This window comes from Halopseudomonas maritima, from assembly GCF_021545785.1.
In the GTDB taxonomy this organism is placed as follows: domain Bacteria; phylum Pseudomonadota; class Gammaproteobacteria; order Pseudomonadales; family Pseudomonadaceae; genus Halopseudomonas; species Halopseudomonas maritima.
Map to the genome: position 1 here is coordinate 1088527 of NZ_CP079801.1, position 57671 is coordinate 1146197.

The 57671-nt window shown below is 61.8% G+C and carries 51 protein-coding genes and 1 tRNA gene (2 of these 52 only partly in view); 18 read left to right on the plus strand and 34 right to left on the minus strand.

The annotated features are described in order from the left end of the window. Positions 1-1495: the 3' portion of a membrane-bound PQQ-dependent dehydrogenase, glucose/quinate/shikimate family gene (locus HV822_RS05015; protein WP_238872662.1), read on the plus strand. The gene continues 872 nt to the left of window position 1, outside the view; 1495 of the gene's 2367 nt are visible here — the last part of the coding sequence; the start codon falls outside the window, past its left edge; its stop codon occupies positions 1493-1495. A 136-nt stretch (positions 1496-1631) separates the two neighbouring features. Here HV822_RS05015 and guaA read toward each other — a convergent pair whose 3' ends face one another. Both guaA and guaB read right to left on the minus strand, forming a co-directional pair. Then, a complete protein-coding gene (gene guaA, locus HV822_RS05020) occupies positions 1632-3212 on the minus strand; it encodes a glutamine-hydrolyzing GMP synthase (RefSeq protein ID WP_238872663.1) in 1581 nt (526 codons plus the stop codon). A 120-nt stretch (positions 3213-3332) separates the two neighbouring features. Beyond that, positions 3333-4805 carry an IMP dehydrogenase gene (guaB, locus tag HV822_RS05025; RefSeq protein WP_238872664.1) on the minus strand — a complete coding sequence of 491 codons (1473 nt, stop codon included), beginning with the start codon at positions 4803-4805 and terminating at the stop codon, positions 3333-3335. A gap of 271 nt (positions 4806-5076) precedes the next feature. Between guaB and xseA the strand changes: the two genes are divergently transcribed. The 3 genes from xseA to leuA all read left to right on the plus strand — a co-directional run bounded on the left by xseA (position 5077) and on the right by leuA (position 9186). Beyond that, positions 5077-6453 carry an exodeoxyribonuclease VII large subunit gene (gene xseA, locus HV822_RS05030; protein WP_238872665.1) on the plus strand — a complete coding sequence of 459 codons (1377 nt, stop codon included), beginning with the start codon at positions 5077-5079 and terminating at the stop codon, positions 6451-6453. Positions 6454-6456: 3 nt separating this feature from the next. Beyond that, entirely contained in the window at positions 6457-7299 is an 843-nt protein-coding gene (locus HV822_RS05035) for a peptidoglycan DD-metalloendopeptidase family protein (RefSeq protein WP_238872666.1), read from the plus strand. Positions 7300-7515: 216 nt separating this feature from the next. Continuing rightward, positions 7516-9186: a 2-isopropylmalate synthase gene (gene leuA, locus HV822_RS05040; RefSeq protein WP_238872667.1), complete on the plus strand. Its 1671-nt coding sequence runs from the start codon at positions 7516-7518 to the stop codon at positions 9184-9186. Positions 9187-9205: 19 nt separating this feature from the next. On the opposite strand, the gene HV822_RS05045 is transcribed toward leuA, so the two are convergent. After that, positions 9206-9595, minus strand: a complete 390-nt coding sequence (locus HV822_RS05045) for a winged helix-turn-helix transcriptional regulator (RefSeq protein WP_238872668.1) — start codon at positions 9593-9595, stop codon at positions 9206-9208. Positions 9596-9712: 117 nt separating this feature from the next. On the opposite strand from HV822_RS05045, the gene HV822_RS05050 reads away from it, so the two are divergent. Continuing rightward, positions 9713-10819 carry an alkene reductase gene (locus tag HV822_RS05050; protein ID WP_238872669.1) on the plus strand — a complete coding sequence of 369 codons (1107 nt, stop codon included), beginning with the start codon at positions 9713-9715 and terminating at the stop codon, positions 10817-10819. A gap of 52 nt (positions 10820-10871) precedes the next feature. Here HV822_RS05050 and der read toward each other — a convergent pair whose 3' ends face one another. The 12 genes from der to trmJ all read right to left on the minus strand — a co-directional run bounded on the left by der (position 10872) and on the right by trmJ (position 22841). Continuing rightward, positions 10872-12293, minus strand: coding sequence for a ribosome biogenesis GTPase Der (der, locus tag HV822_RS05055; RefSeq protein WP_238872670.1), 1422 nt, complete (start codon positions 12291-12293; stop codon positions 10872-10874). Positions 12294-12385: 92 nt separating this feature from the next. Beyond that, positions 12386-13519, minus strand: a complete 1134-nt coding sequence (bamB, locus tag HV822_RS05060) for an outer membrane protein assembly factor BamB (protein WP_238872671.1) — start codon at positions 13517-13519, stop codon at positions 12386-12388. Between the two features lie 5 nt (positions 13520-13524). After that, on the minus strand, positions 13525-14169 hold the full coding sequence (locus HV822_RS05065) for a YfgM family protein (RefSeq protein WP_238872672.1): 645 nt from the start codon (positions 14167-14169) through the stop codon (positions 13525-13527). A 39-nt stretch (positions 14170-14208) separates the two neighbouring features. Next, entirely contained in the window at positions 14209-15459 is a 1251-nt protein-coding gene (gene hisS, locus HV822_RS05070; protein WP_238873542.1) for a histidine--tRNA ligase, read from the minus strand. 53 nt (positions 15460-15512) lie between these two features. Continuing rightward, complete coding sequence (gene ispG / locus HV822_RS05075) at positions 15513-16625, minus strand: flavodoxin-dependent (E)-4-hydroxy-3-methylbut-2-enyl-diphosphate synthase (protein WP_238872673.1); 1113 nt, start codon at positions 16623-16625, stop codon at positions 15513-15515. Between the two features lie 14 nt (positions 16626-16639). Further along, positions 16640-17593, minus strand: coding sequence for a RodZ domain-containing protein (locus HV822_RS05080; RefSeq protein WP_238872674.1), 954 nt, complete (start codon positions 17591-17593; stop codon positions 16640-16642). A gap of 2 nt (positions 17594-17595) precedes the next feature. Next, on the minus strand, positions 17596-18345 hold the full coding sequence (gene pilW / locus HV822_RS05085; RefSeq protein WP_238872675.1) for a type IV pilus biogenesis/stability protein PilW: 750 nt from the start codon (positions 18343-18345) through the stop codon (positions 17596-17598). Positions 18346-18371: 26 nt separating this feature from the next. Then, entirely contained in the window at positions 18372-19523 is a 1152-nt protein-coding gene (gene rlmN / locus HV822_RS05090) for a 23S rRNA (adenine(2503)-C(2))-methyltransferase RlmN (RefSeq protein WP_238872676.1), read from the minus strand. Between the two features lie 39 nt (positions 19524-19562). Then, positions 19563-19988 (minus strand): nucleoside-diphosphate kinase, encoded by a 426-nt coding sequence (gene ndk / locus HV822_RS05095; RefSeq protein ID WP_238872677.1) that lies wholly within the window; start codon positions 19986-19988, stop codon positions 19563-19565. A gap of 97 nt (positions 19989-20085) precedes the next feature. Beyond that, complete coding sequence (locus tag HV822_RS05100; RefSeq protein ID WP_238872678.1) at positions 20086-21237, minus strand: IscS subfamily cysteine desulfurase; 1152 nt, start codon at positions 21235-21237, stop codon at positions 20086-20088. 6 nt (positions 21238-21243) lie between these two features. Beyond that, on the minus strand, positions 21244-22062 hold the full coding sequence (cysE, locus tag HV822_RS05105) for a serine O-acetyltransferase (RefSeq protein WP_238872679.1): 819 nt from the start codon (positions 22060-22062) through the stop codon (positions 21244-21246). Positions 22063-22064: 2 nt separating this feature from the next. Then, positions 22065-22841 carry a tRNA (cytosine(32)/uridine(32)-2'-O)-methyltransferase TrmJ gene (gene trmJ, locus HV822_RS05110; RefSeq protein ID WP_238872680.1) on the minus strand — a complete coding sequence of 259 codons (777 nt, stop codon included), beginning with the start codon at positions 22839-22841 and terminating at the stop codon, positions 22065-22067. 138 nt (positions 22842-22979) lie between these two features. On the opposite strand from trmJ, the gene suhB reads away from it, so the two are divergent. After that, positions 22980-23780, plus strand: coding sequence for an inositol monophosphatase family protein (suhB, locus tag HV822_RS05115; RefSeq protein ID WP_238872681.1), 801 nt, complete (start codon positions 22980-22982; stop codon positions 23778-23780). A 203-nt stretch (positions 23781-23983) separates the two neighbouring features. Here suhB and secF read toward each other — a convergent pair whose 3' ends face one another. From secF to queA, 5 genes are all read right to left on the minus strand, one after another. Then, positions 23984-24898, minus strand: coding sequence for a protein translocase subunit SecF (gene secF / locus HV822_RS05120; RefSeq protein WP_238872682.1), 915 nt, complete (start codon positions 24896-24898; stop codon positions 23984-23986). A 10-nt stretch (positions 24899-24908) separates the two neighbouring features. Next, the gene (gene secD, locus HV822_RS05125; protein WP_238872683.1) at positions 24909-26777 is read right to left on the minus strand and encodes a protein translocase subunit SecD; all 1869 of its coding nucleotides are present in this window, start codon (positions 26775-26777) and stop codon (positions 24909-24911) included. 62 nt (positions 26778-26839) lie between these two features. Continuing rightward, a complete protein-coding gene (gene yajC / locus HV822_RS05130; RefSeq protein ID WP_083727541.1) occupies positions 26840-27172 on the minus strand; it encodes a preprotein translocase subunit YajC in 333 nt (110 codons plus the stop codon). 95 nt (positions 27173-27267) lie between these two features. Beyond that, a complete protein-coding gene (gene tgt / locus HV822_RS05135) occupies positions 27268-28386 on the minus strand; it encodes a tRNA guanosine(34) transglycosylase Tgt (protein WP_238873543.1) in 1119 nt (372 codons plus the stop codon). A gap of 5 nt (positions 28387-28391) precedes the next feature. Beyond that, the gene (queA, locus tag HV822_RS05140) at positions 28392-29441 is read right to left on the minus strand and encodes a tRNA preQ1(34) S-adenosylmethionine ribosyltransferase-isomerase QueA (RefSeq protein WP_238872684.1); all 1050 of its coding nucleotides are present in this window, start codon (positions 29439-29441) and stop codon (positions 28392-28394) included. Between the two features lie 151 nt (positions 29442-29592). Here queA and HV822_RS05145 point away from each other — a divergent pair. From HV822_RS05145 to acuI, 3 genes are all read left to right on the plus strand, one after another. Further along, positions 29593-29679 (plus strand) — tRNA-Leu (locus HV822_RS05145). Positions 29680-29881: 202 nt separating this feature from the next. Beyond that, positions 29882-30520, plus strand: coding sequence for an acrylate utilization transcriptional regulator AcuR (gene acuR / locus HV822_RS05150; protein ID WP_238872685.1), 639 nt, complete (start codon positions 29882-29884; stop codon positions 30518-30520). A gap of 49 nt (positions 30521-30569) precedes the next feature. Beyond that, the gene (acuI, locus tag HV822_RS05155) at positions 30570-31553 is read left to right on the plus strand and encodes an acrylyl-CoA reductase (NADPH) (RefSeq protein WP_238872686.1); all 984 of its coding nucleotides are present in this window, start codon (positions 30570-30572) and stop codon (positions 31551-31553) included. A gap of 76 nt (positions 31554-31629) precedes the next feature. Here the strand turns inward: acuI and HV822_RS05160 are convergent, their stop codons facing one another. From HV822_RS05160 to trxB, 4 genes are all read right to left on the minus strand, one after another. Then, positions 31630-33477, minus strand: a complete 1848-nt coding sequence (locus HV822_RS05160; RefSeq protein WP_396265140.1) for a DUF7844 domain-containing protein — start codon at positions 33475-33477, stop codon at positions 31630-31632. 53 nt (positions 33478-33530) lie between these two features. Next, positions 33531-33845, minus strand: a complete 315-nt coding sequence (locus HV822_RS05165; protein ID WP_238872688.1) for a DUF2388 domain-containing protein — start codon at positions 33843-33845, stop codon at positions 33531-33533. 72 nt (positions 33846-33917) lie between these two features. After that, on the minus strand, positions 33918-34634 hold the full coding sequence (locus HV822_RS05170) for a ZIP family metal transporter (protein ID WP_238872689.1): 717 nt from the start codon (positions 34632-34634) through the stop codon (positions 33918-33920). Positions 34635-34705: 71 nt separating this feature from the next. Continuing rightward, positions 34706-35653 (minus strand): thioredoxin-disulfide reductase, encoded by a 948-nt coding sequence (gene trxB / locus HV822_RS05175; protein WP_238872690.1) that lies wholly within the window; start codon positions 35651-35653, stop codon positions 34706-34708. Between the two features lie 265 nt (positions 35654-35918). Here trxB and cysZ point away from each other — a divergent pair, with 265 nt between their 5' ends. After that, positions 35919-36662, plus strand: coding sequence for a sulfate transporter CysZ (cysZ, locus tag HV822_RS05180; protein ID WP_238872691.1), 744 nt, complete (start codon positions 35919-35921; stop codon positions 36660-36662). 195 nt (positions 36663-36857) lie between these two features. Then, a complete protein-coding gene (locus tag HV822_RS05185) occupies positions 36858-38081 on the plus strand; it encodes a glycosyltransferase family 4 protein (RefSeq protein WP_396265048.1) in 1224 nt (407 codons plus the stop codon). Positions 38082-38102: 21 nt separating this feature from the next. On the opposite strand, the gene HV822_RS05190 is transcribed toward HV822_RS05185, so the two are convergent. The 3 genes from HV822_RS05190 to HV822_RS05200 all read right to left on the minus strand — a co-directional run bounded on the left by HV822_RS05190 (position 38103) and on the right by HV822_RS05200 (position 40524). Beyond that, positions 38103-39212, minus strand: a complete 1110-nt coding sequence (locus tag HV822_RS05190; protein WP_238872693.1) for an NADH:flavin oxidoreductase — start codon at positions 39210-39212, stop codon at positions 38103-38105. Positions 39213-39281: 69 nt separating this feature from the next. Then, the gene (locus HV822_RS05195; protein ID WP_238872694.1) at positions 39282-39869 is read right to left on the minus strand and encodes a TetR/AcrR family transcriptional regulator; all 588 of its coding nucleotides are present in this window, start codon (positions 39867-39869) and stop codon (positions 39282-39284) included. Between the two features lie 169 nt (positions 39870-40038). Next, complete coding sequence (locus HV822_RS05200) at positions 40039-40524, minus strand: FKBP-type peptidyl-prolyl cis-trans isomerase (RefSeq protein ID WP_238872695.1); 486 nt, start codon at positions 40522-40524, stop codon at positions 40039-40041. Between the two features lie 165 nt (positions 40525-40689). Between HV822_RS05200 and HV822_RS05205 the strand changes: the two genes are divergently transcribed. Genes HV822_RS05205 through HV822_RS05215 form a run of 3 tightly spaced genes read left to right on the plus strand, consistent with a single transcriptional unit; the run spans position 40690 to position 44994 of the window. Continuing rightward, positions 40690-41886 carry an acetate/propionate family kinase gene (locus HV822_RS05205; RefSeq protein WP_238872696.1) on the plus strand — a complete coding sequence of 399 codons (1197 nt, stop codon included), beginning with the start codon at positions 40690-40692 and terminating at the stop codon, positions 41884-41886. A gap of 2 nt (positions 41887-41888) precedes the next feature. Next, positions 41889-44024 carry a phosphate acetyltransferase gene (pta, locus tag HV822_RS05210; protein WP_238873544.1) on the plus strand — a complete coding sequence of 712 codons (2136 nt, stop codon included), beginning with the start codon at positions 41889-41891 and terminating at the stop codon, positions 44022-44024. A 46-nt stretch (positions 44025-44070) separates the two neighbouring features. Further along, the gene (locus HV822_RS05215) at positions 44071-44994 is read left to right on the plus strand and encodes an acyltransferase (RefSeq protein WP_238872697.1); all 924 of its coding nucleotides are present in this window, start codon (positions 44071-44073) and stop codon (positions 44992-44994) included. A gap of 435 nt (positions 44995-45429) precedes the next feature. Here the strand turns inward: HV822_RS05215 and HV822_RS05220 are convergent, their stop codons facing one another. After that, positions 45430-46083, minus strand: a complete 654-nt coding sequence (locus HV822_RS05220) for an OmpA family protein (RefSeq protein ID WP_238872698.1) — start codon at positions 46081-46083, stop codon at positions 45430-45432. Positions 46084-46148: 65 nt separating this feature from the next. Continuing rightward, complete coding sequence (locus HV822_RS05225; protein WP_238872699.1) at positions 46149-46790, minus strand: MBL fold metallo-hydrolase; 642 nt, start codon at positions 46788-46790, stop codon at positions 46149-46151. A 151-nt stretch (positions 46791-46941) separates the two neighbouring features. Here HV822_RS05225 and HV822_RS05230 point away from each other — a divergent pair, with 151 nt between their 5' ends. Beyond that, a complete protein-coding gene (locus tag HV822_RS05230) occupies positions 46942-47283 on the plus strand; it encodes a YggL family protein (RefSeq protein ID WP_238872700.1) in 342 nt (113 codons plus the stop codon). Positions 47284-47326: 43 nt separating this feature from the next. On the opposite strand, the gene HV822_RS05235 is transcribed toward HV822_RS05230, so the two are convergent. Both HV822_RS05235 and HV822_RS05240 read right to left on the minus strand, forming a co-directional pair. Continuing rightward, positions 47327-47713, minus strand: a complete 387-nt coding sequence (locus tag HV822_RS05235; protein WP_238872701.1) for a GFA family protein — start codon at positions 47711-47713, stop codon at positions 47327-47329. A 44-nt stretch (positions 47714-47757) separates the two neighbouring features. Next, positions 47758-48363 (minus strand): DJ-1/PfpI family protein, encoded by a 606-nt coding sequence (locus tag HV822_RS05240; RefSeq protein ID WP_238872702.1) that lies wholly within the window; start codon positions 48361-48363, stop codon positions 47758-47760. 89 nt (positions 48364-48452) lie between these two features. Here HV822_RS05240 and HV822_RS05245 point away from each other — a divergent pair, with 89 nt between their 5' ends. Continuing rightward, on the plus strand, positions 48453-49820 hold the full coding sequence (locus tag HV822_RS05245; protein ID WP_238872703.1) for an aminotransferase-like domain-containing protein: 1368 nt from the start codon (positions 48453-48455) through the stop codon (positions 49818-49820). Between the two features lie 134 nt (positions 49821-49954). After that, a complete protein-coding gene (locus tag HV822_RS05250) occupies positions 49955-50893 on the plus strand; it encodes an autotransporter domain-containing protein (RefSeq protein ID WP_238872704.1) in 939 nt (312 codons plus the stop codon). Positions 50894-50942: 49 nt separating this feature from the next. Here HV822_RS05250 and HV822_RS05255 read toward each other — a convergent pair whose 3' ends face one another. Both HV822_RS05255 and HV822_RS05260 read right to left on the minus strand, forming a co-directional pair. Then, on the minus strand, positions 50943-52304 hold the full coding sequence (locus HV822_RS05255; RefSeq protein ID WP_238872705.1) for a DUF1329 domain-containing protein: 1362 nt from the start codon (positions 52302-52304) through the stop codon (positions 50943-50945). A 518-nt stretch (positions 52305-52822) separates the two neighbouring features. Continuing rightward, positions 52823-54508, minus strand: coding sequence for a fatty acid--CoA ligase (locus tag HV822_RS05260; protein WP_238872706.1), 1686 nt, complete (start codon positions 54506-54508; stop codon positions 52823-52825). 227 nt (positions 54509-54735) lie between these two features. Here HV822_RS05260 and HV822_RS05265 point away from each other — a divergent pair, with 227 nt between their 5' ends. Further along, a complete protein-coding gene (locus tag HV822_RS05265; RefSeq protein ID WP_238872707.1) occupies positions 54736-55917 on the plus strand; it encodes an acetyl-CoA C-acyltransferase in 1182 nt (393 codons plus the stop codon). 369 nt (positions 55918-56286) lie between these two features. On the opposite strand, the gene HV822_RS05270 is transcribed toward HV822_RS05265, so the two are convergent. Continuing rightward, positions 56287-57671, minus strand: partial view of a TonB-dependent receptor domain-containing protein gene (locus HV822_RS05270; RefSeq protein ID WP_238872708.1) — the 3' portion only. 580 nt of this gene lie beyond the right edge of the window; 1385 of the gene's 1965 nt are visible here — the last part of the coding sequence; its start codon lies off the right edge, out of view; its stop codon occupies positions 56287-56289.

The window sequence follows — 57671 nt, forward strand, 5'->3', positions numbered from 1 at the left end:
CGCCCGCTTGATCGCCATTCGCGCCGCCGATGGCACACCCTGCCCCAGCTTCGGACGCAACGGTACTGTTGATCTGTGGACCGGCATGGGTGACGCCAATCCCGAGTTCCTGACCAACTCCAGCGGCCCCATTGTCGCCAGAGGAAAGATCGTGCTGGGCGGACGCGTTATCGACAATGTCACCTTGGGTGAGCCCTCGGGTGTGGTGCGCGCCTACGACGCCATTACCGGCGCTCCCGCCTGGGTGTGGGATCTCGGGCAACCCGACCTAAAGAGCGTCGAAGGGCAGGAGCGGCTGTTCACCAAAGGCACGCCCAACGTCTGGTCGGTACTGTCCTACGATGAGCGCCTGGGCATGGTGTACCTGCCGCTCGGCAACGCCACCCCGGACATCTATGGTGGCCAGCGGCGTCCGTTTGACGATGAATACAGCTCCTCCATCGTCGCCCTGAATATCGATACCGGTGAGGAGGTATGGAAGTTTCAGACCGTCCATCACGATCTATGGGACTACGACCTGCCCGCCCAACCGATTCTGGCCGACTTGCCTGACGGCCAGGGCAATCAGGTCCCGGCCTTGATCCAACTGACCAAGCGCTCACAGATATTCGTGCTGGATCGCCGCACAGGAGAACCGATCAAACGCGTACAAGAGCGGCCCGTTCCCTCGTCAGACAAGACCATAGAAGGCGAATACTACGCAGACACTCAACCCTACTCCATCGACATGCCAGCGATTGGCACGACCCCGCTGACAGAGGCCCAGATGTGGGGAGCCACTCCGATAGACCAGATGGTTTGCCGAATCCTGTTCCGCAAGTACCGCTACGACGGCGAGTTCACCACCCCATCAACCCGCTGGTCCATCATCTGGCCCGGCCCGATGGGCGGCGCAAACTACGGCGGCGGTGCTATAGACGAGGAGCGCCGCATTCTGGTCATGGCCGAAATGCGGCTGCCCATGGTGCAGCGACTCGTGAAACGGGAAGAGGCGGACAAGGACCTAGAGTATACCGGCGAGAGCGGGTACTTCTTCCCGATGAGCGGGACGCCCTACATCATGGAGCGTTTTCCATTCTTTTCCCCGCTGATGATCCCCTGTCGAGAGCCGATCTGGGGCGCCTATTCCGGTATCGACCTGGTCAGTGGCAAGCAGCTCTGGCAGCAACCGGCCGGCACTGCAAAGGACATAGCGCTGGGCAACGTCCAGCCGGGGCTGGCCTTCCAGGTCGGACTGCCGCCGCTGGGTGGCGCAACGGTGACCCGGTCGGGCCTTGCCTTTGCCGGCGGGTTTCAGGACTTCTATCTGCGCGCCTATGAAACAGCCACAGGCAGAGAGCTATGGAAAGGACGCCTGCCCACCGGAACGCAAGCGTTTCCCATCACCTATCAAGGAACAGACGGGCAGCAGTACGTGGTGGTTTCAGCCAGCGGAGCGCGCGGCAACCCGGTGCAATGGGGCGACTACATCATTGCCTTCGCCTTGAAGAAATGAGATAGCCAATCAGCCTGGGCAGGCTCCTTGTCGCTCGCTACAGCTGCGCAAGGAGCCCCGCCTGTGCTGATACGCTATTCACCGTATCTCGACCCTTTGCGGCACTGATCAGCATTCGCCGTCGGTCAAGCCAACATCATTCCCACTCAATCGTCGCCGGCGGCTTGCTTGAGACGTCGTAGGTGACACGGGAGATGCCGTCGATTTCGTTGATGATGCGGTTGGAGACCTTCTCCAGCAGCTCGTACGGCAGGTGCGCCCAGCGAGCAGTCATGAAGTCGATAGTTTCTACCGCACGCAGGGCAACCACCCAGGCGTAGCGACGGCCGTCACCAACCACACCCACCGACTTGACCGGCTGGAACACAACGAATGCCTGGCTGGTCTTGTGGTACCAGTCAAAGTTGTGCAGCTCCTGGATGAAGATGTGGTCCGCCAGACGCAGCAGGTCAGCGTATTCCTTCTTCACTTCACCGAGGATGCGCACACCCAGCCCCGGGCCCGGGAAGGGGTGACGGTAGACCATGTCGTAGGGCAGGCCCAGCTCCAGGCCGATCTTGCGCACTTCGTCCTTGAACAGTTCACGCAGCGGCTCGACCAGTTCAAAGGCCATGTCTTCCGGCAGGCCGCCGACGTTGTGGTGCGACTTGATCACGTGCGCCTTGCCGGTCTTGGCGCCAGCGGACTCGATCACGTCGGGGTAGATGGTGCCCTGGGCGAGGAATTTCACATCCTTGAGCTTGGTCGCTTCAGTGTCGAACACCTCGATAAAGGTGCGACCGATGACCTTGCGCTTCTCTTCCGGGTCGGACACGCCAGCCAGGCGGCCGAGGAACAGGTCTTCAGCGTCGGAGCGGATGACCTTAACGCCCATGTTCTCGGCGAACATGGCCATGACCTGATCACCTTCCTGATGACGCAGCAGACCGTTATCGACAAAGACGCAGGTCAGCTGGTCGCCGATGGCCTTGTGCAGCAGCGCGGCAACCACCGAGGAGTCAACACCACCGGACAGCCCCAGCAGCACCTTGGAGTCGCCTACTTGTGCACGCACGGTGGCGATAGCATCTTCCACGATGTTGGCCGGGGTCCACAGCGCTTCACAGCCGCAGATCTCCAGCACAAAGCGCGACAGGATGCGACCACCCTGCTTGGTGTGGGTCACTTCCGGGTGGAACTGCACGCCGTAGTAGCCGCGCTCGTCATCCGCCATGGCGGCAATCGGGCAGCTCGGGGTGCTGGCCAGCACGTGGAAACCTTCAGGGATGGCACTGACCTTGTCGCCGTGGCTCATCCAGACATCCAGCGCCAGCACGCCGTCGGCGTCAACGTGATCTTCGATGCCGTCGAGCAGGCGGGCCTTACCGACCACATCCACGCGGGCATAGCCGAATTCGCGCAGGTTGGAGCCTTCGACCTTACCGCCCAGTTGCTCGGCCATGGTTTGCATGCCGTAGCAGATGCCGAACAGCGGCACGTTCAGATCAAATACCGCCTGCGGTGCGCGCGGGCTGTCAGCCGCGTGTACCGACTCCGGGCCACCGGCCAGGATAACGCCGCGCGGAGCGAAGGCGTTGATGTCCTCGGCACTCATGTCCCAGGGATGGATCTCGCAGTAAACACCGATCTCACGCACCCGGCGGGCGATGAGCTGGGTGTACTGGGAACCGAAGTCCAGAATCAGGATGCGATGCGCATGGATATCTTGCAGGGACATGGAATTTCCTCAGAAAAAAACAAGGCTGAACGCTAAAGGCTTGAGGCCAGAAGGCGTTGCTCCGTGCGAACACGCAGTTTACCTTCCAGCCTCAAGCCTCCAGCCTTCAGCGAGCTAACTTCAACCTACCCGATAGTTCGGCGCTTCCTTGGTGATCTGCACGTCGTGGACGTGCGACTCACTCATGCCGGCGCCGGTAATGCGAACAAACTCGGGCTGGGTACGCATCTCGTCGATGGAGCCGGAGCCGGTGTAGCCCATGGAGGCACGCAGACCACCCATCAGCTGATGGATGATGGCAGCCAGTGCGCCCTTGTACGGCACGCGGCCTTCGATCCCTTCCGGCACCAGCTTCTCGGCGCCTGCTGCGGAGTCTTGGAAGTAACGGTCGGCAGAACCACCACCGGCGTTAGCCATCGCGCCCAGCGAGCCCATGCCACGGTAAGCCTTGTAGGAACGGCCCTGGAACAGCTCGACTTCACCCGGTGCTTCTTCAGTACCGGCAAACATGGAGCCCATCATCACCACGGATGCGCCTGCAGCGATGGCCTTGGCCAGGTCACCGGAGAAGCGGATGCCGCCGTCAGCGATCAGCGGCACGCCAGTGCCTTCCAGCGCAGCGGCCACATCAGCGATAGCGGAGATTTGCGGTACGCCAACACCGGCAACGATACGGGTGGTGCAGATGGAGCCCGGGCCGATACCGACCTTGACCGCATCAGCGCCTGCCTCGGCCAGCGCCTTGGCGGCGGCACCGGTGGCGATGTTGCCGCCGATAACCTGAATGTCCGGGAAGGTCTGCTTGACCCAGCTGACGCGGTCGATCACGCCCTTGGAGTGGCCGTGCGCGGTATCCACGATGATCACGTCAACGCCGGCGGCAGCCAAGGCTTCAACGCGAGCAGGGGTTTCGGGACCGGTGCCAACCGCAGCGCCAACCAGCAGGCGACCCTGGTCGTCCTTGGCAGCGTTCGGGTAGGCGCGGGCTTTTTCGATGTCCTTGACGGTCATCATGCCCTGCAGACGGAAGGCATCATCAACGATCAGCACCTTCTCGATGCGGTTGATGTGCAGGAGCTGACGCACTTCGGCAGCAGCAACCCCCTCCTTGACGGTCACCAGTTTGTCCTTCGGCGTCATCACGTCACTGACCAGCGCATTCATGCGGGTCTCAAAGCGGATGTCGCGGGCCGTCACGATGCCAACCAGATCACCGTTGGACAGCACCGGCACACCGGAGATGTTGTTCTGATGGGTCAGTTCGATCAGCTGCGCAACGGTGGCGCTGGCATCGATGGTGATAGGGTCACGGACAACGCCGGACTCGAACTTCTTAACCTTGCGTACTTCGGCGGCCTGCTGCTCGACGGTCATGTTCTTGTGGATGATGCCCATGCCACCTTCCTGCGCCATGGCAATCGCCAGACGGGCTTCGGTGACCGTGTCCATGGCAGCGGACAGCAACGGGATGTTCAGTTCGATACGACGGGTCAGACGGGTCTTGAGACTCACGTCCTTGGGCAGGACCTCGGAGTATCCGGGCACCAGGAGAACGTCATCAAAGGTAAGTGCTTCTTGGCGAATACGCAGCATAGCAGGCTCCCGAGCGGGAAAAATGGAAGCGCGCCATTATACCTGTCAGCCCCGCTGCACTCAATTGGCTTGAGTACTCTAAATGCCAGAATACACAAGGCGTGGCGGCAAGCTCGCCGGAGGCTCTGGCAAGCGGCTAAGCGCGCATACGCAGGCGTCGTTGCAGGGCCAAAAACCGGCAGGCAGGCGCAATTGTCGTAAAACAAATGCGTACGGTTAACCCGGCAGCGACAATGCGGGTAGATTGTCAGCAGCCTGTTAGAATGCGCCCATGAACGACGACCACCTGTTTCAGAAGCTCACCGCCGAGCCAGACGTACTCAGCGTCAGCCAATTGAATGCCCGCGCCAGACAACTGCTGGAAGATGTCTTTCCGCGTATCTGGGTTGAGGGCGAGCTGTCCAACCTGTCCCGGCCCAGCTCCGGCCATATGTACTTCACGCTGAAGGATGACCGCGCGCAGATACGCTGCGCGCTGTTCCGTCAGCACGCCGCCCGCGTGCGCCTGGCGATGCGCGACGGCCAGCAGATTCGCGCGCGCGGCCGCGTCAGCCTGTATGAAGGCCGTGGCGATTATCAGCTGATTGTCGACAGCGTCGAGACAGCCGGTGACGGCGCCTTGCGCCAGGCCTTTGAGGCGCTCAAGGCCAAACTCCAGGCCGAGGGCCTGTTTGCCACCGAGCGCAAGCAGCCGCTGCCCGAGCACCCGACCCGCATCGGTGTAATCACCTCGCCCAGCGGCGCAGCGGTGCGCGACATTATCAGCGTGTTCGGCCGTCGCGCGCCCTTTATCGAGCTGGTCATCGTGCCGGCCGCCGTGCAGGGGCGCGAGGCCGCACCGCAGCTGGTGCAGGCGCTGGAGCGGGCCGACCGCGCCGGCTTTGACGCCATCATCCTCAGCCGCGGCGGCGGCTCGCTGGAAGACCTGTGGCCGTTCAACGAAGAGATGGTTGCCCGCGCACTGGCCGCCTGCCGCACGCCCACCATCAGCGCGGTGGGCCATGAAACCGATATCTCGATCAGTGACTTTGTCGCCGACGTGCGCGCCCCCACCCCGTCAGCAGCGGCAGAACTGCTGAGCCCGGACCGCCAGGCGCTGCTGCGCCAGGTCGAGCAGTTGCAGCGCCGCTTGCAGCAACGACTGGCCGAACGCCTGAGCCGCGCCCGCCTGCAACTCGACGGCCTGCGCCGCCGCCTGCGCCACCCGGGCGAGCGCCTGAGCCAACAAGCCCAGCGCCTGGACGAAATGGAACTGCGCCTGCGCCGGGCGCTGGAAAACCGCCTGCGCCAGCGCGGCGAACGCCTGCAACACCTGCAGACACGGCTGGCCGCCCAGCATCCGGGCCGCCGCCTGCAGCGCCTGCAGGAACAATGGCAGCAACTGGATCAGCGCCTGCCGCGCGCCATGCAGCAGCAGCTCAAACAGCAACACACACGCCTGCAACAGCAAGTGCAGGCGCTGCATCTGATGAGCCCGCTGGCCACCCTGGGCCGCGGCTACAGCATTTTGCTGGACCAGCACGGCAACGCCGTGCGCAGCGCCGGCGACACCCGCCCGGGGCAGCGCCTGAGCGCACGCCTGCAGGACGGCACGCTGGCGGTAGAGGTCATAAAAGACGAACCCCACACTCTGTCATTGCTGGATTAAGTCATGCCCCTACATCGACTGCGCCGCCCACTGGCGGCCCTGCTGCTGGTGGCGATCAGCCTGCCGGCACTGGCCGACGGCTTTATCACCCGTCTGCTCAACAAGCCCGTACCCGGCGGCGTTGCGGTAGTAGCCCTGCCTGAGCAGGCCGAAGCGCCCCGCGCTACCTATCAGGGCAAACCACTGCTAACCATCCGCGAGGATGACCAACGCTGGATCGCCATCGTCGGACTGGGCCTGGATACCACTACCGGCCAACAGCACATCACGCTGGCAGACGGCAGCCAATTGAGCTTTACCGTCAATCCACGCGAGTACGACCAGCAACACATCACCCTGCGCAACCAGAGCCAGGTCAACCCGGCGCCGGCCCAGCTGGCACGCATTCAGCGCGAACTGAAAGAGCAGACCGACGCCTACGCACAGTTCAGCCCGCGCCAACCCAGCAACCTGTTGTTTGACCGCCCGGTGCCGGGCCGCCAGTCCAGCCCCTTTGGTGTGCGTCGCTTCTTTAACGGCGAGGAACGCAACCCGCATTCGGGCCTCGACTTTGCCGCCGGCACCGGCACACCAATCAAGGCGCCCGCCGCAGGCAAGGTGATTCTGGTGGGGGATTACTTCTTCAACGGTAAAACCGTGTTCGTCGACCACGGCCAGGGGCTGATCAGCATGTTCTGCCACCTGTCAGCCATTGATGTCGCACTGGGGCAGGAAATCCCCCGTGGCGGCGTGCTCGGCAAGGTGGGTGCCACCGGCCGCGCTACCGGCCCGCACCTGCACTGGAACGTCAGCCTGAACGGCAGCCGAATCGATCCGGCCATTTTCATTGGCACGTATCAGCCTTGACTCCGGCCGGAAACCACCACGCAAACATTTGGCATAAATCGCCAACCACAGGCAATAAAAACCAACTTTTATCGCCAAAGAAGTGATTTCTGCCAATTTTTTTCAACTTGTTGCAAGCAGAAACCACAACCATTACCTTCTACTGCAACTAACTCCTTAATTTGTTACTGCCCTTGGCCTTCACAAGAGGCCAACCAGCCCAGGGAAACCCAAACCATGAGCATGCTCAAAGATCCTTCCGGCAAGTATCGCGCGTTCCAGCCGATCGACATTCCTGACCGCCAGTGGCCCAGCCGCACCATCACCGAAGTCCCGGTGTGGTGCAGCTCCGACCTGCGTGATGGCAACCAGTCGCTGATCGAGCCGATGGACCCGGTGCGCAAGCTGCGGTTCTTCAAGACGCTGGTGGCCGTGGGCCTGAAGCAGATCGAGGTGGCCTTCCCGTCTGCCTCGCAGACCGATTTCGACTTTGTGCGCACCCTGATCGAGGATGGCCACATTCCGGACGACGTGACCATTCAGGTGCTCACCCAGGCGCGTGCCGACCTGATCGAACGCACCTTCGAGTCCGTGCGTGGCGCCAAGAAGGCGATCATCCACGTTTACAACGCGACCGCACCGAGCTTCCGCCGCATCGTCTTCAAACAGGACAAGCAGGGCGTGACCGATATCGCCGTCAACGCTGCCAAGCTGATCAAGGAGCTGGCCGCCAAGCAGCCCGAGACCCAGTGGACCTTCCAGTATTCGCCAGAGATCTTCACCTCCACCGAACTGGACTTTGCCGTGCAGGTCTGCGACGCGGTGCTGGATGTGTGGGAGCCGACCCCTGAGAACAAGGTCATCCTCAACCTGCCGGCCACCGTCGAGGTATCCACGCCGAACATCTACGCCGACCAGATCGAGTGGTTCTGCCGTCACATCAGCCGCCGCGACAGCGTGCTGGTCAGCCTGCACACCCACAACGACCGAGGCACCGGCGTAGCTGCTACCGAGCTGGGTCTGATGGCCGGCGCCGACCGGGTTGAAGGCTGCCTGTTCGGCAATGGCGAGCGCACCGGCAACGTTGACCTGGTCAACGTGGCGCTGAACATGTACACCCAGGGCCTGCACCCAGGTTTGGACTTCTCCGACATCGACGCCGTGCGCAAGGTGGTCGAGGAGTGCAACCAGCTGCCGGTTCACCCGCGCCACCCCTATGTGGGCGATCTGGTGCACACCGCCTTCTCCGGCTCGCACCAGGACGCAATCCGCAAAGGTTTCAGCCAGCAGGACCCGGACGGTGTCTGGGAAGTGCCCTACCTGCCGATTGACCCGGCCGACATTGGCCGTAGCTACGAGGCGGTGATTCGCGTCAACAGCCAGTCCGGCAAGGGCGGTATTACCTACTTGCTGGAGCAGGAATATGGCATCAGCCTGCCGCGCCGCATGCAGATCGAGTTCAGCCAGGTGGTGCAGGGCGAAACCGACCGCCTGGGCCTGGAGCTGACCGCCGCGCAGATTCACGGCTTGCTCGAGAAAGAATACCTGCAAGCCACCAGCCCCTACGCGCTGATTCGTCACCGCCTGCAGGAAGAGAACGGCACCAGCGCGGTTGACGTGGAAGTACTCAACAAGGGCGACACCTTGCACTGGCGCGGCCTGGGCAAAGGCCCACTGGAAGCACTGGTCGCCTGCCTGCCGGTCAAGATCGAGATCATGGATTACCACGAGCACTCCATCGGCTCCGGCAGCAACGCCAAAGCCGCCGCCTATGTGGAGATTCGCCTCGACAACGGCCGCCCGCTGCACGGTATCGGCATTGACGAGAACCTCACCACCGCGACCTTCCGTGCGCTGTTCAGCGCCCTCAACCGCGCGCTGCGTCAGGCCGAGGCGCAAGCCGCCTGAGCCTTAAGGAAGCACTGATTTAATTCCGCATGCCCTCTGAACTGGCAGCGCCCTGCTGCCAGTGCTCTCTACCCCAGGTACACATCGCCGCCAGTACCGGCTGCAGGCTGGCACCGTGTTCGGTTATCCGATACTCGACACGCGGTGGCACCTCGGCAAATACCGTACGGCTAACCACGCCGTCGCGCTCCAACTCACGCAGTGTCTGGGTCAGCATCTTCTCGGTAATCCCCGGCACCAGCCGTTTGAGCTCAGAAAACCGCAGCGGCCCCTGAATGATGTGATAGGCCAGCACCGACTTCCACTTGCCACCGATCACATCCAGCGTGACCTCAATGGGCGTGGCGTACACCTTACCGTCGCGCTCCAAGCGCTTGCTTTCAGCGGTGCGCAGCTGCTCTTCGTTCATCAATGGTTACCCCTTGGTAAGTGACTGCGCAAATCGTACGTACTTGTCAAAAAGAATGCCACCCCCATAATGACCGGCACTGGTAACCCACCGACGACCGCATTCGGGAGATACGTCATGCCCAGCAGCACCCTGTTTCAACCCGCCCGCCTCGGCAGCCTGGATCTGCCCAACCGTATTGTTATGGCCCCGCTGACGCGCCAGCGCGCCGCACAACCCGGCAACCTGCCACAGGCACTGAACGTCGAGTACTACACCCAGCGCGCCAACGCCGGCCTGATCATCAGCGAAGGCGTACAGATCAGCCCCGAGGCGCAGGGCTATGCCTGGACGCCGGGCATCCACAGCGCAGAGCAGATCGACGGCTGGAAGGCCGTAACGGAGTCGGTACACAGTGCTGGCGGCCGAATCTTCCTGCAGCTGTGGCACGTTGGCCGCATCTCCCACACACTGATTCAGCCCAACGGCCAGGCGCCGGTAGCGCCGTCAGCCATTGCCGCCAAGGCCGATGTCTATGTGCAGGAGCCGGACGGTAGCCACCACAAGGCGGCTGCGTCTACCCCGCGCGCGTTGGAAACCGCAGAGCTGCCACAGGTCGTAGAAAGCTACGCACAGGCCACTCGCAACTCACTGCAAGCCGGTTTTGACGGCGTTGAAATTCACGCCGCCAATGGCTATCTGCTGGACCAGTTCCTCTGCGCCAACAGCAATCAGCGCAGCGACAACTATGGTGGCAGTGTCGAGAACCGCGCACGCCTGGTGCTGGAAGTGGTTGATGCGGTCATTGCTGCCGCAGGCGATGCGGGCATTGTCGGCATTCGTATCTCGCCGCTCGGCACCTTCAACGGGGTTGAAGACGCCAGCCCGCTGGAAACCTTCAGCTATCTGCTGGGCGAGCTGAACAGCCGCGGCCTGGCCTACGTGCACGTCAACAAGCCCGACTGGGCCGGTGGCAGCTACGAAGGCTTCGACGAGCTGCTGGCCGCACTGCGCAAGGTCTACAAAGGCGACTTTATCCTCGCTGGCGGTCTGGACGGCGACAGCGCCTCTGCAGCGGTTGATAGCGGCCTGGCGCAGTTTGCCGCCTTTGGCCGCCCCTACATCGCCAACCCGGACCTGGCGGCTCGCCTAAAGGCCGGCGCACCGTTGAACCAGGTCAACCCACGCACCCTGTACGGCGGCGGCGCCGAGGGTTACACCGACTACCCGACCATGGATGCCTGAGTAGCGGACACAAAAAAGCCGGCGTAATGCCGGCTTTTTTGTCAGAGCAGGATCAGCGCTTGTCCCTGCCCTTTTTCTTCATCTTCTTGTTGTGGCTCATCAACCGGCGCTTCTTGTTCACCTGGCGCTCGGTGAGCGTGTTCTTGCGGTCGGCGTAGGGGTTATCGCTGCCCTTGTACTCGACCCGAATCGGGGTGCCCTTTAGCTTGAGCACCTTGCGGAAGGTATTTTCCAGATAGCGCGTGTAGGAACGCGGCACAGAGTCAACCTGGTTGCCGTGCACTACGATGATCGGCGGATTGGAGCCACCCAGGTGCGCGTAACGCAGCTTGATCCGGCGGCCGTTGACCATCGGCGGCTGGTGCTCGGTCACCGCATCTTCCAGGATCTCGGTCATGCGGCGGGTCGGAATCTTGGTCATCGCTGCGCTGTAAGCCTGATCGACCGACTTGTACAGCAGGCCCACGCCACTGCCATGCAGTGCCGAGATAAAATGCAGGTCGGCAAACTGGGCGAAAATCAGCCGGCGTTCCAGCTCGGTCTTCACGTAGTCCTTTTCTTCCTGCGCCATGCCGTCCCACTTGTTGACGGCAATTACCAATGCGCGGCCGGCTTCCAGCACAAAGCCCAGCAGGTGCAAGTCCTGCTCGACGATACCCTCACGGGCGTCGATCACAAAGACCACCACGTTGGCATCCTGAATCGCCTGCAGGGTCTTGATCACCGAGAACTTCTCAATGGCCTCGAACACCTTGCCGCGACGACGCACACCGGCGGTGTCGATCAGCGTGTAGGGCTTTTCATGGCGCTCATAGGGAATGTAGATACTGTCGCGGGTGGTACCGGCCTGGTCAAACACCACAACCCGGTCTTCACCCAGCATGCGGTTGACCAGCGTGGACTTGCCCACGTTGGGGCGGCCGATAATCGCGATCTTGGTGCCGATGGGTTCAACGACCCGCCCCTCTTCACCGGTAACCTGCAAGCTTTCGTCGTTGAGCACCGCATCCAGCATCGGGTTGATGTTGCGCCCGTGCGCCGCCGCGATACCCAGCGGCTGCCCCAGACCCAGGGTGGCAAACTCGCCCAGAATCGCGTCCGGATCAGCCCCGTCAATCTTGTTGGCAATCAGATAGGTGTGCTTGTTGCGCTTGCGCAGGTGCGCGGCAATCTGCTCGTCACCGGCGGTGCGGCCTGCGCGTGCATCCACCAGAAACAGCACGGCGTCGGCCTCTTCGATGGCCTGCAGGGATTGCCCGGCCATCATCAGATCCAGGCCCTGTTCATCGCCGCTGATACCACCGGTATCGACAACGATATAAGGCTTGCCCTGCCATACGGCCTCGCCGTACTGGCGATCACGGGTCAACCCGGAGACGTCGGCAACAATGGCGTCGCGACTCTTGGTCAGACGGTTGAACAACGTGGATTTGCCGACATTCGGCCGCCCCACCAGGGCGATGACAGGAACCATGATTACTCCGCGCACATCTGCTGTGCAGAAAAAACAAAACGGCCGTTACACCTGACTGTGTAACGGCCGGGAAAGTATAACCGCTTTTCGGCTTACTTCAGCTTGTAGGCAGCCAGATCGCCGCTGTTGCCATAAACAAACAGCAGGTCGCCCACAGTGATCGGCGCTGCGCGCAGGCCATCACCATCGACGCGCACCCGACCGGCCATGCGACCATCGGTCTGAGCCAGCAAGTGCAGGTAGCCTTCAAAGTCACCGACGGCCACGTAGTTGCTGAACGCAACCGGCGCGGTCAGCTGGCGACGGGCCAACACATCCGTCTCCCACAGCTCGCGACCGCCACTGGCATCCAGCGCCTGCACGGTGCCGTCTGCCTCACTGATATAGACACTGCCGAAGCCCGCACCGGGGCCGGCATAGCTGGACGTGGCGTACTGCCAGAGCGAGCGACCGGACTGGACATCCAGCGCCGCAACGTTGCCTTGAAAAGACACCACATACAGGGTCTGGTCATTCAGCAGCAGACGGCCGTCGATATCGACCATGCGCTCCAGCTCTGAGCGACCGGACGGCTGAGCCACGCGCTGCTCCCACATCGGAATACCAGTATCGGCAGACAGCGCAACGACCTTGCCGCTGGCCAGACCGGCAAACACCTGACGTACATCCACCAGCGGCTCGCTGTGGCCTCGCACCGTGAGCACCGGCATGGTGGACTCATAGATCCAGCGCTGCTCGCCGCTGCTGATATCCAGCGCGACCAGTTTGTCATCCTGGGTTTGCACCACGACCACGTCACCATTGGTCTGCGGTGCTGCCAGCACTTCACTGGAGACGTGCGCGCGCCACTTCTCGCTGCCGTCCTCTTCGTCCAGGGTAATCACCTGGCCATCGAGCGTGCCAACCAGCACCAAGCCACCGCCCGCACCCACAGCGCCAGACAGAGGCTCCTTCAGTTTGACTTCCCACTTTTTATCGCCAGACTCACGATCCAGGGCAACCACTCGGCCCTTGGCGTCAGCGGCGTATAGTGTCAGGCCGTCCAGCGCAGGTGTCAGATTGTTGTACAAATCACCCTGACCCACGCCGATGTTGCGCTTCCAGACACGGTCCAGCTCAACTTCGGCATCAAACTTTTCCAGCTCGGCCGGCGGCAGCTCCTTGCTTGAGCTGCAGCCCACCGTGATAGCGGCCGCCAGGCCCAGGATCAGACAACGGGACAACATCTTCACTAGGCTTCCTCCGCCAGATCATCAAGTTTCAGTTGCAGCTGAGGACGAGCCGAGGCGTCTGCCAGCGCTTCGACGGCAGCCTGGTAGGCGGCGCGAGCCTCCTCCTTGCGACCGAGGCTGACCAGCAGGTCGCCACGTACTTCTTCGCGGCTGGCGGTCAGCTCAGACCCGCTGACCGGGGCAGACAACAGTTCAAGCGCCTCGTCAGCGCGATCAAGCTGGGCCAGCACACGGGCCAGTCGCTGACGCGCCACTTCCTGCAGGGCCTCGTCCTTGCTGCCGTCGACCAGATCACGCAGGCTTTGTTCGGCCCCCGGGAAGTCTCGCGCCTCAACAGCCAGTCGCGCCTGCATCAGGGCAGCAAAATCGGCATAGCGTGTGCTGTCGTAGTCGCTGCGCAGCTGTGCTGCCAGCTCGGCGGCGCGCGCACGGGAGGCCTCGGTATCGCTTGCCAGCACGGCTTCCATCATCGACTGATAAAGGGTGGACGCGTTCTGCGCCTGCGTGTTTTCGTAGTTCTGCCAGGCGTTCCAGCCGAACACACCGGCCAGTGCCAGCGCTACACCGGTCAACAGCGGCGCGCCATGACGGTTCCAAAGGTCCCGCAGTTTCTCAACCTGTTCTTCTTCTGTGTCGTAAGCCACGCAATGCTCCTTAGCGGTACCAAGAACGGTGTTCGCCGTTCAGATAATCTCTGCAAGCCGAGCGGGCAGTGCCTGCCAGCTCAGGTTTTCCTGTTCTGCGCCACTACGCAGCGGCTTGAGGCCAATCTGCTCAGCAGCAACCTCGTCTTCACCCAGCACCAGCGCATACAGCGCACCGGATTTATCCGCCTTCTTGAACTGGCTCTTGAAGCTGCCGCCACCGGCGTGAACCACCAGACGTAGTTGCGGCACTGCATCGCGCAGCTGTTCCGCCAGGCGCAGGCCGGCCAGTTCAGCGGCTTCACCCAGGGTGACGAGGTAGACATCGACCTGACGGGCCAGTTCAGCAGGCACCTGATCGAGGGTCTCGATCAGCAGCAGCAATCGCTCCATGCCCATCGCAAAACCCACCGCCGGGGCAGGCTTGCCGCCTAGCTGGGTGACCAGACCATCGTAACGGCCGCCAGCACATACCGTGCCTTGGGCGCCCAGTTGATCGGTGACCCATTCGAACACCGTCAGACCGTAGTAGTCCAGCCCACGCACCAGGCGCGGGTTGATTTCGTAGGGAATGCCCACAGCGTCCAGCAGCTTGCGCAAGCCATCAAAATGCGCACGCGCCTCATCGTTCAGGTAATCGGCCAACTTCGGCGCATCCACCAGTAGCGCCTGGGTATCGGGGTTCTTGCTGTCGAGAATCCGCAGCGGGTTGCTGGCCAGGCGGCGCTGGCTGTCTTCGTCCAGTTGATCAAAACGCGCCTTGAGATAGGCGACCAGATCGTCACGGTAGCGCGCGCGATCTTCCGAACTGCCCAGGCTGTTCAGTTCCAGCTTGACTGCACCACTGATGCCCAGACGCTGCCACAGGCGCCAGGACAGCACGATCAGCTCGGCGTCTACGTCCGGGCCGGCAAAGTTGAAGGTTTCCACGCCGATCTGATGGAACTGGCGGTAGCGCCCCTTCTGCGGCCGTTCGTGACGGAACATCGGGCCGGTGTACCAGACCTTGTGACCCACGCCGCCGCCCAGCAGGCCGTGCTGCAGCATGGCGCGCACGCAGCCAGCAGTACCTTCAGGGCGCAGGGTCAGGGAGTCGCCATTGCGGTCGTCGAAGGTGTACATCTCCTTCTCGACAATATCGGTTACCTCACCGATCGAACGCTTGAACAGCTCGGTGGGCTCAACGATGGGCAGGCGGATCTGCTGATAACCGTAGCCAGCCAGCAGATCTGCTACGGTGCGCTCCAGATACTGCCAGAGCGCGCTGTCGGCGGGCAGGATGTCGTTCATGCCGCGCACGGCTTGCAGGGTCTTCAAAGTCGCTTTCCTAAATGCTTGGCCGCTCAGCCGCGGGCGATGGTATTGGCTTCCACCGCCTGCTTGGCTGCGACCTTGTCTCGAATCATTTTTTCCAGCCGGTCGACCAGCTCCAGGTTGTCCACCTTCTGGTCCGGCTTGCCGTCCTGATAGATCAGGTTGTTCGGCGTGCCGCCGGTCAGGCCGATATCGGCCTCCTTGGCTTCGCCCGGGCCGTTGACCACGCAACCGATCACTGCCACATCCATCGGCGTGAGCACATCCTCAAGACGCGTCTCCAGCTCGTTCATGGTTTTGACCACGTCGAAGTTCTGTCGCGAGCAGCTGGGGCAGGCAATAAAGTTGATGCCACGCGAGCGCAGGCGCAGGGACTTGAGGATGTCGAAGCCGACACGAATCTCTTCAACCGGATCAGCCGCCAACGAAATACGGATGGTATCGCCAATGCCTTCTGCCAGCAGCATGCCAAGTCCGACCGCCGACTTCACGGTGCCGGAGCGCAGGCCGCCGGCTTCGGTGATACCCAGGTGCAACGGCTGTTCGATCTGCTTGGCCAGCAGGCGATAAGCCTCCACCGCCATGAATACATCGGACGCCTTGACGCTGACTTTGAAGTCTTGGAAGTCCAGGCGATCCAGGTGCTCGACATGACGCAGGGCCGACTCGACCAGCGCCGCCGGAGTCGGCTCACCGTATTTCTTCTGCAGGTCCTTTTCCAGCGAACCGGCGTTAACGCCAATGCGGATCGGAATGCCGTTATGACGCGCGGCGTCGACCACCGCCTTGACGCGGTCCTCACGGCCAATATTGCCGGGATTGATGCGCAGGCAGTCGACACCCAGATCAGCCACGCGCAGGGCAATCTTGTAGTCGAAGTGGATATCCGCAACCAGGGCAATGCCCACTTGCTTGCGAATGTCACCAAAGGCCTCCGCGGCCTCCATGCTGGGTACCGAAACCCGAACAATATCGGCGCCCACCTCTTCCAGACGCCGAATCTGGGCCACGGTAGCGGCCACATCGCAGGTCTCGGTATTGGTCATGCTCTGCACTGAAATCGGCGCATCACCGCCAACCAGTACCGAACCCACCTTGATCTGCCGGGAAACGCGCCGTTTTACGGGCGACTGATGCTGCATAACGTGCTGACCTCCTACTCGCCGAGGCGCATGCGGACAACGCCCGAACGCCCCTGCGGCGGCAGTGTGACGGAATTACCCTGAAAACGAATCTCGGTGACCGCGCTGCGATCACCAATAACCAGATCGACCGGGCCGCTGTGGTTCAAATCAAGCGCCTGCCCTTCACGCATCAGCCCGCTGTGCAGCACACCGCCACCGACCGCGGATACCTGAACCCAGCAATCGGCAGCGACGCTCAGATACAGACCAGCCGCTGTCGGCGCAGCGGGCTCAGCCTCGGCGGACGCTGACTCTGCTGTTTCAGTGACCTCAGGTGCAGACTGTTCAACCTCGCCATCACCCTGAGGCGCCGGCGCGACGTGCTGCTCGGTGGCCGGCGCAGACTCCTCGCCCGGCTGCTCGACCGGCAGCAAATCTGCGGGCAAGCCGCCGGCTTGCTCGGCAATGGCTTCGGGCAACGTAATGGCATCCACTTCAACGTCGTCGAGCAACGCCTGGCCTGCCAGCTCGTCCAGCGCCGGCAACGGCTCAGGCGCGGGCTGACTGGTCTCGTACCACCACAGCGCAGACAGCACCAGCGCCAAAATGATAATGAGCGAGCTCCACCACATCAGGGTGCGGCCGCTGCGGCTTGGTGCCTGGATGCGGGCAATGCTGCTCACTGCGCGTTCACGCGCCTCGATACCGCGCTCCTGATCGAAAGCCAGCGCCATGCGGGTCGGGTCCAGGCCCATCAAGCGGGCATAACCACGAATGTAGCCGCGGGCGAAGGTGTCACCGGGCAGTCGGTCGTAGTTACCCTGCTCTATGCCCTCGACCGCCTGACGGGAAATTTTCAGCTCCTGCGCCACCTCGGCGACCGACATGCTGCGTGCTTCACGCGCTTCACGCAGTACCTGACCGGGGCGCCCGAGGGGGCCTGTTTGTGCCATGTCTGCCACTGCATCATGACGCTCGGAACTCATGATTATTCGGACTCCACAAGCGCTTTCGCTTCGGGACTATTGGGATAAAGACGTTTTAGTTGCAGGCCGTAACTGACGGCCTTGCTGTGATCTTCAAAGCGACGCGCCAACTGCACGCCAAGCCACAAACTGGGCGCATTCTGGCTGGATAGCTGGTCAAAACGACGATAGTGAGTCCACGCCGGAACAAACTCCCCCGCCGCAAACTCCAGCTGCGCCAGCTCCAGCAACGCCCTTGGCTGGCGGCTGTTCAGGCGCAGCGAGCGTTCAAGATTCTCCCGCGCCGAGGCGGAGTCACCCATGCGCAGATAGGTAATACCCATATTCTCGAACACCCGCGAGCGTTCGCTGTAGAGGGTATCAGCCGCGGCCTTCTGGAAATAGTTCAGCGCCTCGGCATAGCGTTCGCGATCCAGCAGGAAGGCACCGTAGTTGTTCAGGATACGCGCGTTACCCGCGTCGGCGGACAACGCTGAGCGAAAGTGCTCTTCCGCAGCGTCGTACTCGCCTTCCTGCTGAAACACCAGCGCCAGCACCATATGAGCCGACGCCGAGCGCGGGTCCAACTTCAGGGCTTCACTGAGCGGCTGCTTGGCGCGCTCGGTCTCACCTTTTTGCAAATAACCAATACCCAGCTGGATGTAGGCATCGCGAGCCGCGTCCGGATCCACCTTGCGAGGCACATCCCCGGTCGTGACGCAGCCCGCCAACAGCAGGCTGAGTAGTAGGATCGCGGCGCTTGGCTTGCTCATGTCAACATCCTTTCCGGCTTGAGTAGTTAACCCGCGTTACGCTGCCCGCGCTCAGTGGCATCGGCCGCCTCGGCAAGCTGGCGCACGGCAATATAGCGTTCGCTGCGGCGGGTGCGGTCCATCACCTGACCAACCAGTTGGCCACAGGCAGCGTCGATATCTTCTCCCCGGGTAGTACGCACGGTGACGTTATAGCCAGCGTTATGCAACATGTCCTGGAAACGGCGGATAGCATTGTTGCTCGGTCGCTCGTAACCGGAATACGGGAAGGGGTTGAAGGGGATCAGGTTGATCTTGCACGGGATATCGCGCAGCAGCTCGATCATCTCGGCAGCATGCTCGGGTTGATCGTTGACGCCCTTGAGCAGGGTGTACTCAATGGTCAGCGAGCGCTTTTCGCCAAGCCCGGCGATGTAGCTCTTGCAGGCTGGCAGCAGCACTTCCAGCGGGTACTTCTTGTTTAGGGGCACCAGCTCGTTGCGCAATGCGTTGTTCGGCGCATGCAGCGACAGCGCCAGGGCAACATCCATATCCTCGGCCAGCTTGTTGATCATCGGCACCACGCCCGAGGTCGACAGCGTCACCTTACGCTTGGAAATACCGTAGCCCAGATCGTCCATCATTAACGTCATGGCATCCACAACGTTGTCGTAATTCAGTAGCGGCTCACCCATGCCCATCATCACCACGTTGGTGACGGCACGGTCGGCGGTTGCCGGTACAGAGCCAAAGGACTTGCTGGCGATCCACACCTGGCCAATGATCTCGGCCACGGTCAGGTCGCTGTTGAAGCCCTGTTTGCCGGTCGAGCAGAAGCTGCAGTCCAGCGCACAACCCGCCTGGGAGGACACGCACAGGGTGCCACGTCCGTTCTGCGGAATGTACACGGTCTCAACGCAACTGCCCGAGGCAACCCGCACGACCCACTTGCGTGTGCCGTCGCGGGAAATATCCTCGCTGACAACTTCGGGACCGCGAATTTCGGCGTTGGCCTTGAGCTTTTCGCGCAGGGCCTTGCCGATATTGGTCATGTCATCGAAGTTGTCCACGCCATAGTGATGCATCCATTTCATGACCTGGCCGGCACGAAAACGCTTCTCTCCCAATCCTTCGAAGAAAGCTTCCAGTTTCTGCTGTGTCAGACCCAGCAGATTGGTCTTGCTGGTGGTATCAGTCATGGCAATCACATCACTCGGCTGAGAGAACCAAACCCGGCCTTAGCGCGGGCAGAGTTCAGTTTCGGCGAAGAAGTAGGCCACTTCACGGGCAGCGGAAGTGGTGGAGTCGGAACCGTGCACGGCGTTGGCATCGATGGACTCGGCGAAGTCGGCGCGGATAGTGCCGGCAGCAGCTTCTTTCGGGTTGGTAGCGCCCATCAGGTCACGGTTCTTCAGGACCGCGCCCTCGCCTTCCAGCACTTGTACAACAACTGGGCCAGAGGTCATGAAGCCAACCAGATCCTTGAAGAAGGGGCGCTCTTTGTGCTCGGCGTAGAAGCCTTCGGCATCGGTCTGGGACAGCTGAACCATCTTGGCTGCAACAACGCGCAGACCAGCCTTTTCAAAACGGGTCAGAATCTCGCCAATAACGTTCTTGGCAACGGCATCGGGCTTGATGATGGACAGGGTGCGTTCAACGGCCATAAAACTCTCCAGACAGATAGTTACAGAATGAAATTACAAAAGATGGTTAACCTGCGGATTATACGCAGGTTAACGACAAATAGATAACAGTGCGCGGTCAGGCACTGCGCAGGCGCGGCACCACCTGACAGATGACCTCGGCAGCGCGCTGCACGTCGTCCGCGGTGGTATAACGCCCTAGCGACAGTCGAATGGAGCTGTGCGCCAGCTCGTCGCTCACACCGATGCCACGCAGCACATAAGAGGGCTCGACAGCAGCCGAGGTACAGGCCGAGCCACTGGACAGGGCAAGCTCCTTGAGCGACAACAACAGCAGCTCCCCATCAACACCGGCAAAGGCCAGGTTCAGGTTATGCGGCACGCGCGCCTCTGCACTGCCGTTCAGACTGACGCCCTCAAGCCCGGCCAGCCCTGCCAGCAGCAGCTCGCGCAGCTCGCCGATGCGCGCAACCTCGCCCTCACGAAGCTGGCCTGCCAGCTCGAACGCCGCCCCCATACCGACCAACTGATGGGTGGCCAGCGTACCCGAGCGCAGGCCGCGCTCGTGTCCGCCACCGTGAATCTGCGCCTGCGGACGCGGTGTAAGACCACGACGCACAAAGAGCGCACCCACGCCCTTGGGCCCGTAGGTCTTGTGAGCACTGAAGGACATCAGATCAACCGGCAGGCTTTTCAGGTCAATCGGCAGCTTGCCCGTGGCCTGCGCCGCATCCACATGAAATACCGCGCCAGACACCTGCGCGACCTGACCCAGCGCCCGAATATCGTTGACCGTGCCAATCTCGTTGTTCACCTGCATCAACGACACCAGCACAGTATCCTCGCGCAGCGCAGCCTGCAGCTGCGCCGGACTGATCACACCGGAGGCGTCCGGCTGCAGCAGGGTGACCTCAAAGCCATCCTGCTCCAACTGCTTGAAGCAGTCCAGCACAGCCTTGTGTTCGATAACGGAGGTGATCAGGTGGCGTCCACGCGAGCTAAGCGCGTGCGCCATACCCTTGATGGCCAGATTGTTCGATTCGGTCGCACCCGAGGTCCAGACGATCTCGCGCGGATCGGCGCCGACCAGATCAGCCACCTGACGCCGGGCGTTCTCTGCCGCCTCTTCGGCTTTCCAGCCGTAGACATGCGAGCGCGAGGCCGGATTGGCAAAATTGCCATCCATGGTCAGGCAGGCAACCATTTTCTCGGCAACCGCCGGATCAACCGGCGTAGTCGCCGCATAATCCAGATAAATAGGCTGTTTCATATCACCTCAGGCCTTGCTGTCGCTGGCAGCGTCTGCATCAACCGACGATTGCGACTCATCCTTGAGCAGCTCGAAATCCTCACCACCCAGGGTTGGCAGCTCCTTGGCGCAGTAATCGCTGCCAAGCTCGCTCAACGCCTTGCACATACCTTCAAGCCGGCCGTCGACGGCATGCATGTGGTCAAGCATCTGCCCGATGGCCCGCGCCACCGGGTCCGGCATATCACGGCTCACACCGTAGGCATCAAAGCCCAGCTTCTCAGCCATCGCCTCACGCTTGACCTGCTGCTCCGTCTTGACCTCAGGCTCCGGCTCTTTGGGGATAATGCGGCCCGGAATACCCACCGCCGTGGCACCGGCAGGCACCGCCTTGGTGACCACCGCGTTGGAGCCGATCTTGGCGCCAGCCCCAACAGTGAAAGGCCCAAGCACCTTGGCACCGGCGCCCACCACCACACCGTCTTCCAGCGTAGGGTGGCGCTTGCCCTGATCCCAACTGGTGCCACCCAGCGTCACACCCTGATAGAGGGTGACGTCATCACCGATTTCGGTGGTCTCACCGATAACCACGCCAAAGCCGTGATCGATAAAGAAGCGGCGACCAATCTGCGCGCCAGGGTGAATCTCTATCCCGGTCAGCCAGCGCGCCAGGTGCGACACCATGCGCGCCAGCAAAAAGGCGCGACGCTCCCACAGCGCATGCGCCACTCGATGCAACCAGACCGCATGCAAGCCGGGATAGCAGGTCAGCACTTCCAGCGTGTTGCGCGCGGCAGGGTCACGATGGAATACGCTGGCGATATCTTCTTTCATGCGAGCAAACATGGTCAGGGTCTCCGCTCACCGGCCGCTTTTACGCCGATGGCCTTCTGGGTTTCGGTCAAGATGCCACGCAGGATGTTCATTTCCATCCGGTTGAGGTGCACCCGCCCGTAGAGGCGACGCAAACGCGGCAACAGCTGCCGTGGTTTCTGTGGGTCATGGAAGCCGATTTCAACCAGCACCTGCTCCAGATGCTGATAAAACTGCTCCAACTCCCCTGCCGTCGCCGGAATTTCGTTGAACACGGCCGTCGTCTCGACCTTGTGCATCTTGGTCGGCGCACCCTCGCGCTGCAGACCCTGCATACGTAGCTCGTAAGCTAGCACCTGCACAGCGGCCGCCAGATTCAGCGAGCTGAAATCAGGCATGGAGGGGATATGCACGTGATACTGACAGCGCTGCAGCTCGTCCGTGGTGAGCCCCGAATCCTCTCGACCGAATACCAGTGCAATCTGCGCCTCGGGCAGCGCGGCATGGTCAAGCACCATGTCTGCCGCCTCGCGCGGATCAACCACCGGCCAGGGGATACGGCGATCACGCGCACTGGTTCCCATTACCAGGGTGCAGTCGGCAATAGCGTCGTCCAAGGTCGCAACGATGCGCGCATTACTGAGCACATCATCAGCGCCGGAGGCACGAGAATTGGCATCAGGATCGGGGAAGCGGACCGGATCGACCAGCACCAGCTGGTTCAGGCCCATATTTTTCATGGCTCTGGCGGCGCCGCCAATGTTGCCCGGATGACTGGTGTTGACCAACACCACACGCACGTTATTCAGCACAGCGGACCCTTCACGCCGGAAAATGGACCCTGCATCTTACAAAAGCCGCGCGCTGATAGCCATGATCCATTTCTGTTCACCTGCACATCTGCTACAATTTCCGGCTTTTCATCATTCCCCCGACAGAGACATAGCCTTATGCAGCCCATGCTGAACATCGCCCTGCGTGCCGCGCGCAGCGCAGGAGAGCTCATTTACCGTTCCATGGAACGCCTTGATGTGCTCACCGTGGACGAAAAGGACGCGCGCGATTATGTGTCGGAAGTGGATCGCGCCGCCGAGCAGGCCATCATCAGCCAACTGCGCAAGGCCTATCCGGACCACAGCATCCAGGCCGAAGAAAGCGGCTTTCAGCCGGGCCACGGCGAAGGCGCGGACACCGTCTGGATCATCGACCCATTGGACGGCACCACCAATTTCATCCGTGGCGTACCGCACTTCGCCATCAGCATTGCCTGCCGGGTAAAAGGCCGTATCGAACACGCCGTGGTGCTGGATCCGATCCGCCAGGAAGAATTTACCGCCAGCCGCGGCCGCGGCGCGGCCCTCAACGGTCGCCGCCTGCGCGTCAGCAACCGCAAGACCCTCGATGGCGCACTGCTGGGCACCGGCTTCCCCTTCCGTGCCAACCAGCTCGATTCACTGGACAACTACCTGGGCATGTTCCGCAGCCTGGTCGGCCAGACCGCCGGCATCCGCCGCGCCGGCGCCGCCAGCCTGGACCTGGCCTACGTGGCCGCTGGCCGCTTCGACGCTTTCTGGGAATTCGGCCTGGCCGAGTGGGATATGGCCGCAGGCGCTCTGCTGATCCAGGAAGCGGGCGGGCTGTGCAGTGATTTCAGTGGCGGCCATCAGTTCCTCGACAAAGGCCAGATCGTCGCCGGCAACCCCAAGTGCTTCAAGGCCGTGCTGACGGCTATTCAGCCGCATTTGAAGTAAGCCTTAGCGGCAAGCCTCGCACGACCAGCTGGCCGTGCGAGACACAAAAAAGAGGCCCACACCCTGATCGGTGTGGGCCTCTTTTTTTGAGCTGCAAGCTACAAGCCGCAAGCTTCAAGCCACCCAGAAAAGCAAAAACCCGCGCCGGATTCAGTTCCGGCGCGGGCTTTCTTGCAGCTTGTAGCTTGCAGCTGCGCCGGCGCTCAGGGCCGCTCGTCTACCTCTTCTTCAATCTGCGGCGGAATCAGGTCTTCGCGCGTGAGCTTCATGGTTACCAGCAGGCCGCCGGCAACGTAGATCGACGAGTAAGTACCGATACCCACACCAATCAGCAGCGCCGTGGCAAAGCCATGGATGTTCTCACCACCAAACCAGAACAGCGCCAGCAGCACCAGAATGGTCGAGAACGACGTCGCCAACGTCCGGCCCAGGGTCTGGGTGGTGGACACGTTGATAATCTCGACCAGATCGGTGTGCCGCATGGCGCGAATGTTCTCACGGATACGGTCAAATACCACGATGGTGTCGTTCAGCGAGTAACCGATCACCGCCAGCAGCGCCGCCAACACCGTCAAGTCAAACGACAGGCCGAAGAAGGCGAAGAAGCCCAGGGTAAAGATCACGTCGTGCACCAGCGCCAGAATGGCCGCCACAGCGAACTTCATCTGGAAGCGCAGGGACACGTACAGCAGGATGCCGCCAATAGCCAGCAGCATGCCGAGGCCACCCTGGTCACGCAGCTCCTCACCCACCTGAGGACCGATAAACTCAACCCGCTTGACCGACACTTCGCCGCCCTCGGTGCGCTTGACCATATCGGCCACCTGGTTACCCAGGTCCGGGTCATCGCTGGCCAGACGGATCAATACGTCGGTCGAAGCGCCGAAGTTCTGCACCACAGCATCGCCCCAGCCGTTCTCACGGAGGGTCGCGCGAATCTCTTCCAGATCAGCAGCCTCGCTGTAGTTCAGCTCCACCAGTGCACCACCGGTAAAGTCCAACCCCAGATTCAGCTGCTTGACCACCAGACTGCCCAACGAGGCAATCATCAGCACAATAGCCACGCCAAAGAAGAATTTGCGCAGGCCGAGGAAATTAATGGTTCTATTGATGTTCATTGCAAATTCCTCAGAGCCACAGCTTCTTCACGTCGCGACCGCCAACGGCCAGATTGACCATGGCGCGGGTCACCATGATGGCGCTGAACATCGAGGTCACGATACCCAGCGACAGGGTCACGGCAAAGCCCTTGATCGGCCCCGAGCCCATGGCAAACAGGATCACGCCGACCAGCAAGGTGGTCAGGTTGCCGTCGATAATCGCCGAGAAGGCCTTGTCGAAACCTTCATGCACTGCGCGCTGCGGCGACATCCCGTTAAATATCTCCTCCTTGATCCGCGAGAAGATCAGCACGTTGGCATCAACCGCCATACCCAGGGTCAGCACGATACCGGCGATACCGGGCAGCGTCAGGGTAGCGCCCAACATGGACATCAGCGCAATCAGCAGCACCAGGTTGAAGCTCAGGGCAATGCTGGCAAACACGCCGAAGGCGCGATAGATGATGATCATGAACACCAGCACGGCGAGAAAGCCGACCTGGGTCGCGGTCACGCCCTTGGCAATGTTCTCCGCCCCCAGGCTCGGGCCGATGGTGCGCTCTTCCACAAAGTGCATCGGAGCCGCCAGGCCGCCGGCCCGCAGCAACAGCGCCAGCTCGGAGGACTCGGCCGGCGAATCCAGGCCGGTGATACGGAATTGGGTACCCAGCGCGCTCTGGATGGTCGCCAGACTGATAATGGACTTTTCTTCAACGAAGGCCGGCACTTCGACCTCCTGCATCACACCATCAACCTCTTCGGTCACGGTGCGACTGATCTGGCGCTGCTCGATAAACAGCACCGCCATGCCGCGGCCAATATTGCTGCGGGTGGCGCGATTCATCAGCTCGCCGCCGTGGCTGTCGAGATTGATGTTGACCTGCGGGCGGCCGTTTTCGTCGTAATTGGCCTGCGCATCGGTAACCTGGTCACCGGTAATGATGATGCTGCGCTCAACATCCGCCACCCGGCCTTGGCTACTGCGGAACGGGAAGGATTCGGTGGTTGCACGCGCCGCGTCAGGCTCAGCGGCCAGACGGAACTCCAGGTTGGCAGTCTTGCCCAATACGCGCTTGGCCTCGGCGGTGTCCTGCACGCCCGGCAGCTCAACCACGATGCGATCGGCCCCCTGGCGCTGCACCAGCGGCTCGGCCACGCCCAGTTCGTTGACGCGGTTACGCACGGTGGTCAGGTTCTGGTTGACGGCGTAATCGCGAATGGCCGCAATTTCGGCCTCGGTCAGCGTCAGCTGCAGCACGTATTGATCCTGACGCTCGGTCGTTTCCAGCGCGAACTGGTTGTACTGACGGCTGATCAGGCGGCGTGCTTCGCTACGCTGCTCTTCATCGGCAAAGCCAAACTGCAGGGTGTTGCCCTGGGTCGGCAGGCTGCGGTAACGCACGCCTTCGGTGCGCATCAGGCCGCGCAGCTCGCTCTGGTAGACATTGACCCGCGACTCGATGGCCTTTTCCATGTCGACCTGCAGCAAAAAGTGCACGCCACCGGACAGGTCCAGACCCAACGTCATGGGGCCAGCACCGATGTTGCTCAGCCAATCGGGCGTGGTCGGCGCCAGGTTCTGGGCCACCACGTAGTCACGGCCCAGCGCATCGCGCACCACATCCTGCGCTTTCAGCTGGTCGGCGCGGTTAACCAGGCGCACCAGACCGGAACGACCATTGGCGCCCAGTTCGGTGCCCTTGGTCGGCAGGTTGGCGGCAGCCAGCGCCTGCTCGATACGGTCGAGATCGGGCTGCTGGATTTCCAGCGTGGAGCTGGCACCAGAAATCTGAATGGCCGGGTCATCCGGGTACAGGTTGGGCATTGCGTAGATCACGCCCAGCACAAGCACGGCCGCGATCAGCAGGTATTTCCAGAGAGGGTAACGATTGAGCATATCAGGGCCTGATAGCAGTCCGGGCGCCTTAGCGGCGCCCGGAACGGAGGTCTACGAGGGGATTAGATGGCTTTCAGCGTGCCCTTGGGCAGTACAGCCACGATCGAGCCTTTCTGGAACTTGAGTTCCTGGCTATCACCCACTTCCAGCACCACAAACTCGTCGGTCACTTTCTTGACCTTGCCCAGGATGCCACCGCCGGTAACCACTTCATCACCGGTGGACAGGCCGGCCAGCAGATTCTTGTGCTCCTTGGCGCGCTTGGCCTGCGGACGCCAGATCATCAGATAGAAGATGACCACGAAGCCGATCAGAAAAATCCACTCGAAACCGGAACCCGCCGGTGCGGCTCCGCCTGCAGACTGTGCCATGGCGGCGGGAATGAAAAAGCTCATGTGACGCTCCTGTTATTGAACTGCGAAAAATCGGTTATTGGGGCGCTTCGGACACTATTCAAGCGCCCGACTGCGCTGATCGCACCCGCGGACGCTCAGGGCTCCAGCGGCGGTACCGGCCGGCCCAGCTTGGCGTAGAAGTTATCCACAAAGGCGCTCAATGTACCCTGTTGAATGGCACCGCGCAAACCCGCCATAAGCCGCTGATAATGCCGCAGGTTATGGATGGTATTGAGCATGCTGCCGAGCATTTCGCCGCACTTGTCCAGGTGATGCAGATAGGCGCGGGAGAAGTGCTGACAGGTGTAGCAGTCGCACGCAGGGTCCAGCGGCGACTCGTCGTGACGGTGCACCGCGTTGCGGATCTTGATCACACCCGCCTCGGTGAACAGGTGGCCGTTGCGCGCATTGCGGCTGGGCATGACGCAATCGAACATGTCCACCCCGCGGCGCACACCTTCCACCAGATCTTCGGGCTTGCCTACTCCCATCAGGTAACGGGGTTTTTCCGGCGGCATATGGCCGGGCAGAAAATCCAGTACGCGGATCATCTCTTCCTTCGGCTCACCCACCGACAGGCCGCCGATGGCCAGACCGTCAAAGCCGATCTCGCTCAGCCCTTCCAGCGAGCGCAGACGCAGCTCCTCGTGCATACCGCCCTGGATAATGCCGAACAGTGCCGAGGGGTTATCGCCGTGCGCCTGCTTGGAGCGCTTGGCCCAGCGCAGCGACAGCTCCATGGAACGGCGCGCAGTATCGACGTCAGCCGGATAGGGCGTGCACTCATCGAAGATCATCACGATGTCGGAACCCAGCGCACGCTGCACCTGCATGGACTCTTCCGGCCCCATGAACACCTTGGCGCCATCGACCGGCGAGGAGAAATAGACCCCCTCCTCCTTGATCTTGCGCATGGCGCCCAGGCTGAACACCTGAAACCCGCCCGAATCGGTCAGAATCGGTCCCTGCCACTGCATGAAGTCATGCAGGTCACCGTGCTTGCTGATGACCTCGGTACCGGGTCGCAGCCACAGGTGAAAGGTATTGCCAAGAATAATCTGGGCACCGATAGCCTCAACGTCGCGCGGCAGCATGCCCTTGACCGTGCCGTAGGTACCCACCGGCATGAAGGCCGGGGTTTCCACTACCCCACGCGGAAAAGTCAGCCGGCCGCGGCGCGCCTTGCCGTCGGTGGCAAGCAATTCAAAGGACATGTGACTCATGACGATACCTCGGGGCCGGTCGGGGCCGGATTGCGGGTGATGAACATGGCATCACCGTAACTGAAAAAGCGGTACTTCTCGGCCACGGCAGCGCGATAGGCCGCCATGGCTTCGGGATAACCAGCGAAGGCCGACACCAGCATCAGCAGGGTCGACTCGGGCAAATGGAAGTTGGTGACCAGCGCATCGACCACATGAAACGGCCGGCCAGGGTACAAAAAGATGTCAGTATCACCACTGAACGGCTTGAGTTCACCGTCACGCGCAGCCGACTCCAGCGAGCGCACGCTGGTAGTGCCCACGGCAACCACCCGGCCGCCGCGCGCCTTGCACGCCTGCACCGCAGCCACCACTTCAGGCGAAACCTCAAGCCACTCCTGATGCATGACATGGTCTTCGATCTTCTCGACCCGCACCGGCTGGAAGGTGCCCGCCCCAACGTGCAGGGTGACCTCGGCGGTCTCGACGCCCAGCTCGGCGATGGCATCGAGCAACGGCTGATCAAAATGCAGCCCGGCAGTGGGCGCGGCCACCGCGCCTTCGCGCTTGGCGTAGACCGTTTGATAGCGCTCGCGATCGGCGTCTTCATCAGGCCGGTCGATATAGGGCGGCAACGGCATATGCCCAACGCGCTGCAGCAACGGCAACACCGGCTCGGCAAAGCGCAGTTCAAACAGCGCATCATGCCGCGCGACCATCTCGGCCTCGGCGCCGCCATCAATCAGAATCTGGCTGCCGGGCTTAGGCGACTTGCTGGAGCGGACGTGCGCCAGCACCCGGTACTCATCCAGCACCCGCTCGACCAGCACCTCCAGCGCGCCGCCGGACGCCTTGCGGCCAAACAGGCGCGCCGGAATCACCCGAGTGTTGTTAAACACCATCAAGTCGCCTGGACGCAGATAGCTCAGCAAGTCGATAAACTGCCGGTGAGCGATGCTGCCACTGGGTCCATCCAGGCACAGCAGGCGGCTGCCACGCCGCTCAGCCAGCGGGTGGCGGGCGATCAGGTCATCGGGCAGCTCAAAATAAAAGTCACTGAGGCGCATGCGGCAGGCAGATCCGGGTGGTAGAAAAAGGGCCGCTATAGTAGCGGAAAACCTCGATTATCGCGATCAACTGACGCTCGACAGCATTGACCTGCCCCGCCACAGCTCCTTATACTCCGCGCCAGCTTTGCGCGCCAACGGCGCCTGGCATGCCCCGATGGCGGAATTGGTAGACGCGACGGATTCAAAATCCGTTTCTGGTGACAGAGTGGGAGTTCGATTCTCCCTCGGGGCACCATTCGAGCAATTCGAATGGTCGCAAACATGATCTCAAGCTTTCCCTACATCCCCCTTACCTTGCGACTCGCAGCCACCAGACCGTTGCGCCCGCACGCCGCCAGCCACAGCGCGCTAGCCCCCAGCCAACTGAAGCAGCCGAGCAACAGCACCTGACAGGCGGTGCATTGCATTTACCGAGACGATCGGTCTAATATAAAACCATGGACACGCCGACCACCCCAACCCGCCGCCGCGGACGCCCGCCAAAACCCCGCGCCAGCGACGCCGCCACCCGCGACCTGATTCTGCAGGCGGGCCTGCAGGTGCTGACCGAAAAGGGCTTCAGCGCCACCGGGCTGGATGAGCTACTGAACCGCGCGGGCGTTCCCAAGGGCTCTTTCTATCATTACTTCGCCAGCAAGGAGCAGCTGGGCCTGGCGCTGATCGAGCGCTACGGTGCCTACTTTGCACGCAAGCTCAATCGTCACTTTGATAACACTGCACTGGCGCCACTGGCCCGCCTGCAAGCCTTTATTGACGATGCCAGCGAAGGCATGGCGCAGCACGCGTTTCGGCGCGGCTGCCTTATTGGCAACCTTGGCCAGGAAATGGGCGCATTACCCGACAGCTTCCGCGCGCACCTGTGCGCCACCTTCGAGGACTGGCAGCAACGCCTGCAAGGCTGCCTGCAGCAGGCTATCGACAGCGGGCAACTGAGCCCCGATTGCGATACCCGGGCACTGTCAGCCGCCTTCTGGATTGGCTGGGAAGGCGCCGTACTGCGCGCCAAACTGGAGCGCTCGGCCCAACCGCTGGCAGTGTTCGCCAGCTTTTACTTGAACGCACTCCCCAAACCCTGAGTTTTTTTGCCATTTAAGAGACGATCAGTCTAAATAAAGGAGCAACCCCATGTTCAACGGCATTGTGATCGAACAGCACGACGGTAAGCAGCGCGCCAGCGTCCAGCCGCTGCAAGACAGCCAGCTACCCGAGGGCGAGGTGACGGTACGCGTCAGCCACTCCACCCTCAACTACAAGGACGCACTGGCCATCACCGGGGCCAGCCCCGTGGTGCGCAACTTTCCCATGGTGCCCGGTATCGACCTGGCTGGTGTGGTTGAGCACAGCAACGACGCTCGCTACCAGGCCGGCGACGCCGTGTTGCTTAACGGCTGGGGCGTGGGTGAACGGCACTGGGGCGGACTGGCCCAGAAAGCACGCCTGAAGGCCGACTGGCTGATCCCCTTACCAGAAGCGTTTTCGCCTGCTCAGGCGATGGCCATCGGCACCGCCGGCTACACCGCCATGCTGTGCGTCATGGCACTGGAAGAACAAGGCGTTACGCCCGGCGACGGTGACATTCTGGTGACCGGCGCCGCCGGCGGTGTGGGCAGTGTTGCCATCGCCCTGCTGGCACGCCTCGGCTATCGCGTGGTCGCCATGACCGGACGCGCCGGCGACAGTGATTACCTGACGCAGCTGGGCGCCAGCGAGATTGTTCCGCGCGCCGACTTCGCCAGTGCCGGACGCCCACTGGCCAAGGAGCGCTGGGCTGGCGCAGTGGACGTGGCCGGCAGCCACGTGTTGGCCAATGTCTGTGCCAGCACCCGCTACGGTGGCGTTGTCACCGCCTGCGGCCTAGCCGCCGGCATGGACCTGCCGGCCACCGTGGCCCCGTTCATTCTGCGCGGTGTACGCTTGATCGGCATCGACAGTGTTATGTGCCCACTGGCGCGCCGTCAGCAGGCATGGCAACGCCTGGCCAAGGATCTGGACCTGGCCGCCTTGGGCAGCATTGGTGACGAGGTAGGTCTGCAGCAAAGCCTGGAACTGGCCCCTGAGCTGCTGGCAGGGCGCGTGCGCGGACGCATCGTCGTGGACGTTAATCGCTGAACAGGCGCGGCCGCGCCGCATTCAGTCGGCACGGCGACCACCCGCCGCGCAGGGGCAGCAGCATGACGTCGGCAGCTCAATCACCGCTGGAGTCCCGGCGCTGCTGGCGGATGCGCGCCAGCAATTGCTGCAGGTTATCTTGCGCCGCGTCCAGCTCGGCGCGCTCAGCGGCCGGCAACAGGCTCGGCAGCAAGGCGTCCAGCGACCCGCCCAAGCCAATCAGGCGCTGCTGTTGCGCCTCGCTGCGGACGGCCAGATCCTGCCACTCCGCTGGCTGCGGCAGCCCATAACCGGCGGACACAAGGTCAGCCGGGCGACTGAGAAACCCGCGTTCACGCAGCAGGCTGGCGACCAGGTCACCGGCCTGTTGCATGGCAGCAGGGCCGTCGCCTTGCAGATATTGCAGCTTGATACGCTGCTGCACCCGCAGCAGCTGACGCCGCAACGCGGCTTGCTCCAACAGCAGCAGGGCCGCACTGGCGCGCAAGTCGGCGCCGGCAAACCAGTCCCGGCGCCGACTTGCCGACAGGTCAAGCCACCCTGCCACATCCGCAGCAGGCAAACCCAATTGCTCGCGCAGCGGCGCAAACAATTGCTGGTATCGCTCGGCATAGGAGTCGAACCGATACCCCTGACGCAGCGCAAGGACCGGATCAGTCAGTACCGAGGTATCGGCCAGCCCGCGGGCCTCAAGCAATTGCAGCAAACCAATCGGCGTCTGGCTGTCCAGATCACGTAGCACGGCACTGTTGCTGCCGGCGCGCAGCAGCTTGAGGGTTTCTACCGCACAGTTGTTGCCAATGAAGTAGTAGCGACCATCGTAGCTCCAGTGCAACTGCGCCGCCTGCCGCACCACCCCCGCTATTTGCGCCCGGCCAAAGCGCAGCGGCACCGAGCGCAACGCCCGTAATTCCAGCTTGGTGTACTCGTCCACTACCTGCGACAGCGGCAACAGAAACAGCCGCGACGGATAACTGCCTACCAGCCCGTCCCAGTGAGACAGCTGGACGTCATCAACAAAGGCGCGAAACGACATGACCAGATGCTGCTCGACATCCAGCAGGCAACCTGGACCGCGCTCACGCCCCGGCGCACAGACCACCAGCCGGAGCATACTGTGCCCCCAGCGACTGGCCCAGTCATCATTGGGCTCGGCCAGCAGATAATGCACCGCATACACCCGCTCCGGGTCAAGCCAGCCAAGCAGTGACTGTTCGGCATTGGCGCCGGCATTGAGGTAGGGATAACGCTGTGAACAGCGCGCGGTCGGGGGTGCCCAGCCTGCGAACTGCGCTGTGAAGTAGGCGTGCAACGCCGGACGGCGGCAGGCGTACTCGGCATCCAGCAGAAAATACTCGGCGTTGACCGCCACAAATTCGGCCGGGCTATCTAGCTCGTAAGGATCAGGCGAGCGCAGGGTTTGCGCATTCTGCTGCTCGCGTTGGCCTCGCGTGCCGACCCGTTCGGGCCAGCCAGCCAGATCGAGCAATCGCGGGTCGTCGCTCAGTCGCCGCTGCCGCTGACCCTGCCCGCGACACACCGCCGGCAAGCCAACCAGCCCTTGCACCTGCACCCGGGACGCACAGCGCCAGCGCAGCGCGGGCGGCGGCCCAAGTCGGTCATACAGGTGAATTACTTCGTGCAGCAGCGTACGCAAGGCCAGCGCCTGATCACCCTCCTGCAACAGCCGCTGCGCCAGTAGCACACGACCGTTGCCGGTAGCACGCCCGGCCACACCGGCAGGCAGGTCATCCACCCATCGCACCGGCACGACTACATCCAGCTCGGCCCGCACCACCGGCGGCAAGCGCTGCTCGGCTGTCGTCAACACGGCCTGGGTAAAGGCTTGCTGTTGCGCATCCAGCCCGCTCAGGGGCGCCTCAAAACGCAGCGCGGCGGCCGCTGGCAGGGCTGCCAGCAGCATCAGCAGCCGTAGCGTCTCAGCCAGCAGCCAGTGTACGCCACGGCGCCGAGCACTCAACGGGCGAGAATGTCCTCGGCCAGCTGCATGTCACTGGCATTCAGGCCAGGTTGTTGCGCGCGCAGATGCTGCAACGCGGCTTCCAGCTGCACGCCGCGGATCGCACCGTTGCTGGCGACAAAACTGGCGGCGTCATCACGCGCCTGGAGCACCACTTTGTCATTGCCGCCAGTAGAGGCATCACTGGTGCTTTCCACGCTGTTGGCGAGCGAGGAGCCGATGGTATCAGTGGTGCCGATAAAGCTGCTGGCAGACGCGCTGCCGGCGACCGCGAGCAGGCCTGCAATAGCCAGAACAGACAGAGTTTTCATAACGCTCTTCCTCTTCAGAGAGATGGTCGCTGCTACCGCGAGCGGCAGGGACGACCGACTAGGCCGGTACGATCAGGCCATCGTCAACTGATGACCGACCATGCCCAGCACAAACCCGAGCACCGCGCCCATCGGCGGCGCCCAATGACGTTCGACTTTCACCTGGGGCGCGATGTCCTGAAAGACTGAATAGCAGATACCGCCGGCGGCGAACAGCATCACACCGGCTACAACAGCCGGAAATTGCGCCAGCCAGCCGTACCCCAGCAGGCCACAGACCGGGCCGAGCAGGGCCATCAAGGCAAACAGACCAGCCACCCGACGCACCGAGTAATGGGTGCTGGCACGCAGCTCGCGACAGGCATTGAAGCCCTCAGGCAGGTTCTGCAGCATCATCAGGCAGGCTAGCAGCAACCCGCCGGAACCGCCCACCGCAAAGGCAGCCCCAAGGGCGATGGATTCGGGAATAAAGTCTGACAACATGGCAGCCAACTGACTGGCCGGCGTATTGATGCGATAAAGCAGCAGGTCCAACCCCATAAAGGCCGCGCCGCCGAGCACAAACCAGAATGCCGAACTGACTGGCGACAGTACCTCGATACCCTCTGGCACCAACACCAGCGCCACCGCCGACAACAGCGCGCCACCGCCAAAGGCAATAATGCCGTGGCGGCGCTCCTCATCCAGCCAGTTCGGCCGAATGGACTCCACCCCAGCCAGCAACGCACCGACCGGCATCGCCACTCCGGCCATCAGGGTCAAACCGACAACCAGTATCCACTGCTCCATTTACCCTGCCTCCTGCCAAGCAAAAACCCCACCTCAACGCTGCCGTCGAGGCGGGGTTTCAGACCATCACATTACAGCTCGTCGAGGAAGCGCTCCGCGTCCAGCGCCGCCATGCAGCCAGCACCGGCCGAGGTAATCGCCTGGCGATAAACGTGGTCAGCCACGTCACCGGCAGCAAACACGCCCGCGATATTGGTCTGGGTGGCGTTACCCTCGGTGCCGCTCTTGATTTTCAGGTAGCCGTCTTTCATGTCCAGCTGCCCTTCGAACAGGCCGGTGTTGGGCGTGTGACCAATCGCGATAAACACCCCAGCCAAGGCGATATCCTCAGTGCCGCCGCCGTTCAGCGCGATACGCATGCCGGTCACACCGCTGTCGTCACCCAGCACTTCATCCAGGGTGGCGTTGAGCTTCAGCTCGATCTTGCCTTCAGCCACGCGGGCCATCAGCTTGTCGACCAGAATCTTCTCGGCGCGGAAGCTGTCACGGCGATGCACCAGGGTGACCTTCTTGGCGATATTGGCCAGATACAGCGCTTCTTCAACGGCGGTATTGCCGCCGCCGATCACGGACACGTCCTGATTGCGATAGAAGAACCCGTCACAGGTAGCGCAGGCCGATACGCCCTTGCCCATAAAGGCCTCCTCGGACGGCAGACCAAGGTAGCGGGCAGAGGCACCCGTGGCGATGATCAGCGCATCACACTGATATTCGCCGCTGTCACCCCACAGCTTCAGCGGACGGCTGCTGAGGTCGACCTTGTTGATGTGGTCAAACTGGATTTCGGTCTCGAAGCGCTCGGCGTGCTTGCGCATGCGCTCCATCAGGTCAGGGCCTTGCAAGCCTTCAACGTCACCCGGCCAGTTGTCCACCTCGGTGGTGGTGGTCAGTTGGCCACCCATCTGCATCCCGGTAATCAGCAACGGCTTGAGGTTGGCCCGCGCAGCATAAACGGCGGCGCTGTAACCGGCCGGGCCCGAGCCCAGGATGATCAGACGAGCATGACGCACTTCAGACATATAACCTCCGTAATCGCCAGCGTGCTGGCGGCAGTAATAAAACGGGCAGTCGGGGGTAAGGGGTCCCCGGTGTAACGTGACTGCCCCAAAAACGATTCGATCAAGGGTCACCAGCGGGCTGGGCCATCAGTTCCTGCAGCGCAGCTTAGGGCGTGGGGACACATTAGGACATTGCAAAGACTGTATCAGCCAAATAGTTTACCCCTATAGTACCCGGCGAGACACTGCCCATTTGCGCACCAACACCCCTCCAGGACCAGCCACCATGAAGCACGTCACCGACCTACTCCGCGGCCCCGACTACCTCAAAGAGGGCTGGCGGACCCTGCGCCGACCCGGGCTACGCCGCTTTGTGCTAATCCCGCTGCTGCTCAACCTGATCCTGTTCAGCGCACTGATCGGCTGGGGCATCCAGCAGTTCGATCTGTGGATGACCAGGCTAATGCCGCAACTACCCGACTGGGCAAGCTTCATCGAGTGGTTACTGTGGCCGCTGTTTGCCCTGGTGGTATTGCTGGTGCTGTTCTTCGGCTTCAGCGTGGTGGCCAACATCATCGCCTCGCCTTTTTACGGCATCCTGGCGGAAAAAATAGCCGAGCAGGAACGCAACGAAGTCAGCCCGCCCACCGGCTGGCGCGACATCGCCCTGCTGGTGCCGCACAGCGTCGGCCGCGAGCTACGCAAACTGGCCTACTACCTGCCGCGCATGGGCGCCCTGCTCCTGCTGACCCTGATCCCGGTGGTTAATCTGGTCGCCTCGCCGCTGCTACTGGCCTTTGGTGTGTGGATGATGGCGATACAGTACATCGACTATCAGGCCGACAACGACAAGGTTGGTTTCCGTGACATGCTGCGCTGGATGCAAACCCGTCGCAGCCTGTCACTGGGCCTTGGACTGCCAGTGTATGTGGGCATGCTGATCCCGCTGGTCAACCTGCTGGTCATGCCGACCGCCGTAGCCGCCTCCACCCTGCTGTGGGTGCGCGAGAACCAGGGAAGCACCGATTGATTCCACACGCCCTCTGCGAGGGCTCAAGCGCACAGATGCAAGGCGCGATGTGCAGCCAATAGTGGTTCTATTGGCAAGCAGCGCAACGCAGCAGATGCATGCTTGAGCGCTTGCCCTACGGGGCATGCGGAATTAATCGGTGCTTCCCCAGCACCGGCCATCATAAAAGCGTCATTAAGATGTCACACTCCGATCATGGCAGCTGTCCATACTTGGAGCATGACCACACCAGACTCGCCCGGCCGCTGCTTCGCACTGGTCACTGAAACCTACCCCCCGCAGATCAACGGCGTTGCCAACACCCTTGGCCAGCTGTGCAGTGGTCTGCTTGCCCGCCAGCACAACGTGCAACTGGTACGCCCGGCACTGAGTGACGAGCGCCCGGGCAGCGACAGCCAGGGTGGCCTGCTTGAACGCCGTGTACGCGGCATGCCCATTCCCGGCTACGCCAGTCTGCAATGGGGTCTGCCGGCCGGGCACCAGTTGCGCCGGCTGTGGCAGCGCGAACGACCGGATGCGGTGTATCTGGCAACCGAGGGCCCGCTCGGCTGGTCCGCGCTGCGCGCAGCCCGCCACTTGCAGATTCCGGTTATCAGCGGCTTTCACACCAATTTCCAGCAGTACAGCGACCACTTTCATCTCGGCCTGCTGCACGGGCCGGCCATGCGCTATCTGCGCTGGTTTCACAACCAGACACTGAGCACCCTGGTCGCCAGCTCCACGCAACAACGCGAACTCAGCCGCCTGGGCGTGAACAACCTGTCCCTGCTTGGTCGCGGCGTCGATTGCAGACGCTTCCACCCGGCGCACCGCAGCAGTGAACTACGCAGCACGTGGGGCGCCGCTGATAACGACCTGGTGATGTTGCATGTGGGCCGCCTGTCGCCAGAGAAGAACCTGGCGCTGCTGGCCGACGCCTGGGAACAGGTCAGTGCCCAGAACACCAGCGGCCGTAACCTGCATCTGGTGATCGTCGGCGACGGCCCATCCCGTGCAGAACTGCAGCGCCGTCTGCCCCACGCCGTTTTTACCGGCGCCCTGACCGGCGAGCCGCTGGCAGCGGCCTACGCCAGCGCCGACATTTTTGTCTTTCCCAGCCTGACCGAAACCTTTGGCAATGTAGTGACCGAAGCCATGGCCTCGGGCCTGGCAGTCTGCGCCTTTGATACCGCAGCAGCTCACCAGCACATCCAGGACAGGTACAGCGGCAGTCTCGCGCCCGTGGCTCACGAGCGGGTATTTATCGAGAACCTGCAATGGCTTACGGAAGATCGGGAGGGGCGGCGCAGTATCCGCCTGCATGCGCGGCATCGGGCCTGCCAGCTGGACTGGAGCAGTATCGTGGAGCGCTTTGAGCGTTACCTGCTACAGGCTGCCGGGCGACAGCCTGCACTGGCGCAGGCGCTGCCGATCAAGTGACCGGCAGCACTCGGACAAGACTCAGACCAGCGTCTTGAGCGCGTCGCGGCTAAAGGGCGCGATATCCTCAAAGCGGCCTTCGCGCACCTTGTCAGCCCACTCGGGGTCAACCAGCAGGGCACGACCAACAGCGACCAGATCAAACTCGTCGGCATCCAGACGCTCAAGCAGGCCGTCGATATTGGCGGTCTGCGCCACCTTGTCGGTGTTGACCATAAACTGCAGGAACTCACCGTCCAGGCCGACGCTACCGACAGTGATGCACGGCTTGCCGGTGATCTTGCGGGTCCAGCCAGCCAGGTTCAGCTCGGAGCTTTCGAATTCCGGCTCCCAGAAGCGACGCTGCGAGCAGTGGAAAATATCCACGCCAGCGTCGGCCAGCGGCGCGAGAAACTGCTCCAGCAGCTCAGGCGTCGGCGCCAGGCGCGCGGTGTAATCCTGCTGCTTCCACTGAGAGAAGCGGAAGATGATCGGATAGTCGGCACCCACAGCCGCGCGCACGGCCTTGATGATCTCGACAGCAAAGCGACCACGGTTTTCCATACTGCCGCCGTACTGGTCTTCACGCTGGTTGGTACCTTCCCAGAAGAACTGGTCGATCAGATAGCCGTGCGCGCCGTGCAGTTCGATAGCATCGAAGCCCACATCCTTGGCATCCTTGGCCGCCTTGGCAAAGGCAGCAACCACCTCATCAATGTCCTGCTGGGTCATACCCTTGACCAGCACCTTGCCATCCTTCTGCTTTTCCATCGGGCCGTAGCCAGGCACATCCCCATCCGGGTCGGTGCCCAGACGGCGAACATTGCCCACGTGCCACAGCTGCGGGGCGATCTTGCCGCCGGCTGCGTGCACGGCATCAACCACTTTCTTCCAACCAGCCAGCGACTCTTCGCCATGGAAGTACGGCACATTCGGATAGCCGTTGGAGGCGGCGTGATCAACCACGGTGCCTTCGGTAATGATCAGACCAACACCGGACGCAGCGCGGCGGCGGTAGTAGTCAACCACACCCTGGTTCGGCACGCCCTTAGGCGAGAAGTTACGCGTCATGGGCGCCATGACAATGCGGTTGGACAGCGTCAAATTGCCCAGAGTGAAGGGCTTGAACAGAGAGCCTGCTGCTGCGGACATGGATAGTTCCTCACAAGTTGACCGGCGCACCAGCCAGCATCGAGCTGACCGGTCGTCTCGGCGAATGGATCAAGGCTGCAGCAAACGCTCCAGCTGCTGGATAAAAATGCGTAGCGGGCCAATCTGACGGTCGGCCTTCATACGCAGGAGAGCGCCCTCCCACGCAGCACTGACAAAACCGGCCAGCGCCGCCGGATCTTGGTCAGCGGCAATCTCGCCGGCCGCCTGGGCCTGCGCCAGGCAATCAGCCAAGACCTGATTGGAGCGCTGCAAAATGGCACTGGCGGCGTACCCTATCGGCTGACTTTCCTCGGCCATCTCATGGCAGAGGCTGCCGATGAAACACTGGTGACTGGGCTGTTCCTGGTTGGCAAAGTAGCCAACCAGGTCGCGATAACAGCGCAGGATACGCTCGCGCGGGGACAGCTGCGCGGCGCTGAGAGCATCAGCAAAGCGTTCGATGCGTGGGGTGTAGTAGTAGTGCAGTGCCTGAATGGCAAAGTCTTCCTTACTTTCAAAGTAATGATAGAAAGACCCCTTGGGCACGCCAGCCCCCTGGGTAATTTCCTGCACCCCAGTGCCGTTGTAGCCCTTGCGCAGCATCACCGCCGTACCGGAGGCCAGAATGCGCGCGCGCTTGTCTTGGATAGCGTTCATGCTGGGCACTATACGACCGGTCAACTTTTACTGATACCTACAAATAAGACATATAAATATCAGTGATAGCCATCAATTAGAGCCAGGGAAGCGCTGACCTATTCCACATGCCCTCGACAGCGGGCACAAAAAAACCGGGCCTGAGCCCGGTTTTCTGCACGCCATCACCTCAATGGTGATGACCGCCCTCACCATGGATGTGACCGTGGGCGATCTCTTCTTCCTGTGCGTCGCGTACTTCCACAACCTTCACTTCGAAGGTCAGGCGCTCGCCCGCCAGCGGGTGGTTGCCATCAACGGTCACTTCATCACCTTCCAGCGCCTTGATGGTAACAATCTGCATGCTGCCGTCCGGGCCGGAGGCATGAAACTGCATGCCGACTTCCAGCTCATCAACCCCTTCAAACATGTTGCGACCCAGTACCGCGATCAGCTCGGCGTTGAAGTCACCGTAAGCCTCTTCCGGCTCAACGGTCACCTTCACCTCGTCGCCACTCTGCTTGCCTTCCAGTGCCTTTTCCAGGCCTGGGATGATATTGCCGGCACCATGCAGGTAGACCAGCGGTGCGCCACCGGCGGACGAATCCAGCACTTCGCCATCGTCGTTGGTCAGTGTGTAGTCGATGGACACGGCCTTGTTGGCAGCAATCTGCATAATCTCTTTCCTGTTGGTTTTGAGGTAACAAGCTGCAAAGTGTACGCGCAATAGGCCATAAACGCACGGCTTGACCCGACCGGAGGCGCACCGGAAGATGCACGAACCCGCCAACTTTTCTGCGGTCCATATACCAGATCCGGCTGAAAGGAATTCACTAGCACCATGACAAACCGCCTCGTACTGGTCATTAACGGAGGCAGCTCCTCCATCAAGGTGGCCTTGCGCCGCGAGAACAGCGCCGGCGCTATCTTCGAGGCGATTGCCGAGCGCCTGAATACGGCACAGGCTTGCCTTTCGACCTCTGACGGTCTGGAACGGACGCTGCCAGGTGCCGATCATCTGGCCGCGCTGAATGCGCTGCTACCGCTTATCGACGACCATCTTGACCAGCCACTCAGCGCCATCGGCCACCGGGTTGTACACGGCGGTGAGCGCTTCACCAGCGCGCGACTGATTGATGACGAGGTGCTGGCCGGCATACAGGCCAATGCACCGCTGGCACCGCTGCATAACCCGGCCAACCTGACAGGTATTCGCGCGGCCCTGAAACTCTTGCCTGGCACACCCCAGTTTGCCGTGTTTGATACCGCCTTCCATCAAAGCATGCCGCCCCACGCTTTCCGCTACGCACTACCCGATGAGTTGTACGCGGTACACGGCGTGCGCCGCTACGGCTTCCACGGTACCAGCCACAAGTATGTCAGCGACCAGGCCAGCCTGCTGACCGGCCGACGCAAGGGCGAAGGCGCCTGGCTGAGCGCGCACCTGGGCAACGGCTGCTCCAGCTGCGCGGTGCTGGAGGGCAGCAGCATGGATACCAGCATGGGATTGACCCCGCTGGAGGGCTTGGTGATGGGCACACGCAGCGGCGACGTCGACCCCAACCTGCATGCACACCTGGCCCGCACACTGGGCTGGGACCTGCCCCGCATCGAGCAGCTGCTTAACCGCGAAAGCGGCCTGCTGGGCCTGTCCGGGCTGTCCAACGACATGCGCGAGCTGGAGCAGGCCCGCGCCAACGGCCACAGCGGCGCGCAGCTGGCCATCGAAGTGTTCTGTTACCGCCTGGCCCGCTCGCTGGCCGGCCTTGCCGTAGCGCTGCCGCGTATTGACGGCCTGATTTTCACCGGAGGCATTGGCGAGAATTCAGCACTGACCCGCGCGCTGACCGTTAAACATCTGGCTGTAATGGGGCTGCGCGTGGAGCCGGACAGCAACAGCCGATTGCCACGCGGCGAAGCCGGCCGGGTGGAAGCCAGCGGCTCGCCGGCTATTCTGGTCATACCCACTGACGAAGAGCGCCAGATTGCCGATGAAAGCCTGGCGCTGCTGGATCAATCAGGAACAACCACCCCATGAGTTTGCATACCTTTTTCATTGCCCCTACCGGCTTCGGCGTCGGCCTGACATCCACCAGCCTGGGCCTGATTCGCGCCCTGGAACGCACCGGGCTGAAAGTTCACTTTCTCAAACCGATAGCCCAACCGCACCCGGGCGACGAAGGCCCGGAGCGCTCCAGCGAATTGATCAGTCGCACGCTCGGCCTCACATCACCCGCAGCGATGCCGCTGACCGAAGTGGAGCATCAGCTGGCAATGGGCGAGCTGGACGAGGTGCTCGAAAGCATCGTCAGCCGCTACCAGCAGGCCGCCAAGGGCGCCGATGTGGTGGTGGTTGAAGGTATGGTGCCCACCCGTCAGAGTAGCTACGCGGCACAGATCAACCAGCAGCTGGCCAAGAGCCTGGACGCCGACGTGATTCTGGTCACCGCGCCGGACGGCGACGACATCGCCACCCTCGCCGACCGTATCGAGATTCACGCACAAACCTTTGGTGGCCCCAAACACCCCAAAGTGCTGGGCGTGATCATCAACAAGGTCAAGGCACTGGCACCTGAGACCAGGGCCGACATTCCCGATCGACCAACGCTCAAAAATACGCTCAAGGACTTTGCCCAAAGCCTGCGCGATGCCTCCAACCGACTGGACACCGACGACTTCCGCCTGATCGGCTGCGTGCCCTGGCAGGAAGAGTTGAACGCGCCGCGCACCTCGGACATCGCCGAGCTGCTCAAGGCCAACACCTTCCACGCCGGCGACATGCAGCAACGCCGGGTTATGGAAATGGCCCTGTGCTCACGCACCGTGCCCAACATCATCCACCTGCTGCGCCCTGGGGCGCTGATTGTCACCCCGGGTGACCGCGACGACATCATCATCGCCAGCTCACTCGCCTCGCTGTCCGGCACACCGCTGGCCGGCCTGCTGCTGACCGGCGGCTTTGAACCCAACCCACGGGTCGTCCAGCTGTGCCAGCCGGCGCTGGATCAGGGGTTACCGATCCTCGGTGTGCCCACTGATACCTTTGCCACCGCCACCCAGCTCGACCGCATGAACCGAGAGATCCCGATTGACGACCACGAGCGCGCCGAGAAGGTGACCGACTTTGTCGCCAGCCATATCGACCACATCTGGCTGGCCAAGCGCTGCGACACCCCGCGCGAAAAACGCATGTCACCGCCCGCCTTTCGCTACGAACTGGTGCGCCAGGCCCAGCACGCGGCGAAGACCATCGTCCTGCCCGAAGGTGACGAGCCGCGTACCGTCCAGGCCGCGTCCATCTGCCAACGTCGGGGCATCGCCAACTGCATTCTGCTGGCCAAACGTGAATCGGTCGAAGCCGTCGCCCGCGCCCAGCACATCAGCCTGCCCGAGGGGCTACAGATCGTCGATCCGGATGAGGTACGCGAGCGCTACGTGGCGCCCATGGTCAAGCTGCGCGAAGGCAAGGGCCTGAATGAGCCGATGGCGTTGCAGCAACTGGAAGACAACGTGGTGCTGGGCACCATGATGCTGGCACTGGATGAGGTAGACGGCCTGGTGTCCGGCGCTATCCACACCACCGCCAACACCATTCGCCCAGCCTTCCAACTGATCAAGACCGCCCCGGGCTACAATCTGGTGTCCTCGATCTTCTTCATGCTGCTACCCGAGCAGGTGCTGGTTTACGGCGACTGCGCGGTCAACCCCGACCCCAGTGCCGAAGACCTGGCCGAAATTGCCATCCAGAGCGCCCGCTCGGCCGAAGCCTTCGGCATTCCGGCGAGGGTGGCGATGATCAGCTACTCCACCGGCACCTCCGGTAGCGGTAGCGAAGTCGAGAAGGTAAGAGAGGCGACCCGCCTGGCCCGTGAGCGCGAGCCCGGACTGTTGCTCGACGGCCCACTCCAGTATGATGCCGCCGCCATCGCCAGTGTCGGTCGCCAAAAGGCACCAGACAGCCCGGTGGCCGGCCAGGCGACGGTATTTGTCTTCCCTGACCTTAACACCGGCAACACAACCTACAAGGCCGTACAACGCAGCGCCAACGTAGTCAGCGTCGGCCCCATGCTGCAGGGCCTGCGCAAACCGGTGAACGACCTGTCACGCGGCGCGCTGGTCGACGATATCGTCTACACCATTGCATTAACCGCCATCCAGGCTTACAACAACGAATAAACAATAAACTAGGCCGCCTGCGGGCGGCCACTGAACGAGCTCCCCCATGCTGTCGTTTCTGCCTGCCCCCGTGCGCGGCACCCTCGCCGCACTTCTGCTGGTGCTGAACACCCTGTGCCACGCCCCCGTGCTGTTCTTCTTCGCCCTGATCAAGCTGATCCCCATCCCGGCACTGCGCACCTGGTGCACCCGCGTGATGATTCGCATTGCTGAATTCTGGATACGCTGCAACAGCGGCTGGATGGCCCTGAGCGGCAATATTCGCTGGGACATTCAAGGGCTGGAGCAACTGGACTACAACGGCTGGTATCTGGTCACCAGCAACCATCAGAGCTGGGTCGACATTCTCGCGCTGCAGCACGTTCTGAATCGCCGCATGCCCATGCTGAAGTTCTTTCTCAAGCAAGAGCTGATCTGGGTCCCGGTAATCGGGCTGTGCTGGTGGGCTCTCGACTTCCCGTTCATGAAGCGCTACACCAAGGCTTATCTGGCCAAACACCCGGAAAAGGCCGGCCAGGACATGGCCACTACCCGCAAGGCCTGCGAGAAGTTCAAAAGCACGCCGGTCGCGGTGTTCAACTTTCTCGAAGGCACCCGTCTGACACCCGCCAAACACGCCAAACAAAACTCCCCGTTCCGCTACCTGCTCAAACCCAAGTCCGGTGGTATCGCCTTCGTACTGGACGCCATGGGCGAGCAGTTACGCTCACTGCTGGATATCACCATTCACTACCCGGGCGGCAACCCGAGCTTCTGGAGGCTGATGTGCGGCAAGGTTACCCAGGTTGTGATGCACCTGGAGCTCAAGCCGATTCCAACCGAGTTTATCGGGCGCAACTACCAGGAAGACGAAGCCTTTCGCACCGAGTTTCAGGCTTGGGTCACCCAGCTGTGGGTCGATAAGGACGCGCACATGGCGCGTCTGCATCAGGAATATCCGACGCCGGCTGATCGTGCAGTGGAGCGATAGCGCTGGGCGCCTGGGGCGCTAGCCGTGCGCAAGACTTGCCACGCAAAAGGCCCATCAAGGATGATCCTTCCCTCCACTGAACGGTTTATACATTGCGCTGTTGCTCAGTCGGCCTTTCGCCTTCAGGGCGAGCCAAGGGGGGCTGCTTGCCCAGCCCCCCTTAGCGATCCCCCGGGGCACCCGACTACGCGGCCCTTCGGGTTCGCTGCGTTGCTCGGGCTAACGGGGGCCGGCAGAACTCGTCGCTGCGCTCCTCAGACATGCTGCCGTCCTATTTCCCGTCAGCCCTGCGCTACTCGCCCGCGTAAACGGGACAAACCCTCGGTGCACGCTCCACCATTCGAGCATTCGGCAGATTCCGTCGGTACAGCTACTCGGAGAACAAAAAAAGGCCAACCGGTCACCCGGCTGGCCTTTGCTACTTACGCCCGCTGATCAGAGCTGACGCAGGGTAATCTCTACCCGGCGGTTCTGAGCGCGACCGGCTTCGGTATCGTTGCTGGCGATCGGCTGGCTGGGGCCAACACCGGCGCTGCTGATACGCGCGCCGCTCACGCCCTGGCCTGACAGATAAGACGCTACGCTGGTAGCGCGCTCACGCGACAGACGCATGTTCAGCTCCATGGAGCCAGTGCTGTCAGTGTGGCCAACGATGTTGATGCCGTTCTGATCGAACTCCTTGAACACCTTCACCAGCGAGTTCAGGGTCGGATAGAAGCTGCTGGCAATATCGGAGGAGCCCGAGGCGAAGGTGATGTTGCCCGGCATGACCAGTTGCAGAGTGTCGCCGTTACGGACGACCTGCACGCCAGTACCGGTCAGCTCCTGACGCAGGCGCTGCTCCTGCTTGTCGACGTAATAGCCGTAGCCGCCGCCCGCTGCGCCGCCCACCGCGGCACCAATCAGCGCGCCTTTGGCACGGTCGTCGCTGCTGGAGGTGGCAGCGCCAATCGCAGCCCCTGCCAGTGCGCCAATACCGCCGTAGGTCGCTGATTTGCCGGCCTGCTCTTCGCCGGTGTAGGGGTTATTGGTGCAACCTGCAATCATCAGTGCGCAGGCACCGGCGACAATCAAACCTTGGCTTTTCATATTGATTCCCTTGTTTCGTTGGTTCCAGACCATCAGGCAGAGGCACAACCCTGCCTGTACGCAGCTTAGCCGCGAATAAACGGATTCTCGCGAATCTCATCTCCGATGCGTGTCTCCGGTCCGTGGCCGGTAACGACGACCGCATCCTCATCGAGGCTATAGAGTCTCTGACGGATGGATTGTTCAATCTGACGATAATCTCCCCCCCACAGATCAGTGCGGCCAATGCCACGGCGAAACAACGTATCGCCGGCAATCAGCAGCTTGTCCTGCGGAAACCAGAAGCTCATCGAGCCGGGCGTATGCCCCGGCGTATGCAGCGCCACACCGCAGCCGCAGGCCAGCTCTTCGTCATCACTCAGCCACTGATCAGGCGCAGGCACCGGGGTGTAGGGCACGCCAAACATCTTGCATTGCATCTCCAGATTGTCCCAGAGGAACTGATCCTCCTTGTGCAGATGCAACGTGGCGCCGGTCGCCTTTTTCAGTTCACCCGAGGCCAGAAAGTGATCCAGATGCGCGTGCGTGTGAATGATGCTGACCAGCTTGAGCCCCAGCTCATCCAGGCGCTTGAGAATATGTTGATGGTCCCCACCCGGGTCCACCACGATGGCTTTTTTGCTGACCGGGTCACCAATCAGCGTGCAATTGCACTGCAGCGGGCCAACGGGGAAGGTTTCACGGATCAGGCTGGGTGTCTGGTGCATGGATTATCCAGGTCAGGCGATGGAGTTGGCCACGTACGTTGCGCAGCCGTCGAATAAACCGAGTATACCAGCGCCACCAGACGACGGCCGGCAGCATCTGTCATGGAGGAGCTGCTACAATCCGCGCACCCACCTGCCAAGAGGACTGTTTATGGCTACCAACCGCTCGCGCCGCCTGCGCAAGAAACTCTGTGTCGACGAATTCCAGGAACTGGGCTTCGAACTGAATCTGGAATTCAAGCAAGACCTGTCCGACGACGCCATCGACAGCTACCTGAATCAATTCCTGCGCGAGGCCATCATCGCTAACGGTCTGGATTACGTAGGCGGGGAAGACTTTGGCCTGATTTGCCTGGCCAAGCGCGGCTCGGTTACTGAAGAGCAGCGCAGCGCCGTCGAAAACTGGCTCAAAGGCCGCGACGAGCTGGCCAGCTTTACCGTCAGCCCGCTGCAGGACGCCTGGTATCCGAGCATGCCGATTCCGGCAGCCTGATACCTGAACGCCGCCGGGTTGCTGCCGGGCGGCGTGACCACTCCTACAGACCGCCTTCCATCTCCTGGTCACGCTCATAGTGCTGCATCCACGGGAATGCCGGTAACCAATCCTCGCGACGACAGGTCCACAACTCATAGCTGGGCGTAAACTGGTTCGGCGCATCCAGCGTGCCCAACAGCACCTCCATCTCCTCCCCGCTGCGCGAGTAGACCGACGAGCCGCAGATCGGGCAGAAGTGCCGCCCGGCGTATTCAGCTGTCTGCCCCATCACCTGCACTGCCGTTAGCGCAAAGATAGCCGAGGCATGAAACAGCGCGCCGTGATGCTTGCGGCAATCCAGACAGTGGCAAACACCGACACGCAGCGGCTCACCCACAGCGCGCAAGCGCACAGCGCCGCAAAGACAGCCACCCGATACTGCTTTCATCTCCCTACCCTCCAGCAAGATTTCATCCTCTAGGGAAGCGCTGATCAATTCCACTCGCCCTGGCGCTCCAGCTGCGCCAGCACCCGCTGCACCAGCGTATCCTTCTCGCCCACGGGCGCGACGTAATGAATCGCCTGCGCCGCCGCCTCTTCCCCGAGCAAACGATAGATAAGCCAGGCCGTCAGGTAGACCGATGCCAGACAGCCGCCCGCTGTCGCGGTATTCCCCTGCTGGTAAAACGGCTGCTCCAGCACCTCAACGCCCGCCTCCACCAGCCAGGGCCGGGTCGTCAGGTCGGTACACGCAGGCATGCCGCGCAATAGACCCAGCCTGGCCAACAGCAAAGCGCCGGAGCACTGCGCCGCCAGCAACTGGCGCTTGGGGTTTAGGGCCAACTGCGCCATCAGATCCGCGTCTGCCGCAACCTGCCGCGTCTGCATACCGCTGCCAACCAGCACCGCATCGGCGCTGCATGCCTCTGCCAGCGAAACCTGCCGCTCAACCACCAGTCCGTTCATCGAACGCGGGCGAGTCACCGGGCTGGCGATGGTCACGCGCCAGTCGGCGCGGCGCACACGGTTGAGAATACCGTAGGCGATAAAGGAATCGAGTTCATTGAACCCGTCGAAGGTGAGAATACTGATATGCATGCTGCTTAGGCCTCCGGTAACACACTGCAGTTGCCGACCAGCATCAGATAGCAGAGCATAACGATCAATAAATTGTCATGGATACAACCGTGCCAGCACCACGCTACAAGCAATTGGTTGATCGCTTTGCCAAGCAGATTCGCTCCGGCCAACTGCCGCCGGGCACGCGACTGCCCACCCATCGCGCACTGGCCACAGAACAGCACATGGCCCTGGTGACGGCCTCGCGGGTCTATGCCGAGCTGGCAGCAATGGGGCTGGTCAGCGCCGAGGCGGGCCGCGGCACCTTTGTGCGTGACATCAGTGTGCCGCTGGGACACGGCGTGGACCAGCGCCCCACCGCGCCAGGCATGCTTGACCTCAACTTCAACTATCCGGAACTGCCAGCACAGGCAGACCTGCTACGCAGCGCCCTGCGCGCACTGTCCAGCGCCGGTGATCTGGATACCCTGCTGCGCTACCAGCCGCATGCTGGACGCCCGCACGAGCGCGCCATCGTCGCAGGTTACCTGGCCGAGCGCGGCCTGGCCGTCAGCGCTGAACAGGTACTGCTGGTCAGCGGTGCCCAGCACGGGCTTAGCGTTGCGCTGATGAGCCGGCTACGCGCAGGTGATGCAATCGCCGTAGATGCCCAGACCTACCCCGGCTTCAAGACCATTGCCGAATCCCTGCGACTAGACCTGCTACCGGTTCCGGCCAGTGCTGACGGGCCTGACCTGGCGGCGCTGGACGCGCTGTGCCAACGCCGCAAGGTACGTGCACTGTACTGCATGCCCACCCTGCACAACCCGCTCGGCTGGGTGATGAGCCGTACCCAGCGCAAACAGTTGGCGGCACTGGCACGCCAGCACGATCTGCTGCTGATCGAAGACGCCGCTTATGCCTTTCTCGCCGACAACCCGCCACCACCGCTGTACAGCTTTGCGCCGGAGCGCACCCTGTATGTCTCTGGCTTTTCCAAAAACGCCGCCACCGGCCTGCGGGTTGGTTACCTGGTGTCCCCAGTCCACTGGGTCGCCAGCCTGGAACGTGTCATCCGGGCAACCACCTGGAATACCCCGGCGTTGCTCACCCGCCTGATCTGTGAATGGATTAGCGACGGCACCCTGCAGCAACTTGAACAGGCCAAGCGCCGGGACGCCGCTGCACGGCAACAGGTGGCACGCAGCGCGCTTAACGGGCTGAGCTGTCACAGCCACCCCAACAGCTACTTCCTCTGGCTGCCGCTACCAGCAACGGTACGCGCAGATGAGGTGGTGGCGGCGCTGATGAGGCGCAACGTGTCGGTCTCCAGCGCAGCGCCCTTCACGGCAGGTGAGCAGGTTCCACAGGCAATTCGATTGGCGCTGGGCTCGCTGGACATCAACCAGCTGCCCTTCGCCCTCCGGCAGGTCAGAGAGGTTATTGAGGCGGTTGAATGCGGGGTGTCAGAGTCGATTGCCGTTGCGCGCCCCTGATCCCGCAAAAGCACACTGCCTGGGCCAACGCCGGCTGAATACCTGACCGGTGTTACGCGCATCCGCTGCGCAACTGCACTATGCTGACGATGCGCGCTCGCCGAGAGCCGCCGTTGAAAGGAACAGGACGATCCATGCTCAAACGGTTTTTCTGCGCTGCGGCACTGTTGTTAGGCAGTGCCGCAGCCCAGGCACAGGTCGCTGCATTGCAGCTGCGTGACGGCGCTGTCGAAGATGCCATCAATGGCGTACTGACGCTAATGTCCTACTCGATGACGCTGGACCTGGCCTCCAGCTCACTCAGCATCAATGATCGCGACACCGGCAACCCGGCCCTGCAAATGACCCAGCTTGGCGGCGGGGCCACCATGAGCGACGAGATTCCGCTGTATCTCGAAGGCTCAATTGCCTACAGCCGTTACGACCCCAAGTTCGTGGCCACCGACGGCGTGCAGTCGCGCACGCTGCCAACCAAATGGACGTCGGTTACTGCCGCAGGCGGCATCGGCTGGGACTTTCCACTCAACGATGAGTGGGTGGTGCGCCCAATCGGCAATGTGGCACTGGGCTATATGAGCAGCGACCTGAACAGCGCCCGCCTGTACCTCAATTACACCTATGACCGCGACATCGAGTTTCTCGACGACGGCCACATGGCCGCGCTGGGCCTCGGTGGCGCACTGATGCTGGACTGGGAGCGGGTGAAACCCGACTACGAGGTCGATCTGGAGCTGCGCTACAGCTACATGGACCTGCAGAACATTGGTGGCACCAAGGCCATCGACGGCCACGTCAACGCGCAAACCCTCAACCTGTGGAGCCGCTATCGGGCGCCCACCGGCCTGACGGTGCTGCAGCGCCCGCTGCGCTACGTGCTGGAGTATTCGCACTCCGAGTACATTGGCCAGCAGCGCGGTGCCCTGGGTTTTGACCGGCTATCCACCGTCGGCGCCGGTGTCGAGTTTGATTCCAGCGCCTACAACGTCTTTGTCACCCGCACCCGCCTGCTCTTGCGCCACATGTACGGCAACGGCGTGTCCGGCCTGGCTCTGAGCCTGGCGGTGAGCTTCTGAAACAAAAACGCCCGGCACAAGGCCGGGCGCATCACTGCAGGCAGACGGCTTAGCGAACGCCAGACTGACGCAGAGCAGTAGGCGTGAACTCGACGCTGGACAGCTTGTAGCTGTAATCGTAGTTGCTGCGCTCTTCGTTGTTGGCACCCATTACCAGGTAGCGGCCGGCAATCAGGTCGTACAGGGTTTCCATGGTGTAACCCAGTACCTTGTCGGCGTAACGCTGAACGGCATGTGCCTCACCTACGCGCCACAGCTCACCACGACCATCGTAATGGTCGATATGAGCGGCCTGCCAGGAGTCTTCATCGATGAACATGTGACGCTTGGCGTAAATGTGACGCTCGCTCGGCTTGACGTTGGCAACCACTTCCCATACGCGGTGCAGCTCGTAACGGGTCAGGTCCTGATTGATATGGCCAGCCTGGAAGATCTGGTCATATTTGACCTGCGGCGAACCCAGCTCGAAGTTGTTATAGGAGATGAACATCTCGCGCTTGCCCACCAGCTCCCAGTCGTAACGATCCGGCGCGCCGTTGTACAGGTCGAGGTTGTCGGAGGTGCGCATACCATCAGCCGCGGTGCCTGGACCATCGTAGGAAACCTGCGGAGCACGACGGACACGACGCTGACCAGCGTTGTAGATCCAGGCCATGCGCGGAGTAGCCACCTGGTTGATGGTCTCGTGTACCAGCAGCACGTTACCGGCCAGACGCGCCGGGTCGGTTACCTGTTGCTTGAAGTAGTAGAGCATGTCAGATGCCTTGCTGGCATCGTAGTCTTTCAGGCCGGCCGGAACAGCATATTCCTCGACAAAGCGCACGACGTTGTAGCTGCCGTTCACCTGAGGAGTGGCCTGCACAACGGTACGCTGGAAGGACTCACCACGGTAGCGGGTGATGTGATTCCAGATCACTTCCAGGCCATCAGCCGGAATCGGGAACGCATAGGCCAGGCTGTAGTTGTTCAGGCCGTTACCGCCCTGCACCATCGAGGCTTGGGTGGCGTTGCTGGCCGCAGCGTCGTATACCGCCTGCGGGAAGGCAGCCGAGCGATGGCTGGGGAATACGCGCATCTTGAAGGTGTCGGGGTAGCGCTTGAACATCGCAATCTGGCCCGGCGCCAGGTTATCTGCGTACTGCTCGTAGTTGGCTGCGGTGATGACAAACAGCGGTTGCTCGCCGCTGTAGGGGTCAGCCAGGAAGCCGTTTGCATCGACAGCGGCGGCATCGGTAGCCAGACCGCCAGTCCAGGCAGGAATGGTTCCGGCAGCATTGCCAGCGGTTTCGGCGCCAATCGGCGTCAGGCTGTTACCAAGTTTGGCGGCTTCCTGCTCGCTCACGGCAGCGAACGCGGACGGCGCCAGCAGCGCGGAAGCCAGGAGTGTGGAAACAATACGTGTGGGTTTCATTGAATCGCCCTGTTCTGCTTGGAGTTGTTTGGGGTGACCGGCCAACAGCTCAGCAGCTGCAACGACCATGACCGGTGTGTTTCCCTCAAGGGGCACACGCGGTGCCTGCCGTCAGATTTTCAGACGCACAACATCGCCCGCAGTACCCCCGATGATAGTCAAAGGGTCACGCAGCGATGGATTTTATTAGGATTTTTATAAGACTTGAGAGGACGACGACTCTACTGTCTGAGTGCGAGCTAATCAAGCCCGTCCGTCCCGTTCAGCGCACTATAAATCACCATCAAAAAAAACCAAGACACCTCTAGAAAGGCACTTTCAGGCAATCTTTTGGGTTTTGTGGCAAAAACGTAAATGAGACAGTCATGCCTGCATGAACCACACTACGGACAGCGTACGTACAGCACAAAAAAGCCGCGCCAGGCGAATGCCTGGCGCGGCTTGTGGAAGCTGGCTAGGGCTTCAGGCAACCGCCTGACCGGCGGCTGCTAGCAACCACAACAGCCCTCAGCAGCGGATCAGTCCAGCGCCGAGATGCACTCTGCGCCGCTCTCCAGCCAGCCTGCGATATCACCGCGGATACGCTTCTTGTCGAGCTTGCCGACGCTGGTCTTGGGGATATCGGAGACCACCGCGATCTGACGCGGAATGGCCCACTTGTTGATGCGTCCGTCCTCTACTGCCGGCATCAGGTGGTCGGCGATGGCCTGGGCGCTCACCGTTTGGCCGGCCGCCGGCACGATCAGCGCAAAGGGACGTTCATCCCAGCGCGGATCAGGCACACCTACCACAGCCACGTCGCCCACCAGCGGGCTGCGACTGATCAGGTCTTCCAGCTCCAGCGAGGACAGCCACTCGCCGCCGGTCTTGATCACGTCCTTAATGCGGTCACGGATCTCGATGGTACCCGTCGGGCTGATGGTGGCCACGTCACCGGTGTGCATCCAGCCGCCGGCCCACAGCTCTTTGCTCTTTTCCGGTTCACGGTAGTAAGCCTGAGTCAGCCAGGGCGCACGCAGCACCAGTTCACCCTGGGTCACACCGTCCTTGGGCAGGAAACTGCCGTCAGCGGCAATGACCCGGGCCTCTACCAGCGGGCCCGGCACACCGGCCTTGATACGCTGGCTAGCGCGCTGCTCTTCGGTGCCTGCCTCATCTTCCAGATTGATATAACCGGCAGAAATCAGCGGGCAGGTTTCGGACATGCCGTAGGCCGCGCTCAGATGCATACCCTTGGCCTTGGCCGCGTTGTAGAGCGAGCGATTGAGAGCGCTGCCGCCAATGATTACGCGCATACCGCCAAAATCGAAATCCTTGGCCCCTTCGGCATTCAGCACCATCTGCAGAATGGTCGGCACGCAATGCGAGAAGGTGACCTTGTGCTCCTTGATCATCTGCACCAGGCGCTCCGGCTCGTAACGACCCGGATAGACCTGCTTGATCCCCAGCATGGTCGCGGTGTACGGCAGACCCCATGCGTGTACGTGGAACATCGGGGTGATCGGCATATACACATCGCGGTTACCCAGCAGGCGAACACTGTCCAGCGCCGCCATCGAAGACGCTTGCGCGAGGGTATGCAGTACCAGTTGGCGGTGAGAGAAATACACGCCCTTGGGGTTACCGGTAGTGCCGGTGGTATAGAACGTGGTGGCGACCGAGTTCTCGTCAAAATCAGGGAAGTCGTAGGTCGGCTCAGCGGCGGCCAGCAGCTGCTCGTACTCGCCAGCCAGGCCTGGCAGGTCCGCTGTCTTGTCTTGCTCGTCGGTCAGCAAGATAGTGGTGGTGACGGTGGTCAGCTGATCTTCGATGGCCTTGTAGATCGGCACAAACTCACTGTTGATCAGCACCACGACGTCTTCGGCGTGATTCATCGTGTAGAGAATCTGATCCGGTGACAAACGGACGTTGATGGTGTGCATCACCGCGCCGATCATGGGCACAGCAAACATGCATTCCAGGTAACGGTGGCTGTCCCAATCCATCATTGCGACAGTATCACCCGCCTTGACGCCAGCTTTGGTCAGGGCGTTGGCAACGCGACAAATGCGCTCGTTGAAGGTGCGGTAGTCGTAGCGCACCTGGTCGCGATAGATGATTTCCTGCGTGCGCTCGTAGCGCTGACCGGTCAGAAGCAGATTCTTGATCAGCAGCGGAGTGGAATGCGCCTCATCAGCCGGCTTGAGGATACGAGTATTGAGCATTGAATGGCCTACTGTTTTTGGGATTGTCAGGACATGAAATCGGTCGTTGTACGCCGCCGAACCGCGACATCTGTTTCAGCGTAGCCCAGTCAGCGCAAGCACAAATCATCATACGGATTTTCTTTGGCACCATCATGCGTATAATTGTAAACAAAAGTCGATTTATGACTGAACTGCCGTTCATAGTTTCAAGAAGATAATCACACCCGCTAATCAGGAGCCGAAAAATGTCGGATCAAAGCATTGTCATCGTCAGTGGCGCACGCACCCCCATGGGTGGTTTTCAAGGCAGCCTGTCGGCTCTCAGCGCCACTGAGCTTGGCGCGCTGAGCATTCGCGAAGCCGTCGCCCGCGCCGGCATCGACGCCGCCGACGTGCAGGAAGTCATCATGGGCTGCGTACTGCCCGCCGGCCTCAAGCAAGGCCCGGCTCGCCAGGCCAGCCTGGGCGCCGGTCTGCCGGCAGCAACCGGCTGCACCACCATCAACAAGCTGTGTGGCTCCGGCATGAAAGCCGTGATGCAGGCGCACGACGCGCTCAAGGCGGGCAGCAATCAGGTGATGGTAGCTGGTGGCATGGAAAGCATGTCCAACGCACCGTACATCATTGAGAAGGCGCGCACCGGCCTGCGCATGGGACACGGCGAAATCAAGGACCATATGTTCCTCGATGGTCTGGAGGACGCCCGCACCGGTCGCCTGATGGGCTCATTCGCCCAGGACACCGCCGATCAGTACGGTCTGAACCGTGAAGACATGGACGCCTATGCTATCGAGTCGCTCAAGCGCGCGCAGGCGGCCATCGAGGCAGGCACTCTGGCCAAGGAGATCGTTCCGGTTACCGTCAAGACCCGCAAGGGCGAGGTGGTGGTCAAAGACGACGAGCAGCCGCTGAACGCCAATCTGGACAAGATCCCGGGCCTCAAGCCCGCCTTCAAAAAAGACGGCACCATTACTGCAGCCAATGCCAGCTCCATCTCTGATGGCGCCAGCGCTCTGGTGATGATGACCGCCGGTGAGGCCGAGCGCCGTGGTCTCAAGCCGCTGGCTCGTATCGTTGCTCACGCCACCCAGAGCCAGGACCCCAGCGAGTTCACACTGGCTCCCATCGGCGCCATGACCAATCTGTTCAACAAGACCGGCTGGAGCGCGGCCGATGTCGACCTGTTCGAGATCAACGAAGCCTTTGCCATGGTGACCATGCTGGCCATGCGTGAGCACGGTCTGGACCACGCCAAGGTCAACATCTACGGCGGCGCCTGCGCCCAGGGCCATCCGGTTGGCTCCACCGGCTCGCGGATCATCATCACCCTGATCAACGCCCTGCAACAGACCGGCGGTAAGCGCGGGGTTGCCTCGCTGTGTATCGGTGGTGGTGAGGCGACGGCAGTTGCCATCGAATTGGTCTGAGGCTGTTTCCGAAAGCACCGATGGTGAAGTGTGCACATGGGGTTCGTCCCGTTTACGCGGGCGAGTAGCGCAGATTTATCGGGAAAAAGAGTCATAGGATGTCTGAGGAGCGTAGCGACGAGTTTTATGACTCCCCGATAAATCGAGCAACGCAGCGAACCCGAAGGGCCGCGTAGTCGGGTGCCCCGGGGGATCGCTAAGGGGGGCTGGGCAAGCAGCCCCCCTTGGCTCGCCGTGAAAGGCGAAAAGCTGACTCAAATACAGCACTATGCAACAGTCGATCGACAGGGAGCCTCTCCCAATTAATCCGGCAGAAACAAAAAAACGGCCAACCCTCGCGGGTTGGCCGTTTTGCGTAGCGGCAAACGCCTAGAACCGCATCGCCATGCCCAAACGGATTTCACGGCCTGGCTCGTAAGCTCCGATCACCCCGGCGTAGCCCGGCACGCCTTCAAAGTCGGCGTTGCTGGCCTGATCCAGGTACTGCTTGTCGAACAGGTTCTTGACCGTCAGCGACAGGGTCAGGCGTTCGTCGTCGAGGACCATCCAGTTGGCGTAAAGGTCTTGCACGCCGTAACCGGGCTTGTCGACTTCACCCACCAGCGTATCCATCGAGACACGCTCGACAAAGCGACCCTGCCAGCCCATTTCCAGCGCGTCGCTGAAGCGATAGTCAGCGCTCATGGTCCAGGTGTCACCAATGGTGGTGCCCAGACTATTGTGCTGCCACATGTTCAGGTCGTAGCCGTCGTTCAGGTCGGTGTCATTGTGGTGATAGCTCATACCGACACTTAGCTGGGTCCAGCGATAGGCGGTTTCTAGCAGGTAGCCATTGGACTCCAGATCACCCGCGTTTTCATAGATGCGTGGACGCGGCTCCGGATCGCCGATGGCGTCCTGAATCTTCGAGCGATAGTACTTACCGGACAGCAACCAGCCACCATTGATGTAGTCGAAGCCAATCTCGTTGCTGCGCGCCTTCTCGGGCTTGAGGTTCGGGTCCAGCGGCGCGAAGTCGACCTTGAAGCCGTCACGAATCTGCGGCCCGCGGAACGCTCGTGCGTGAGAAACCCACAGGCCCAGGTTGTCGGTGGCCTGGAAGCGCAAGCTGGTATTGGGGCTGAAGCCGCTTTCGCGGAAGCGCTCGCCCAGGTTGCCGTCGAGCTGGTAACGGTCATAGCGCCCGCCCAGGCCCAGCAGCCAACGTTCGCCCAGACTCCAGTAATCCTGCACGAAGACACCGTAAACCTTGCCCTTCTGCTCGCTTGCATCCGGATTGCTGCCCGGACCGGCAATCAGGCTGTCGCGACGGTAATCAACGCCGTAGGTCAGTTCATGGCCGCCCAAACGGCTGGTGTTACGCACATCACCACCCCAGGACTGGGTTTGCGCACCATAAATGCCCCAACGACCGATGACGTTCTGCTCCAACTGATTCTCGGTGTGGTAGGCCGACACCTCCAGGTGCAGCAGCGGGTTGTCGCTGGGGGCCAGTTCATAGCCGACATTCCAGGTTTCACGCACATTTTCCAACGGATAGCTGGGGTTCCAGTTGCTGGCGACCCACTGCGGGCGCTGGTTGCGCAGCCCGGTATCCTCGCGCCGTTCATAGCTCAGGCGCACGGTCTGAGCCTCGGTCAGATGCCCCACCACCTTGCCAAAGCCAAGTGACTGCCGCGCACCGGTGGCGGGTACGGTGTCGCCGTTGCCGTCCTCGTAGTCATCCAGATCCTGGTAGGTGGCCATCAGCATGC

Coding starts and splice junctions, on each gene's coding strand:
- guaA (WP_238872663.1), bottom strand. CDS start 3,212: ATGTCCCTGCAAGATATCCATGCGCATCGCATCCTGATTCTGGACTTC.
- guaB (WP_238872664.1), bottom strand. CDS start 4,805: ATGCTGCGTATTCGCCAAGAAGCACTTACCTTTGATGACGTTCTCCTG.
- xseA (WP_238872665.1), top strand. CDS start 5,077: ATGAACGACGACCACCTGTTTCAGAAGCTCACCGCCGAGCCAGACGTA.
- HV822_RS05035 (WP_238872666.1), top strand. CDS start 6,457: ATGCCCCTACATCGACTGCGCCGCCCACTGGCGGCCCTGCTGCTGGTG.
- leuA (WP_238872667.1), top strand. CDS start 7,516: ATGAGCATGCTCAAAGATCCTTCCGGCAAGTATCGCGCGTTCCAGCCG.
- HV822_RS05045 (WP_238872668.1), bottom strand. CDS start 9,595: ATGAACGAAGAGCAGCTGCGCACCGCTGAAAGCAAGCGCTTGGAGCGC.
- HV822_RS05050 (WP_238872669.1), top strand. CDS start 9,713: ATGCCCAGCAGCACCCTGTTTCAACCCGCCCGCCTCGGCAGCCTGGAT.
- der (WP_238872670.1), bottom strand. CDS start 12,293: ATGGTTCCTGTCATCGCCCTGGTGGGGCGGCCGAATGTCGGCAAATCC.
- bamB (WP_238872671.1), bottom strand. CDS start 13,519: ATGTTGTCCCGTTGTCTGATCCTGGGCCTGGCGGCCGCTATCACGGTG.
- hisS (WP_238873542.1), bottom strand. CDS start 15,459: ATGAACGACATCCTGCCCGCCGACAGCGCGCTCTGGCAGTATCTGGAG.
- ispG (WP_238872673.1), bottom strand. CDS start 16,625: ATGCAGCATCAGTCGCCCGTAAAACGGCGCGTTTCCCGGCAGATCAAG.
- HV822_RS05080 (WP_238872674.1), bottom strand. CDS start 17,593: ATGAGTTCCGAGCGTCATGATGCAGTGGCAGACATGGCACAAACAGGC.
- pilW (WP_238872675.1), bottom strand. CDS start 18,345: ATGAGCAAGCCAAGCGCCGCGATCCTACTACTCAGCCTGCTGTTGGCG.
- rlmN (WP_238872676.1), bottom strand. CDS start 19,523: ATGACTGATACCACCAGCAAGACCAATCTGCTGGGTCTGACACAGCAG.
- ndk (WP_238872677.1), bottom strand. CDS start 19,988: ATGGCCGTTGAACGCACCCTGTCCATCATCAAGCCCGATGCCGTTGCC.
- HV822_RS05100 (WP_238872678.1), bottom strand. CDS start 21,237: ATGAAACAGCCTATTTATCTGGATTATGCGGCGACTACGCCGGTTGAT.
- cysE (WP_238872679.1), bottom strand. CDS start 22,062: ATGTTTGCTCGCATGAAAGAAGATATCGCCAGCGTATTCCATCGTGAC.
- suhB (WP_238872681.1), top strand. CDS start 22,980: ATGCAGCCCATGCTGAACATCGCCCTGCGTGCCGCGCGCAGCGCAGGA.
- secF (WP_238872682.1), bottom strand. CDS start 24,898: ATGAACATCAATAGAACCATTAATTTCCTCGGCCTGCGCAAATTCTTC.
- secD (WP_238872683.1), bottom strand. CDS start 26,777: ATGCTCAATCGTTACCCTCTCTGGAAATACCTGCTGATCGCGGCCGTG.
- yajC (WP_083727541.1), bottom strand. CDS start 27,172: ATGAGCTTTTTCATTCCCGCCGCCATGGCACAGTCTGCAGGCGGAGCC.
- tgt (WP_238873543.1), bottom strand. CDS start 28,386: ATGTCCTTTGAATTGCTTGCCACCGACGGCAAGGCGCGCCGCGGCCGG.
- queA (WP_238872684.1), bottom strand. CDS start 29,441: ATGCGCCTCAGTGACTTTTATTTTGAGCTGCCCGATGACCTGATCGCC.
- acuR (WP_238872685.1), top strand. CDS start 29,882: ATGGACACGCCGACCACCCCAACCCGCCGCCGCGGACGCCCGCCAAAA.
- acuI (WP_238872686.1), top strand. CDS start 30,570: ATGTTCAACGGCATTGTGATCGAACAGCACGACGGTAAGCAGCGCGCC.
- HV822_RS05160 (WP_396265140.1), bottom strand. CDS start 33,477: ATGCTGCTGGCAGCCCTGCCAGCGGCCGCCGCGCTGCGTTTTGAGGCG.
- HV822_RS05165 (WP_238872688.1), bottom strand. CDS start 33,845: ATGAAAACTCTGTCTGTTCTGGCTATTGCAGGCCTGCTCGCGGTCGCC.
- HV822_RS05170 (WP_238872689.1), bottom strand. CDS start 34,634: ATGGAGCAGTGGATACTGGTTGTCGGTTTGACCCTGATGGCCGGAGTG.
- trxB (WP_238872690.1), bottom strand. CDS start 35,653: ATGTCTGAAGTGCGTCATGCTCGTCTGATCATCCTGGGCTCGGGCCCG.
- cysZ (WP_238872691.1), top strand. CDS start 35,919: ATGAAGCACGTCACCGACCTACTCCGCGGCCCCGACTACCTCAAAGAG.
- HV822_RS05185 (WP_396265048.1), top strand. CDS start 36,858: ATGGCAGCTGTCCATACTTGGAGCATGACCACACCAGACTCGCCCGGC.
- HV822_RS05190 (WP_238872693.1), bottom strand. CDS start 39,212: ATGTCCGCAGCAGCAGGCTCTCTGTTCAAGCCCTTCACTCTGGGCAAT.
- HV822_RS05195 (WP_238872694.1), bottom strand. CDS start 39,869: ATGAACGCTATCCAAGACAAGCGCGCGCGCATTCTGGCCTCCGGTACG.
- HV822_RS05200 (WP_238872695.1), bottom strand. CDS start 40,524: ATGCAGATTGCTGCCAACAAGGCCGTGTCCATCGACTACACACTGACC.
- HV822_RS05205 (WP_238872696.1), top strand. CDS start 40,690: ATGACAAACCGCCTCGTACTGGTCATTAACGGAGGCAGCTCCTCCATC.
- HV822_RS05215 (WP_238872697.1), top strand. CDS start 44,071: ATGCTGTCGTTTCTGCCTGCCCCCGTGCGCGGCACCCTCGCCGCACTT.
- HV822_RS05220 (WP_238872698.1), bottom strand. CDS start 46,083: ATGAAAAGCCAAGGTTTGATTGTCGCCGGTGCCTGCGCACTGATGATT.
- HV822_RS05225 (WP_238872699.1), bottom strand. CDS start 46,790: ATGCACCAGACACCCAGCCTGATCCGTGAAACCTTCCCCGTTGGCCCG.
- HV822_RS05230 (WP_238872700.1), top strand. CDS start 46,942: ATGGCTACCAACCGCTCGCGCCGCCTGCGCAAGAAACTCTGTGTCGAC.
- HV822_RS05235 (WP_238872701.1), bottom strand. CDS start 47,713: ATGAAAGCAGTATCGGGTGGCTGTCTTTGCGGCGCTGTGCGCTTGCGC.
- HV822_RS05240 (WP_238872702.1), bottom strand. CDS start 48,363: ATGCATATCAGTATTCTCACCTTCGACGGGTTCAATGAACTCGATTCC.
- HV822_RS05250 (WP_238872704.1), top strand. CDS start 49,955: ATGCTCAAACGGTTTTTCTGCGCTGCGGCACTGTTGTTAGGCAGTGCC.
- HV822_RS05255 (WP_238872705.1), bottom strand. CDS start 52,304: ATGAAACCCACACGTATTGTTTCCACACTCCTGGCTTCCGCGCTGCTG.
- HV822_RS05260 (WP_238872706.1), bottom strand. CDS start 54,508: ATGCTCAATACTCGTATCCTCAAGCCGGCTGATGAGGCGCATTCCACT.
- HV822_RS05265 (WP_238872707.1), top strand. CDS start 54,736: ATGTCGGATCAAAGCATTGTCATCGTCAGTGGCGCACGCACCCCCATG.